Raw genomic sequence first — 57,671 nt, 5'->3', positions numbered from 1 at the left:
ATGGTTTATTTATTGGAGGCTGAACTGCCTGAGCTTGAACAAAATATCAAAACCGTTCAAACACATGTCAAAAAGGCTGAAGATATCATTAAGAGGGTCAATGATGGCCTGAATTCGATAGAAGGAATAACATCACAGAAGGACAAATTGGTATCGGACGTTTCTAGTTATGTAGATTCAACAAGGCAGGCATTCGAAGGAATCAATCCCCTCTTGAAAAATGATATTGCGAAAATAAGGAGCGATAATGAATCCATTTTAGTGCTGGCAAACCGGTTAACGGGTCAGGATTTACCTGACAATGAGTCGGATCAGCTAGTGGAACAAGGTGTAACGAGGATAAATAAAGAGTTGTACCTTTTGGACAGTATGTATAATTTATTGGTGAGAGTCAATCAATTTAATGAGAAAAACGTGCTTCAGCCAGAAATACAGCTGGTTGATGAACTAAGAGATAATGCTTCGAACCAACTTCAAGCGCTGACTGACCGAGCATACGGCAATCTTATCGAACTTGGCAGGAACAATGATCAAGTCTTGGCAAGCTTCCAGGAGAGCTATTCAAAGGAAACGGGTCCAAAATTCAATGAAATCTGGAATGAAACAGAAGCAATATTGAATAATGTCCAGCTTACGATGGAGGAGGGAACCAAGGTTCTTCCTGAGGTGAGGAAGCTGTTGAATGAGACCAATCGAACATTGGAAACACGTACAGCGGATATTGATAAGTTACAGAATAAGTTTCCGGAAATCGAAACGAAAATAAAGGCTCTGGCTTCTAAAATGAGGGAAATTGATAAGTCTTATAATATGGAAGAAGTGATCGATTTCCTAAGGAATGATATTGAACAAGAAAGTGAATTTTTTTCAGAACCAGTTCTGCTCAATAAACACAGTCTCTTTCCGATTCCGAACTATGGATCCGCCATGTCTCCTTTCTTTACGGCACTTTCCCTTTGGGTCGGCGGTACAATATTGATTTCCATGCTTAGCGTGGGTGTTTCTCAAAAGGTCTACAGCCCGTATCAAATTTATATCGGGCGGTATCTAATATTTTTCATCATTGGGGTGATGCAGGCCCTTAGTGTTTCCATTGGGAATATCGTCCTTATCGGTGTTTATGTAGCGGATAAATTTGAGTACATCCTGTTTTCCGTTCTGATAAGTACGGTATTTACACTCATTGTCTACACCTTCGTTTCCGTTCTTGGAAATGTTGGAAAAGGGATAAGCGTCGTCTTGATGGTCCTTCAAATATCAAGTTCAGGAGGCACCTTCCCCATTCAAGTCACACCGCCCTTTTTTCAGCATATTAACCCTTTCTTGCCATTCACCTATGCTGTGGGTTTGCTTCGTGAATCTGTTGGGGGAATAACCTGGAGTGTAGCTGGCAAGGACATTTTTATCTTGATTCTCTTTTTAATAATCACGTTCATCTTAGGTGTTATTTTGAAAAAGCCTCTGCATGCAAGGACACAAAAGATGAAGAATAAATTGTATGGAAGCAGGATTTTTTAAGGGAATTGAAAGAGTGTTGGTGACCGCGGTTAACTGAAGTTGAAAATTATGGATATATTCAGCCTGAACCCTTAAAAGGGGCTCGGGTTTTTTTATTTGCTGAATGGTATTTATGATATGTATTTTTATGTAGGTTTGGAATATTCATCAATACATTGACAGTTGAATAAAAAGATACCGATAAATTAGAATTTTTGCATTTTTATAGTTGACAAAAACCATTGGATTAATCATTATTAAGAAATAATGTTTAGTAAATCGATGCGATATAAAAGTGGGGTGACTTTATGTATTTAACAATAGATGGCATTGAAAAAAGTTTTAAGAATGAAAAGAAAGAAAGCATAAAGGTGCTCGATAAGATAAACATAGAGGTCGAGAAAGGAAGCTTCGTTTCGATCGTCGGACCTTCAGGATGTGGTAAATCCACGCTCCTTTATCTGATTGCCGGCCTCGATAAGGCAGATACAGGTGAAATACGTGTAGCTGGGAAAAAAGTGGTGAAGCCAGGTCCGGAACGGGTTGTCGTGTTTCAGGAGGCGGGGTTATTTCCTTGGCTGACAGTACTTGAAAATGTTACATACGGATTGAAGTTAAAGAAAATGCCCAAAGAAGAGGCAAAAGCCAAGGCATTGGACATTTTAAAGATGGTTCACCTCAGCCGATATGTTGACTCCTATCCTCATCAACTCTCAGGAGGAATGAAACAAAGGGTAGCCATCGCAAGAGCGTTGGTGATGGAACCGGATATCCTGTTGATGGATGAGCCATTCTCCGCACTTGATGAGCAAACGAGGATGGTTTTGCATAAAGAGCTGCTCGAAATCTGGAGAAAAACTAAAGTGACGATCTTTTTCGTTACCCATAATATTCGCGAGGCTGTTCAGCTTTCCGAAAAAATTATCGTCTTTGCTACCCGTCCCGGGAAAATCAAAGAGACGATTTCCGTTCCTTCCATGAAAGATGGAGTTATGCCGGATAGTGTAACTTTGCATACAGAACAAAGGGTTCTATCGATTTTGCAGGAGGAAATTGAAAAAGTGCTGAAGGAGGAAATGGGGAATGATTACAGCTTTAAGACGAATCATATTCATCGCGATGATAGCGGGGATATGGGAAGTCACATCTAGACTTTCCAGTCTTCCGGATTTCATGTTCCCGAGCCTGACTCAGGTTTTGGAAACTCTGTTTAAGGGACTGATGAGCGGACAAATAACCGAAGCCATCGGAAAAAGCCTTGGCCGTATCCTGATCGGCTTTATGATTGCGATTATAGTAGGTCTGATATTAGGATATTTCATTTGGCGCTTTAAATTGGTCGAAGATACTTTAGGATTCGTCGTGACGGCTTTACAGTCCATTCCGAGTATCGTGTGGTTTCCTTTAGCGATCATTTGGTTTGGATTGAATGATTTTTCGATCCTCTTCATCGTCACCATCGGCGCAACTTGGACGATGACGGTTAATGCAACAAGTGGCTTCCGGAATGTACCCCAGTTGTATCAGCGGGTTGCCAAAACATATGGATCGACCGGATTTCATTTTCTTCGCACGGTGATTTTACCAGCATCCGTCCCGCAAATAATATCCGGTCTCCGAATTGCATGGGCCTTTTCCTGGCGTGCATTGATGGCAGGTGAATTACTTGGCGGGGGAGGCGGTCTTGGCCAATTGCTGGAAATGGGAAGATCACTTGGACAAATGGATTTGGTCATCTCCGTGATGATCATCATCGCAATCATCGGAACAATCGTGGATAATGTCGTCTTCTCCCGTCTTGAACGTAATGTTCAACTGAAATGGGGAGTGAAGTAACGGTAGTTTAATAAAATACTAGTTATAAAGGAGAGAAAAATATGCTGAAAAAATCATTCTTTACCCTTATTCTGTCTGTATTGTTAATCGGAATAGTTAGCGGATGCACTCAATCCAGCAGTAATGATGAAGAAGGGGAAGGGTCCGGGGGGAAATCGGTGAAAATTGGTTATTTTCCTAACCTAACCCACAGTGCAACGATCATTGCACTTGAAAAAGGCTTTTTCGAAGAAGAGTTCGGTAAAGATGTCAAGATTGAAACCAAAACAGTGGCCAATGGAGGATTATTCATGGAAGCAATGGCCACAAACGCCATTGATGTCGGAACGGTCGGGCCTGGTCCATTGCTTAACTTTTACGTGAAAAACCCTGAATACCACCTGATCTCCGGGGCTGTTAATGGAGGTGCCGTACTTGTGGCTAGCGAAGGCAGCAAGGTAACGGATTTAAAAGATTTGGCCGGTAAAAAGGTAGCGATTCCCGTCATTGGAAGCACACAGGATGTCATGCTTAGGAAGGCCCTTCAAGATGTAGATTTAAAACCGACTACAAATGGGGGGACAGTTGAACTGTATGCGGCAGCACCTGCTGACACAACCGCCCTTTTTGTTCAAAAGTCTGTCGATGCAGCAGCGACCCAGGAACCATGGGGGTATGTATTGGAAAACCAGGCAAAAGGAAAGCTGGTGCTTGACTGGGATCAATTTGCATGGGGAAAAGATTCACCCAACACGGTAGTGGCTGCAAGCCAGAAGTTCTTGGATAAAAAAGGGCTCGCTGCTTCCTATTTGAAAGCTCATGATAAAGCGGTGAAGTTCATACAGGAAAACCCTGAAGAAAGCCAAGAACTGGTCATTAAGCATTTGAAGGAACTGACTGGAAAAGAATTAAGCAAAGAAGAAGTGGCTTCAGCATTTTCACGCCTTGAAGTGACAACAGAAGTTAATGAGCAAGTCATTCAAGAAATGGCCGACATAAGCAAGGAAGCCGGTTATATCCCTAGCAGTGATATAAAAGGCATGATCGATTTATCAATTCTTGAAGAAGTGTCCAAATAAATGGAAACAAGCAAGCGCCTCAGCCATCCTGGCTTTGGCGCTTTTTTTAAATGGCCGGATTTATCCATTTTAATTAAGCGGGGAAATAATCCTGATATAAACACCTCAGGTCATGAACTCCCTGTTATGGACAGACCTGATCCAATGCTTGGATAACATGATCAACCTCCTCCCAGGAATGGATGGTAGCGCCTGAAGCCAGTGAATGTCCTCCACCATTGAATTGACGTGCGACTGATGCGATGGGAATATTCCGTGAACGTATCCTGACACGGATTTCAGAAGGGTATTCGATGAAGAAAGCCCAGATTTTATTGTCCCTGACACTTGATAGCGTATTGACTAAATTCGAAGCTTCGAGTCGATCCACACCATACATATTTAAAAGCTCGTCCGTTATAATGAAGTAAGCTACCCCTTTATCGGTTACCTTGAAGCTCATGAGAATGTCTTTTTGAAGTCTGGAAGCGTTTTTCGCCTTAACATTAAGGCTGTTATGGATTCTTTCTGGCTGAATATTATAGGTTCTTAAGTGCGAAACCATTTTTAATGTCCTGGGAGTGGTATTCCCATTCGTGAAATTCCCTGTATCACTAAGTATTCCTGCATAAAAAGATTTAGCCGCTTCTTTATTCATGATGAAGCCTTCTGGAAATTCCAAGAATAAATCAACAAGCATTTCACTTGCAGAGCTATAAGAAGGGTCGACCCAAGAAATGTCACCGAATTGTTCGTATTCGGGGTGGTGGTCAATTTTGATCAGCATGTCTCCATGATCATATCGGGAATCACTGATCCGTGAAATGTTGGCAGTATCACAAACAATCACTAAGGCATCTTTGTATTTGTTATCGGAAATGACATCCATATCACCTATGAATAGAAGCTTATCCACTTCCTCGCCTACCGCATAGACTTCTTTAGAAGGGCAGGAGTGCTTCAATAGCTTCTTTAAACCGAGTTGTGATCCCAATGCATCCGGGTCCGGATTTACATGACGATGAATGATGATTGTGTGGTATTTCTTGAACGCTTCGATTATTTCCATTTTTTTATTGTCCATAGCGCCATCCCCTTTTTAACCTTTCCTTGTCTGCCGAGTGACAATTGATAATTATGTAAAATTCATATATTGACAGTTATACCTATTCAATCATCACATGCCAAACGAATAAAGGCAATTCCGATTACTTTGGATGGGGGGGGAGTCCTGAAGCATACGGAAAGTATACGGAACAGATGTAATAAAACACTCAAACAAAATTATTGCAAAATTCAAAAAATGCAACTATACTTAATTTACCAAACCGATGACAACAAGTTACCTTGTTGCATGGCCGGCTTGACATAAAAAACTGGAATCCATAAAAATTGACTTGGTTCACTTGATCTTCCTTTGCAGGAAGACAGTTCGTGGATAAGGGTCAGTGAAACATTCAATGTAATGACATTGTTGGTTTTACTGGCTCTTTTTTGTGTATCCACGACAGTTTGAAAGGGGTGATGATATGAATGGAGCTTTGGAGGGAGTCAGGATTATCGATGTATCCCGCGTTTTGGCGGGGCCGTTTTGTTCAATGATTCTCGGCGATTTGGGTGCCGATGTCATTAAAATCGAGCATCATGAATCAGGGGATGAAACGAGAGGGTGGGGGCCGCCATTCGCCGAAGGAGAAAGCGCTTACTATTTATGTGCAAATCGAAATAAGCAAAGCATGACCTTGAATTTAAAATCTGAGGAAGGAAAAGAGATTTTCCGGAAGTTGGTGGCTTCAGGGGATATAGTGATTCAAAATTTCAAGACAGGCACTTTGGGAAAACTGGGGTTGGGTTATGAGGATTTAAAGGAAATCAACCCCAACCTGATCATGGCCTCGATTACAGGATTTGGTTTAACCGGTCCTTATAAGGATTTGCCTGGCTATGACTATATCATTCAAGCGATGAGTGGTTTGATGAGCATCACCGGAGAGAAAGATGGGAGTCCCGTGAAGGTCGGAGTGGCCATAGCTGACATATTGACTGGCTTGTATACATGCATTGGCATTTTATCCGCTTTACATCATAGGGATAAATTGGGGGAAGGACAGGAAATTGATATTTCATTGATGGATTGTCAGGTTTCTTCATTGGTGAATGTCGCCAGCAACTATTTATTCAGTGGCTTGACCCCTGAAAGAATGGGGAACCAACATCCAAATATCGTTCCATACCAGACGTTCGGGACAAGGGATGGAGAGCTTGTCGTGGCTGTGGGAAATGATGATCAGTTCAGGAGATTTTCAACCGTTATAGGCAGACCTGATTTAGCGGAACAGGAACAGTTTAAACATAATGAAAAACGTTTGCAAAACAAGGAAGAATTAATACCGATAATAGAGGATTCGTTGAGAGGTAAGACAAAGAAGGAATGGAAAAGGCTGTTTGATGATGCAGGGATACCGAATGGTCCGATTAATGATATAGCAGAGATGTTCGAGGATCCGCAAATCATCGCAAGAGGCATGTTGGTGAGCATGGAGCATCCCACAATCGAAGATCTGAAAGTGACGGGATCTCCCCTGAACCTTTCAAAAACACCGGTTACCATGAGAAAGCATCCGCCTCTCTATGGCGAGCATACCGATTCCATTTTGGCTGAAATAGGATATAGTCCAGATCAAATAAGCAAATTCAAGGAAAATAAAATTATTTAGGAGGAATTTTAATGATGAATTTCGAATTAACAGAAGAGCAGCAAAGTGTGAAGAAAGTGGTAAGGAAATTTGTGGATAAGGAAATCATTCCATATATTCAAGAGTGGGATAGGCAAGGTCAATTCCAGCCGCATATTTTAAAAAGGTTAGCTGAATTGCAGTTGATGGGCGTGTGTATACCCGAAGAGTATGGCGGGGTCGGAATGGATTATAATACCCTAGCCATCGTTTGTGAAGAGCTGGAGCGGGGAGATACGGCTTACCGAACTGCAGTTTCTGTACATACAGGGTTGAATAGCATGACCCTGCTTCAATGGGGGACGGAAGAACAAAAACAGAAATATTTAGTACCCCAGGCAAAAGGAATCAAGATTGGTGCTTTTGGGCTGACTGAACCGAATGCAGGGTCTGATGTAGCGGCGATGAAATCAACGGCAAAACGTGTTGGGGACCATTATATATTGAACGGGTCAAAAACATGGATTTCGCTCTGTGATTATGCAGATCATTTCCTCATTTTCGCCAAGACGGATCATGAAGCCGGTTCAAGGGGAATCACTGCCTTTATCGTGGAACGGACTTTCGAGGGAGTGGAGTCGAAAGCCATTAAAGGAAAATTGGGAATTCGTGCCGGGAATACAGGCGAGATCTTTTTAACGGATGTAAAAGTTCCGGTGGAGAATAGGCTTGGTGAAGAAGGTGAGGGCTTTAAAATTTCCATGTCTGCATTGGACAGCGGCCGGTTTACAGTGGCCGCAGGTGCTGTAGGGTTAATAGAAGCAAGCCTGGAAGCAAGCTTGAAGTATTGCCATGAACGAAGCACATTCGGAAAAGAGATTGGCAGGCATCAGCTCGTTCAACAGATGATTGCCAAGATGACAGCAAATTTAGAGATTTCCAGATTGCTGGTCTTTAAAGCGGGCACCTTGAAAAATCAAGGAAAAAGGAATACGAAGGAAACATCACTTGCCAAGTGGATATCATGTAATGCTGCTAATGAAGCGGCCAATGATGCTGTTCAAATTCATGGTGCCTATGGCTACTCGGATGAATATCCAGTCGAACGTTTTCTGCGGAATTCAAAAGCTCCGGTCATTTACGAAGGAACCCGTGAGATTCATACTGTAATGCAGGGTGAATACGCACTTGGCTATAGACAAGATAAAGAGCTTCGCAAGCAATTGCCTGCATGGCCCTTCGAGCAAGTTTCCGTACATTAACTATAGATAGAGGAGATCAGATCAGATGATGAACACATACTTTATTGCAGGGCATGCAAAACTTCCACAAGGGATGGCAGCGAGAAATATATACGATTCAATCACGATCACGGTGGAGCTTGACTTTAAATATGGAGTAATAGTCGAGGCTTCCTGTACGCTTGCTACAGAGCATGGAAGGGAATTCATCCGTCAACTGCTGCGCGGTTATTGCCTGAAAGATGGTATCGAAGAATTGATTGATCGTGTGCAAATTCATTATCGTGGGAAGGCTTGTCAAGCCATTCAAGCAGGGCTGAAGGATGTGTATGCACAGTTCGAATTGGTCTCCGTTAAATAAGTGAAACCGGAAAAGGGTCCTACTGTATGTAAGAGGGTAGGATCCTTTTAATATAGGTACAGGTTCTAAACAGGATTATGCTAGAGTCGGAATAACCGTTGCAGGTATAAAGAGACATTTGGATGGTTATAACTGAACGTGATAATTATAAAACACAAAAACTCGTCATTATACGACGAGTTTTTTGTATTTAAAACGTTAAGGTAAAGCTTAATGACCAGTGAAAAATATTGATTGTGCATTAAAACGGATTCGAGATGCTAGAAGCACCATTTCCGTTTATTGCGAAAGTTATTGCAGCAGAGCCATCTGCAGTTGTTGGAGGAGCACCGGTTTCTGCTTGTGCGCCTTTGTCTGCTGCAAGTAGATCTCCTTTTCCAGCAAGAGCCCCTTTGCGTTCCGGAAGTTGATCGTTTCCAGCAAGACCCCCTATGAGTATTCCTGCTTGTGCGCCTTTGCGTGCGGCAAGTGGAACTGCTCGTGCGACTTTGAGTGCCACGAGTGGACCGATTCCTGCCCATGCAACGTTTAGTGCTGCAAGAAGAGCACCCTTTATTGTTACTTGTACGTGAATGTCTGCCTATTGGATGTGGGTCATTAAACATGAAATCGCTTAACCCCATGGAATTGGCTCTATCCACCGCATTTTGTATGTCACGAATGATGTCTGACATATATAATCCCCCTTTCTATACATTAAACTATGTTGCTTGTACGTGATGTGCTAAAGATAATCCCCAATCTTTTTAAAAATAGTGTTTTTAGGGTGACATCCTTCGCTTTTTTTCCATAATTTAATAGGAAAGTGAAGGGAAGGGTTATATGAATTCTGACAAGAAGGTGCCTGTGTACCAGCTTTATGTACCACCAGTTCATTTAATGGAACTTCGCAGAGATATATGGTGCAATGATCCTTTACCGGCAAAGTTAACAATTAACGGAAAAAAACTTGAGATTGATATTGTTTACCGTGGCTCACATATCCGGGGTTTTCGCAAAAAATCCTATAATGTAGTCTTTTATAAACCTAATACTTTCAAGCATGCCAAGGAAGTTCATTTAAATGCCGAATATAAAGATATATCTTTACTAAGAAATAAATTATCTTTAGACTTTTTTGCGGATATAGGCACCTTGTCACCGAACTCCCAGTTCGTTTTCCTGAATATGAACGGAAAGGACGAAGGGATATACCTCGAATTGGAATCGGTGGATGAATATTATTTGAAGAAAAGGGGGCTCCCCAAGGGGGCCATTTTCTATGCAGTGGATGGTGATGCCAATTTCTCATTGATGAGCGATTTGGATAAAGGAATCAAAAAATCATTGGAGATGGGCTATCAAAAAAAATGCGGGACAGAAAAGGAGGAATTATATTTACAAGAGCTGATCCTCCAAATCAATACAATTTCAAGAGTGGATTTTGAAAAGGAAATCGTAAAATATGTCGATGTGGAAAAGTACCTGCGCTGGCTGGCCGGTGTCATATTCACGCAAAACTATGATGGGTTCGTTCATAACTATGCTTTGTATCGAAATGGAGATACCGGTCTATTTGAAATGATTCCATGGGATTATGATGCGACATGGGGCAGGGATGTTAACGGGAAAGTGATGGAAGAGGATTATGTGGGAATCGGGGGGTTCAATACATTGACTGCTAGAATCCTTGATGTAAGGGGATTTCGTGTCCGGTACCAAGAGCTTCTTAAGGAGATTTTGAACAATCATTTTAACGTGGACTATATGAAACCTATCATTCAGGAAATGCATGATCAATTAAGACCTTATGTATCAAAAGATCCATATATCAAGGGGAATATTGAGAAATTTGATGATGAGCCCGAATTCATCCTGAAATTCATTGAGGCCCGTGCGAAGTATATAAATAGCCACCTGTATAAATTGGATTAATAATTCCTTTCGTTTAGAGATGGAACAATGAAAAATATAGTGGCAGGAATGCTGAATAAAAAGCATTCCGGCTTTTTTCTGCACGATTCCATTTGCTTTTCTATACTATTACAGCTATGTTTGATAGAAAGGTATAATCTAATGTAATGAAGGATGGGAATGGATTGACTAATCATAGCCGCAAACCGGCATATATATATACATTTACATGCACCCCTGACGAACGCTCATTATCTAAAATGGAGATGCGTTCTTTCTTTGGCTTTGAGACTTCAGGGGATATTTTGAAAAGTGATATAGCCATTGAACCGAGCAGGAGCCCTTTTATAAAAGGGCGGGTCGACATCATGTTTGAAGGGGAAAGCATATCCGAAATCGTTGAGCAAGTAAAGGGTATTCATTTGCCTGACTCGACATTCAAAGTAGTATTCGTGAAAATTAATGATTTGAATAAAGAAGAAAAAATAGATTATGATGGACAGCGTGAAATTGAACGGGAGATTGGCTGGCACATTCAGGGGAATGCCGATGTACGTAATCCAGATCAGGTCTTTGGAATCGTGACGCTTGGCGGTCGTTGGTATTTTGGGAAGTATGTCAAACCTGAAGCGGTTTGGTTAAAACATATGAAGAAGCCCCGTGAATATTCAACTGCGCTTAGCACGAGAGTGGCGAGGGCCATTGCCAACATTGCCGTTCCACATCCGGATGGGGTGAAGGCAATTGATCCATGCTGCGGAATTGGAACGGTATTGGTGGAAGCCCTTTCGATGGGGATCAATATTGATGGCCGGGATATCAACCCGCTTGTTACCGACGGTTCAAGGGAGAACATTGCCTATTTCGGCCTCGAAGGTGATGTAACTACAGGTCCGATTTCGGAGGTCACCAGTAAATATGATGTAGCGATTATCGATATGCCCTACAATTTATATACACATGCGACGCCGGAGGATCAGCTATCGATCCTTAAACATGCCAGGGGCTTTGCTGACAAGGTCGTCGTCGTAACGATCGATACGATGGATCATATGATTGAAGAAGCTGGATTTGAGATTGCTGATCGCTGTGTTGCCAGGAAAGGCATTTTTTCCAGAGAGATTGTCGTGTGCGTGTAAGTATCTTCAGCAAGAAAAGGCTGAAATTTTAGTGTCAATTAGACAAATAAAAAGGGCTTTGCTGCCATCTGGCTTCGATATTCAACCGATGCCAGATGGCGGACAAGCCACCTTTACAATTAAGTTTCAAAATTAACTAGATTCCGGGTGTAGATGAACTTTCAGGGATTTTTTCATAGTCTGATGGATTAAGATTATGAACCGATCCATCTGTTACACCATTGATAATACCCATTAGCCCCGTTTCAACCGTTTTTACGAGCTGGCCATTCTTTTTTTGCCCAAAGTTTTGTGTTTGACCACTAACTTCAAATAGAACCGTCCCACTTCCGTTTAAAGCAAACGTCCCTAATGCAGTTCCTGGCAAGTCAATGGATTGATCGTATAATGAAATATTTGTAAAAACTGAATTCCCTTTTGCTTGCAGTGCATTATACGCAGTAAGTGTCAACTGACGGGAGAAATCATATTTAAAATCATCTGCATACTCTGCATATTTAGCCCCTTCTGGAGTGCTAGGGTTAGGAACGAATTTTCCTGATATTGACATAGTCGCGCGCTCATCAGTTCCTTCGATATATGGGAACCCCTGGTGATGAAGATCGATAAAAACATCCACTTTCCCGAATTTCGATTTTAACTCTTTATATGTGTCACGTACCGTTTGCGCTTCTGGGGTAATAAACCAGCCCGGCTTTTCAGATGCTCCCGGGAAGTCTTGAGGCTTTGGTACATAATTTAGGTCTGGATTGAAGTCACGATTAACATCAAATCCCGGTTTGCTAGCATAGTCGTCTCCTGATCTGGGAGTAGTGTAATAGTTCCAAGTAGGTTTTGCATTAGAAAGTTGGGGGAATTTACCTACAACTTCAGACCATTTCATCTCATTTCCACGACGATCAAGCTCTGAGCCGTCTACGTTCATCATTGGAATGGCAACAATTGTTAGTTCATCAAGCACTTTCTTTACCTCAGGCGAGTTACTTTGACCAAGGTTTTTAAGAATGTTCAATAACGCGACAGTTCCAGTTTTTTCATTTCCATGAATTTCACTTTGAATAAGAACGACTTTGTCACCATGACCGACAGTCACTTTTTGAATGGAACGGCCTTGATTCGTTTTTCCGGCCACTTCTACATTGACTATCCCTGAACTCGCTTGCTCAAGTTGATTTAATTCTTTTGCAAGTTCGTCATAATTTAGGAATGCTTCGGTAGAAAGGTTCGTTCCGCCTGTCGGATTTGGTCCTCTTTCAGCTAAGCTGACATTTGGGCCAAGTAATGCTGCGGCTACTACTGTTGAACTTAAAACCTTTAATAATTTTCTATTCACATTCAATCCCCTATTCTGAAAATATTTAATATTCAGAAATATATTCTTCACTTTCTAATCGTTTTCCTGTTAGATTCATTAAAACACCCAAAAAGACCTATGTATTTCAGATTCAATTATTTTGTACATTTTTCCCATAAAAAAAGTCCCTACTTAGTGGGGACGATTTCGAATTCAGCCTTTATTGATGTCATTTAGCTTGATAATGAACTACATTTTCAACGAGTTGTTTCGTGACCTTCCCCTGATATTCCAAATAATCCAAATGGCCGATGATTTCTGACATGACGAGCGGGAATTCTGTTATATACTTTTGTTTGTAAAACTCCTTTGCCAGCTCATTGCCTGTAGAAATTCCGGATTCTATCAAGGCCAGGATCTTTTGTGATTTCCTCTCTATGCTGTTGAGTCTTTTTTCAATCGTATGACCAGGTTGTTCAATGATGTTACCATGACCAGGAAAGAGGAGATTCACACGTAATGCTAAACATCGTTTTAATGAATCGATATGATCTACAAGAGTCAGCATTCTATTACCGTTTTCATCAGGTTCGATCAAGGCATTGCTTGAGATATGTTCAATCAATAAATCACCGGCAAGAAGCCGTTTCCCTTCTCGGTCAAGGAAAGCAATTTGATCCGGGGCATGCCCGGGAAATTCGATCACTTCAAAATTCAGCCAGTGTTTTTCCGTGATTGCGATGATGTCACCATTCAGTTTTTGATCTTTATTATTATCGACCGCGTTGAATAGGTAAGCCACTTGTTTATCTCCAAGTTCACCACAGCCCATCTCAAGGTATAGCTGTTTATAAAATTCAATTCTCATACTTAAGAAGTCAGGGTCCCTTTTTAAACGGGGAATGGATTTAGAATGGGCATAAACGGGAATCGGATGGAGTTCGGTAATCCGGTTGACCAAACCAACATGGTCTCCATGGTGATGGGTTAACAAAATTTCCGTGATGTCCCCAACTGTAAATCCATTTTCGTTTAATGTTTGCTGCAGTGCATTCCAGCAAACGTCATCATTCATACCTGCATCGACTAATGTTAAAGATTCATCCTGTTTAACTAAATAAAAGTTTATACTTTTTAAAGATAAAGCGCTTGGAGCTATAATTGGATAAACTTTAAATGTTGTATTCGTTTTCATGAACGTCCCATATCCTCCTAAATCGAGATAAACTTCATCTGGAAAATTGCGATATTACTAATGACCGAATAGATGTAAATGGTTATTATTCTATGATTGGTTGAATGAATTGAAACTGTCAAGCGGAAGCTTCCAGGCAATCAAGAAATTTAATAGTAAGATTGATTGGAAATGGATGGTCTATTTATCTAGTTTATTTTAAAATTGAATAAACAAGCTAGTCATTTAGCCAATATTCTTTAAATTTAATTATTGTAATGAAAACTAAATGTGTTACATGGAACGAAACGGTATAGGAGGTTATGGTTTGAAGCCAAAAATTTATATTACAAGGAAATTGCCAGAACAAATCATCGAGGGTCTTAGTCGGAATTATGATGTCAGGATGTGGGATCAAGAGGATATACCGGTCCCTAGAAAAGTCCTTGTAGAAGAAATGAAAGAAATCGAGGGGCTGCTTTGCTTATTGACGGAACAAATCGATGAGTCACTGATTGAACAGGCACCCAATCTGAAAATCATCGCGAATATGGCAGTGGGCCATAATAATATTGACGTTCAAAGTGCAACAAAACGGGGCATCATGGTAACGAACACACCGGGAGTTTTAACGGAAACGACAGCTGATTTAACCTTCGGCTTACTGCTTGCAACGGCAAGGAGGATGATGGAGGCAGAAGATTATTTAAGGAGTGGAAAGTGGGAAACATGGTCGCCGATGCAGCTGACAGGACAAGATGTACACGGTGCAACGCTGGGTATCATCGGGTTAGGCAGAATTGGGGAAGCCCTTGCAAAAAGAGCTAAGGGATTTGATATGAACTTAGTTTATTTTAATCGAAGCCGTAAATATGAACAGGAAAAAGAGTTAGGAATCGAATATCAGCCCCTTGAAAAATTGCTCCAAATCTCGGATTTCGTTTGTGTCATGCTGCCGCTCACAGCGGAAACGGCTTATATGATTGGCAAGGAGCAGCTGGAATTGATGAAAGGGACGGCTGTGCTCATTAATACCGCAAGAGGCGGAATTATCGATGAAAAAGCGTTGTACCAGGCGCTGGAAAATCGAGAGATTTGGGCGGCTGGATTGGATGTATTCGAAGAAGAGCCCGTCCCTCTGGACCACCCGCTGCTAACTTTGCCCAATGTGGTTACATTACCGCATATCGGGAGTGCTAGCATTGCCACAAGAATGAAAATGGCAACTCTTGCTGTACAAAACTTGGTGGACGGATTAACTGGTGATACTCCTCGTAATTTAGTATTGTTGAATAAATCAAAATGACGCTAAAATGGGGTTCGGATTGGTTTCGTCCCGAACAAAGAATTTAAAACAAGAATAGACTATCCTTCATGTTTTTTTACTATAACCTTATTGGATTGAAGAAATTTGCGGCACTCCTGCCGAATAACTGGCTTGCCGAGACCCCACAGACGCTTGCGTCAAGGAGGCTTGGCAGACAGTCGGCGGAAAGGGAGCGGATTTCTGAAATCACCGGCAACCTTTTTTAAATAAAAAAACTGCAGGCAAGCTCTCTTCACTTCAAGTTGATCTCGCTGAATAGAATCATGTTTAGAAAGCATCCTCATCACCTCAAGTTTTAATACTTCTATTTTAAAACAAAAATGACTCCAGGCAAAAGTGTTCTAACTAAAAGGTAAGACAAAGTTGATTGGAGCGGGTGTTCGAGACTCCTGCTTAGAAAAGTGCGTCTAGGGGAGACCCACACAGGCGAAAGCCGAGGAGGCTCCCCGACCGCCCGCCCGCGGAAAGCGAGTGCCCTACGTTCCAATCAACGTCCAAATTGTACAAGCCATAAAAATAGACAAACTCGATTTTCATCGAGTTTGTCTACAATCTGAAATGACCCAAAAAATGGGGTCATTTTTTTATGGGGAATGTAATAGTGTTTCTTTGGTTCGTAGTATTTTCAAATGATATTTCCTGAAATATGATTTGTCCTTTTTAGAAGATTTCAGAGTTTTGATACACCTGTGCTTACCTGAGTGCCGAAAGGAGAATCCCATTCAAGTGGAGCATACTTATCGTAAATTGTGCCGATCTTTTGTAAAATAAAGAAAGTCGAGTTTATTAGGAAGAACAATTAGTTGAAAGGGATAGGGTTAATAATGATTGAAATGAAGGAAACGATATCATCAGGCAACGAAATGACTAAATCCAAAAGGCTGTTGATGGCTCTTATGCTAGGGTCTTTTGCAGCGATTGGACCACTGTCACTTGATATGTATTTACCGGGTCTCCCCACACTGGCAGAGGATCTGAAAAGCAGTACGTCATTAGCGCAGCTAAGCTTGACTGCCTGCTTGTTAGGGTTGGCTTTGGGCCAAATTTATTTAGGGCCTCTAAGTGATGCAAAAGGAAGGCGTTCACCGTTAATCATATCTTTATCCATTTATTGCATTTCATCTCTGTTATGCGCTTTTGCTCCAACCATTGAATTGCTTTTATTATTACGTTTTATCCAAGGTATTGCGGGAGCGGGAGGCATTGTCATTTCAAGGGCCATAGTTCGTGACCTTTTTTCAGGAACGGATTTGACCAAGTTCTTCTCCATGTTAATGCTGGTGAATGGGGCGGCACCGATATTGGCTCCGGTTTTTGGCGGTCAACTTTTGCAGTTCACTTCTTGGCGGGGCGTTTTCATTGTCATTTCAGTATTAAGTATCATTATGGTTGCAGCTGCATTTTTTGGGATAAAGGAAACTTTATCGTCCAATCACAGGAGTGCTAGCGGGGTAAATGATACGATCAGGACTTTTGGGAACTTATTGAAGGATCGTGTGTTTATGGGCTATGCTTTTGCACAAGGATTCATAAGTGCCGCAATGTTCGCTTATATTTCCGGATCGCCTTTTGTTCTCCAGAACATTTATGGGGTTTCCCCACAGACCTTCAGCCTGATTTTTGCAATAAACGGGGTTGGGATCATCATTGCTTCACAAGTTGCGGGGAAGCTGGCAGGCAAGGTTAAAGAAGAAAGATTGCTTCAAATGGGGTTATGCCTAGCTTTGTTTGGGGGAATATTACTTCTTGCCTCAGTCCTTCTTGAAATGGGCTTGGCCGGAATCTTGGCCGCTTTATTCCTCTCCGTCTCCAGCGTCGGTATTGTCGGTACAACGAGTTTTTCTTTAGCGATGCAAAATCAGAAAAAAACAGCAGGCAGTGCCTCGGCTTTAATTGGCTTGCTTCCCTTCATATTGGGATCACTAATGGCTCCCCTGGTAGGGTTAGGTTCAGGTGAGTCGCCCTTGCCGATGGGAATTGTGATGGTAAGTTGTCATGTCATCGCCATGTGCGCTTATTTACTCCTTGCCCGTCGCGGGTTAAGGCGAGTTGCTTAAAAAGGAAAAGCTGAAATCCTGATGTGGATTTCAGCTTTTCCTTTTTGGATCATAATAATGATTCTGCTCCATCGATATAAACTTCCGTGCCCGTAACATGGGAGGACATGTCTGATGCTAGGAACAATACGAGATCACCAGCTTGTTCGGCAGTCCCCGCTTTCCTCGCCAGGGGCTGGGAGCCTTCGGGATATTCAATGGGAATCCTGATTTTTTTAAGGTTTTCTTCTTCCGGGAATGTATTATCGTCAATGCTCGTATCGATTGAACCGGGACAAATGGTATTTACCCTGATTCTATATCTTGCCAATTCGAGTGCGGCCATTTTACCGAAAGCGACTTGACCGGCTTTGGATGAACTATAAGCGGAAAAACCAAAATTCTTGAAGTATCGGTTTCCGTTGATGGAGCTGTTGATCACGATGCTGCCACCCGTTTCCTTCATGTAAGGAATGGCGTATTTGATGGTGAGAAAGGTCCCTTTGAGGTTGATGGTATGTGTCTTATCCCAATCTTCCGGCTTTATGTCTTCTATAGGGGCAATCACTCCGTTGATGCCTGCGTTTGCAAATACAAAATCAATTTTCCCAAAATGTTCATGGGCTGTTTTGTAGGCAAGTTCAACTTGCTCAGCCTTGGAAACATCCGTTTTAATGATTAAAGCCTCTCGACCAAGGTTTTCGACTTCTTCCTTCACTTTTTCGGCATTTTCGACTGTACGGTCAAAAAAGATGATGTTCGCGCCGTTTTCAGCTAGTTTCAGTGCGGCACCCCGGCCAATTCCTGATCCCCCACCGGTAATGATGGCAACTTTGTTTTTCATTAATTCTGTCATACACTTCACACGCTCCTTTTAAGTTTTCTTTCCCATTTTGGGAGTATGTAGAAACATCATGGCAGTTGTAATATAGAAAAATTATAAACGAATATTGCCTAAAAAATCCAATTTAAGCAATTGCGAGTGTTCAATTTACTTTGTTTTTCAGTGAAATGTCTGTATATTGAGGACATGATAAAGTTAGCTTGAAAGGGGATAGGATGTTGATAAGATTAGGGGTAATAGGTACAAATTGGATCACGGAACGATTTTTGGAGGCTGCAAAGCATGTAGAGGGTTTATCGTTAACCGCCGTGTATTCACGTACAGAGGAGAAAGCAAAGGAATTTGCCAATAAATACGAAGTACATACGACTTTTACGAATTTAGAAGCAATGGCCAGCAGCGATGAAATCGATGCTGTGTATATAGCAAGCCCTAACTCTCATCATTGCAGGCAAGCCGTGTTATTTTTGCAAAATAAAAAACATGTATTATGTGAAAAACCAATGGCCTCGAATGCGGAAGAAGTAAGGGAAATGATTGAGGCTGCAAAACAAAATGATGTGCTATTGATGGAAGCGATGAAATCGACCATCATGCCGAATTTCGAAAGTATAAAGGGGAATCTGGATAAAATCGGGAAGATTAGGCGTTTCTCGGGAAGCTTTTGCCAATACTCATCACGCTATGATTCATATAAACAAGGAACTGTGCTGAATGCATTCAATCCGGAATTCTCCAGTGGCTCTTTAATGGATTTAGGCATTTACGTCCTCTATCCACTTGTAGTACTGTTCGGTAAACCGAATAAGGTGCAGGCATCAGGAACGATGCTCGAATCAGGAGTTGATGGGCAAGGTACGATTATGCTTTCCTATGATGAAATGGAGGCAGTCGTCATGTTTTCCAAAATTACTGAGTCCAATTTGCCATCGGAAATTCAAGGTGAACATGGAAGCATCATCATTCAGAAAATTTCAGGACCGCAAGCGGTGGATATTCAGTATCGGGATGGAACCACTGAAAATATTTCCGTTAAACAGGATATGCCTACCATGTATTATGAAGCGAAGGAATTTGTTGATTTGATACAGCAGGGGAAAATGGAATCCGATATAAATACATATTCGAATTCACTGTTGACTATGGAAATCATGGATGAAGCAAGAAGGCAAATCGGCATCGTCTTTCCTTCAGACCGTGGATAAGGCCAATCATGAAGGGGAAAAATGGATGTTACTGATATCCCTTAATTGGGTAGAACTAGTACAGGGATAATTTTATTGTTGGGGGAATGGAAATGAAGTGCAAAATAAATCGCAATGCAGCAAAGGTCTTACAAAAGATGCTCAGCACTGAAGAAGCCGAAGGGAAAATGATTCGTGTATATATCACCCATATGCATGGCGATCATGCCCATTATGACATGAAGCTTGATACACCGGCAGAATATGATGAAATCGTCAAAACAGATAAAGATATCGATATTTTGCTTGATTCACGTGAAGAATTTCTGGATGGTGTCTGGATTAAATATTTTTATGTTCCTGAAGAAGGCTTTGAAATCACGAATCCTTCTAAAGAACCGCATGGACATCATCACCACTAATAGTAAAGGGGGAGGATTGGCATGAATCAAAAATACGAAAAGATCTTTCAACCATATATATTTCCATCAGGGGTAGAAGTGAAAAATCGTATCATGATGGCTCCTATGACCACTTATTCTTCGGATGACAAAGGCGTTGTAACCGATGATGAACTGGCCTATTACGCCGAGCGCTCGGCTGGTGCAGGTGCGGTTGTCACGGCATGTGCCTATGTATCTGCTGGGGGCAAGGGATTCCCAGGCCAACTAGGTGCAGATGACGATTCCTTTATCCCATCCTTGAGAAAACTAGCTGAAACGATTCAGTCCAACGGGTCAAAAGCGATCCTGCAAATATATCATGGAGGCCGTCAAAGTCCGCCGGAATTATTGCCTGATAACCAACCTGTTTCTGCAAGTGCCATTGCTTCCAGCGAGGAAGCACCTGTACCGCGGGAAATGAATGAAGATGAAATACAAGACGTTATTAAGGCATTTGGCGAAGCAACAAGAAGGGCCATCGAAGCAGGTTTCGATGGTGTGGAAATCCATGGTGCCAATACTTACTTGCTTCAACAATTCTTCTCGCCACACTCGAACCGCCGTACAGATAAATGGGGCGGAACATTGGGAAAACGATTGATTTTCCCGCTTACCATTGTGAATGAAGTCGAGAGAACGGTTGCCGAGCATGCAGAAAAGCCGTTTATAATTGGCTACCGCCTTTCTCCTGAAGAAGGCAGCAATCCTGGAATCACTTTAGATGATACGATCCAATTCGTTGATAGATTAGCGAATCAAAACCTGGACTATCTACATATATCAGTAGGTCACTTCTGGAATGGCTCATTCCGTGAGAGTGATAGGACAAAGTCGCGCATCGTTAAAATTTACGATAAAGTAGGTAATCGTATCCCGGTGGTCGGTGTAGGTTCACTGCATACACCCGATGAAGTTGCAGAAGCCATGGAAACGGGGGTCCCTTTTATCGCCCTTGGCCGTGAACTTCTTATGGAACCGCATTGGATTGAAAAAATCAGGTCTGGAAAAGAAGCGGAAATACGGACTACCCTCTCAAAAAAAGATCAGGATGAACTGGTCATTCCAGATCCGCTTTGGGAAAAGTTGATCGGGATAAAAGGTTGGCTCCCGGTTGTGGAATGATTGCTAACATCTTTAATATGTGTAACCCGTCCCCAAAAGGTGGACGGGTTTTTGTATGTTCATATGCTACTAAGTATCGATTATCTTTTGCTAGAAAAAGAGAGAGTGATTCAGCGGGATTCTGGATTTAATCATTCCGTGATAGTAAATACTATCTATAAGGCTTATGTTTCACGTGAACTAAAAATAATATTTGTACCAATGAATAAAATATATTATTATCAATTTAATAAGCAGGTATGAAAAGGGAGGGTTTTTAATGAAATTTCCACACGATTTTTTATTCGGAGCAGCTTCTGCTTCTTTTCAAATAGAAGGAGCATGGGATGAAGATGGTAAAGGTATGACGAATTGGGATGTTTTTTCAAAGATTCCGGGGAAAACTTTTGAAGGTACAAATGGGGATGTAGCGATAGATCATTATCATCGTTACAAAGAAGATATTAAATTAATGGCAGAGATGGGACTTGAATCATATCGCTTCTCCATTTCATGGGCCCGTATTTTGCCAACAGGTGATGGGGAAGTCAATGATAAAGGCTTGGAATTTTATAATAATGTGATTAATGAATGCTTAAAATATGGGATTGTCCCATTTGTTACGCTGTATCATTGGGATTTGCCTTTGACGCTTGAACAAGATGGGGGATGGACGAATAAGCGAACAGCTGAAGCATTCGTCAAGTATGCGGAGATTTGTTTTCGCGCATTCGGCGACCGAGTCAAACATTGGATCACGTTTAATGAAACGGTTATGTTTTGCGGTTTAGGGTATTTAAAAGGAGCGCACCCGCCTGGAATCCAAAACGATGAAAATAAATACTTTCAAGCGACACATTATGTTTTTTATGCACATGCCAAAACGGTAGAGGTATACAAGGCGCTGAATCATTACGGTGAAATTGGGATTACCCATGTATTCCTGCCAGCTTATAGTATTGATGACAAACATGAAAATGTATTAGCTGCTCGGCATGCCAATGAATATGAAACCTTTTGGTATTATGATCCAATTTTAAAAGGTGAATATCCAGCTTATGTGGTTGAGCAATTAAAGGAGAGAGGCTGGACACCAAGTTGGACAGAAGAAGAACTGGATATGCTAAAAAGGAATGCGGAGAAAAATGATTTTATTGGACTCAATTATTACCAGCCCATTCGGGTGGAAAAAAACCTGGAAGCCGTTTCAAACATGGAGCACTCAAGAGAAACATCTACTCTGGCTCCAGGGAACCCGTCTTTTGATGGCTTTTATCGGACCGTGAAAATGGAAGATAAAACCTATACAAAATGGGGCTGGGAAATCTCACCTCAAGGATTTTTAGATGGGCTGCATATGTTAAAAGAACGTTACGGCGATATTAAAATGTATGTTACAGAAAACGGACTTGGGGATGAGGATCCGATTATCGATGGTGAAGTAGTGGATGTTCCGCGCATTAAGTATATTGAGGAACACTTAAAAGTGATTAAACGTGCAATCAAAGAAGGCATCCATTTAAAAGGGTATTACGCATGGTCTGTCATTGACCTTTTAAGTTGGTTAAACGGGTATAAGAAGCAATACGGATTTATTTACGTGGATCATCATGATCAGTTAAAACGGAAAAAGAAGCTGTCGTTTCATTGGTATAAGCATATTATCGAGACGAGAGGAGAAGAGCTGTAAACTGAAAGTGTATATTAGGGCAGAGCATGTTTTGAGCAATCTTTCTCACAACATGCTTTTTCCATTGTTCACTGATCAAGTTTTTTCCGGTATGGGGAATTAGACCAAAGTTCAAACCTCCTGATTCGTAGTCTGAATCTCCGGCTTCAAATTAACTAGACTGGAAAAATGGTCCCGGATTGTAATGATGATGTAAAAATATTCAAAAAGTTGTAAACAAATGTTAACATTTCTAACAATGTACAGTTTTACGTTTTACTGTATAATGTTGAAGCGTGGTCGAGTCCATGTCAAATAACCTTACAAAAGGAGATTATATATGACGATTATTTCTTAGTTTTGAAAAGTCCCCCGCTTGGTTTGTCCCGTTGAAAAATGCCTACAATAATTAGATTAATTTCAAACAAGTAACTCCCTCTAAAAAGAATGTCATTTTCATGATGATGCTAGATTCCAATCTTAAAAAACGACTAAGGATGTGAGTTTGAAAAAGATGATAAAAGATTCTAGATTTCAAGGATATAACATGAAGGGTTTTCAAAAAGACGTGACGGCAGGGTTGGTCGTAGGGGTTGTAGCCATTCCTTTAGGGCTGGCTTTTGCAATTGCTTCAGGCGTCGAACCGATTTACGGGTTATATACGACCATCATCGCAGGAATCCTCATATCGATTTTGGGTGGCTCCAAATATCAAATTGGCGGGCCGACCGGCGCGTTCGTTCCTTTATTATTTGGAATCGTTATGCAATATGGATATGAAAGCCTGCTTATTGCCGGGTTTTTAGCGGGGATAATGTTAGTCCTGATGGGTCTGCTTAAGTTAGGCAATTTGATGAAGTTCATTCCCCGTCCTGTCATCATTGGATTTACAACAGGAATTGCGATAATAATCTTTTCAGGGCAAATTGCCAACTTCTTTGGTATGAAAGTGGAAAAACATGAAGCGTTCATGGATAACATGAAGGAACTGGTGATTAAAGCAGACACGATCAATCTATACAGTGTGATCGTTGCGATCATATGCTTTGTCGTCATACTGCTGGCACCTAGGTTTGTGCCACGAGTGCCAGGACCGCTTCTGGGTCTGCTGATATCAACAATTGCAGCTTACTTTTTATTTCCCGATAAGGTGGCAACGATTGGTTCTACTTATGGAGCGATTCCGAAAGGTTTTCCGGAATTCCAAGTGCCGGAGCTTTCAGTGGAAGTCATTATCACACTCCTTCCCGTTGCTTTTACAATTGCCTTGTTAGGCGGTGTCGAGTCATTGTTATCCGCTACCGTGGCGGATAACATGGGGGGTACCAAGCATGATAGTAACAAAGAGTTGGTTGGGCAAGGAATCGCGAACATCGCGACGCCATTCTTTGGCGGGATACCTGCAACAGGAGCAATCGCCAGGACCGCTACCAATATAAAAAGCGGGGCAGCCTCCCCGATGTCAGGAGTCATTCACGGAATTGTCGTTTTACTGGTTTTGCTGGTGCTTTCCCCATTTGCAGCGCATATACCTTTGGCTAGCATGGCACCCATATTGATGTTTGTTGCCTGGAATATGAGTGAAAGAAAGGAATTCGCTCATGTATTGAAAACGAAGACGGCGGATTCTGCGGTTTTGCTAGTCACCTTCCTCATCACTGTCTTCACTGATTTAATCATGGGAGTGGGAATCGGCTTATTGATTGCATTCATCACCTTCATTGCAAAAATGAGCCACACGTTAAAGGTTAGGGAAAGAAGTCATGAGATTAGCGAGATTGTTCCAATTGATAATTCGGATTCGAAGATCAATGTGTATAACTTGGAAGGACCTCTTTTCTTTGGTTCGATAGACGTCCTGGAGTCATCGATATTGGAGAACTTGGATAATAAGACGAAAGTGTTGGTATTAAGCATGCGCCGGGTAACATATATGGACACTTCAGCAGAGGCAGCACTATTGGCGATCGTTAATCGCATCGGAGAATATAAGGGGAAATTGATCATTTCCGGAATTCAGCAGCAACCAAAGGAATTGTTACTCAGCACTGGGTTGTATCATAAAATAGAAAAACAGCACTTTTTTAAATCGAAGGAAGATGCCCTGTATTTTGCCAAGAAGCAGCTGAAGGGCAATTCGGATAAAGTAGTCTAATAGTTTCATCTTGAAGTCACCTTTTCGGATAGATATGTTATAGTATCGTTAACAGTAGATTTTTTAAAGAAGGTGACTATCTGGGTGAATGTATATCGGATTGGCCAGCTTGCTGAACTTGCGAATGTTTCGAGAAGAACCATTGACTATTACACACAATTAGGAATGCTGAACTATGAAAAAACGGGGTCAAGATATCGGTATTACACAGAAGATGCTTTAAATCGTCTTCAAATGATTAATCGGTATAAAGAACAGAATATGCCTTTGACTGAAATCAAGGAACGGTTACAAGTATTGTCTGAAACCACTGTTGATTCTGAGCAGGTGCTCTTGATGGTGGACAAGCTATCTACAGACCTTAGAGGACTGGAGAATGAATTGCTGGAATTAAAGCCTTTATTGGAACAGCTCGATGAACAGCAATTAACATATGCTGCACAGCAGCTTTCCGTTCGGGGCAGCTCTTTATTGAGTATCCTTGCCATGCTTGCCTAAGATTTTTGCCGAGTTCAACAAAAAAAGACCTGATTGGGTCTTTTTTTGTTGAACGGGGTATTTGAAAACCATGATTTAAAATAACAATTCAAACTCCTAAGGATAACCGGAGCTTTATATACGATGGTATTCCTTTATTTTGGCTGAACTGACAATATAGATCTTTTTTCGATAAAGATGAAGGATATAAGGGAATGGAAAAAGAAGAACTTACATATCTACTACTATATAAAGAGGTGAGTGGGAATGATTGGATCAATAGTTACGACGGTAAAAGGACATCTTCAAGGTACTATGGAAAACGATATATACGTTTGGCGTGGAGTCAGGTATGCGAAAGCGCCGATTGATGGACTGCGTTTCCGTTCTCCGGAGCCAGTTGATAATTGGAGCGGTGTCATGGATGCAGTGGATTTTGGTCCCGTTCCCCCGCAGCCGTTGGATCGTGCGGTAAGAACAGGGATGAGCACAAATGAAAAAATGGATGAGGATTGCTTGTTCCTGAATATTTGGTCGCCTAGAGCTGATGATAAAAAACGGCCGGTCATGGTGTGGATTCCTGGGGGAGCATATATAACGGGAGCTGGATCCCTTGATATGTACAATGGACACTTACTGGCTAAAAATGGAGATATAGTCGTGGTAAGCATCAACTATAGGCTGGGGGCACTGGGATATCTGGATTTTACCGAGTTGGCAGGTGAAGAGGAAATATTTGAAAACAATTTAGGTTTACGTGATCAAGTTGCGTCTTTGAAATGGGTTAAAGAAAATATAGAAGCTTTTGGCGGCGACCCTGATAATGTTACGATATTTGGTGAATCCGCTGGCGGTAATGCGGTGACTACTTTACTTACTGTACCTTCAGCAAGGGGGCTTTTTAAGCAGGCCATTGCAGAAAGTCCTGCTCCGACATCTGTTTACGGAAAAGGATTTGCGCGCCAATTGAGTGAAAGGTTCCTTGAGATATTGGGCATTGGAAATGGTGAAATCCACCGGTTAAAAACCCTTCCGGTTCAAGAGATTGTCGCTGCCTCCCACCAACTTTTACAGGAAAATTCACAGGGAATGCCGGGCTCCCTAGCATTTGGACCAGTCGTAGATGGTGACTTCCTGCCCGATTATCCACTAGATTCGATTCGATCCGGAAGAGCAGGGGGAATACCCTTGCTTATAGGAACAAATAGGGACGAAGCGACATTATTCGATCAGATGGCCCCCCCGCTAATCCCAACTAATATGGCGATGATTCATAAAATGTTCGAAAATACTGATCCGAAGGCGAAAGAGCGAATTACGAACGCTTATACAAACTATCCAGAAAAGGAAGCTGTACTAGTCATTGGCCGTGACGCGACTTTCCATATTCCCTCGGTTTGGTATGCGGAGGCATACAGCCGCTTTGAAAAAACATGGATGTATCGTTTTGATTATAAAACGGCGGCCATGCGCATAAGTAAATTAGGGGCGACGCATGGTATGGAAATCCCTTTTGCTTTCCAGACTTTCGATTCGGCATTCGGGAAACGGATTGTTTCATATGGTTCAAGGTCAGCTGCCCTAAAGGTTTCCCATAGAATGCAGGGCCATTGGGTCAACTTTGCGAAATATGGAAACCCCAACCCCCCGGAAGGTGAAATTTGGCCGAAATATGATGAAACCAACCACTACACAATGATTTTTGATAAAAAGGATTATATTGAAAAAGATCCTGACAGAATGATAAGGTTGGCATGGGAAGGGGTAGGGATTTACAAGTGAAAAAAAGTGGATTGGAAGGAAGCGGGGAGAACATGGATATCATAATTTCATGTCAACGAAAGAGTATGCGAAAACGATGGATCAGGAAGGCCCATTAGTTTCTTACAGAGAGGAGTTCTATTTAAACCCCGGGATGATTTATATGGATGGCAACTCATTGGGACTTTTATCGAAGCGGGCTTAGAAAAGTTTAATGGAGTAATTGTAAGATTGGAAAAAGTATGGGATCAATGGCTGGACGGAGGGCGCTGAGCCCTGGTTTTACTTTTCTGAGAGATTGGGTGAATTGAGTGCCCCGTTGGTAGGAGCTTTAGAGGATGAAGTGATAATGGGAGGGTCGACTACGGCTAATCTGCATCAGCTTGCAGCCACTTTTTTTAAAACCGAGAGCTGGCAGGAATAAGATTTTGGCGGATGAACTAACCTTTCCAAGTGATATCTATGCACTTCAAAGCCAGCTGCGATTACATGGGCATGACCCCTCGGCACACTTGGTTCAGGTGAAAAGCCGAGATGAACGAGGAAATAGCGTTGATTGTACTTCCGACGGTTTTATATCGAAGCGGTCAGATCCTTGATATGGAAAGGTTAACGAAGGAAGCGCATGCGCGTGGAATCATGATCGGATTCGATGCCTGTCATTCTGTGGGTGCCATCCCGCATAAGCATTTGAGGCGGACCAGGATGTGTAGTGGGGTTATATGTGAATCGGAAGCATTTCGCAAGGAAGCCTGGGTTGACTGGATGGTTTGGCTCGCGGAAAGATAAGCAGTTCGCTATGGAACATACCTTTACCCAGGCCAATTCGGCAGGTGCCTTTCAAATTGGAACTCCCCATTTATTAAGCATGGCTCCCCTTTTAGGCTCGCTTGAAATGTTTGCGGAAGCGGGGTTAGAACAAGTTCGGAAGAAATCCTTGAGGCTGACTCAATATCTTATGGATTTAATACAATCGGAATAAACGGGATATGGATTTGGAATTGAGAGCCCAAGGCATGAATCAAAAATGGGCGGTCATATCATCCTTGAACATCCAGAAGCTGCGAGAATATGTAAAGCATTGAAACAAGAGGCCATCAATCCCGATTATCGTGAACCGAATTGTCGCTCTTTATACCTCTTTTCAGGAAGTCTACGAAACTGTACAGGTACTAAACAAGGTCACGGACGGCAGATTATATGAAAACTATGAAAATAAAAGGGGAATCATTGCCTAGAATGGGAGCAACATATGGAGAAAAATAAGCTTCAACGTGAATTATCATCGAATCAAATCACTATGATAGCCATGGGGTGTGCAATTGGCACCGGGTTATTTTTGGGCAGCGGCCTTGCGATTTCCACGGCTGGTCCAAGTGTACTTATCAGCTATGCAATAGGTGCATTCATTGTCCTTCTGCTGATGGGATGTTTGGCGGAAATGACTGTAGCCCATCCAACATCGGGATCCTTTGGAACCATTGCGGAAAAATATATAAGTCCATTTGCGGGTTTTGTTGTGAGGTATTCCTATTGGATAGCGAATGTTCTTGCCATTGGTGTCGAAGTGAGTGCCATCGCTGTTTATATGAAATATTGGTTTCCGGCTGTGCCTGGGAGCATTTGGATTGTCCTTTTTGCTGCACTGCTAATCTATGTAAATGCGACGAGTGTCAATACATTCGGCAATTTTGAGTATGTATTTTCAATGATCAAGATAAGCGCCATTGTCATATTCATTCTACTGGGGGCCTATGTGGTGATTGGCGCCGAGCCTTCAAGCGGGATCGGTGTAGAGAACTATGCCAGTGATGGAGGTTTTATGCCTTTCGGATTTTGGGGGCTTTGGGTCGCTATATTCATTTCGCTTTTCAGCTTTTTAGGAACTGAGCTGATTGCGGTGACGGCGGGGGAAGCAAAGGATCCGGATATAGCCGTACCTAAAGCTTTGAAGGCAACTGTCTTCAGGCTTGCCACTTTTTATGTACTGACTATCGGGATCATGTTAATGATTGTTCCCTGGCAAGCTGCCGGTATTGATAAGAGCCCATTTGTCAAGGTAATGGAAATCCTGAATGTTCCCGGGGCATCTGGGATAATGAATTTCATTATTTTAACCGCGGCTTTATCTGCAATGAATAGTCAATTATATGCCTCCACCAGAATGATATTTTCATTATCCGAGCAACATCAGGCTCCAGCCCTATTTCAAAAAGTGAGCAGGAAAGGTGTCCCGCTAAGGGCCCTTCTCATATCCACTTTAGGAATATTTCTTGCTGCAGGAGTAAAAGTCCTGCTTCCGGATACTTCATATGCATTCATGATGGGGATATCGATGTTCGGAGCCATTCTAACCTGGTTCATGGTGTTCATTTCCCATTTATATTTCAGGAAGAGGTGGGAGAAATCAGGGGGCCGCAAATTACCGGTTAAAATGTATGGATTTCCATATCTAACGATTCTGGGTGCATTTCTTTTGTTTGCTTTGACGGTATCCACCTGGTTCACTGGCCCATTTAAAATCGTGCTCCAGTTCGGGGTTCCATGGCTGATCTTTCTTTGCATCGTTTATTTATTGATGTCGAAATTCAAAAGAAAGTAAAGGGAAAGAGGGATGGTATGGATAAGGGTCCAAGGGATGAACATCGTTTGGAAGAAAGTATGGTAACTGATTTTGAAAAAGATATGTCCTATGGGGACTACCTGCATTTAAATCAAATATTATCAAGTCAGCATCGGCTTTCCGGCCATCACGATGAAATGCTGTTCATTATCATTCACCAAACAAGTGAATTATGGATGAAATTGATCCTCCATGAATTGACTGCAGCAACTGATCATATTGTGGCAGGACATTTGGAGCCTTCCTTTAAGATGCTATCCAGAGTGGCCAGAATCCAACAGCAACTTGTTCAATCCTGGAATGTGCTTTCGACATTGACGCCATCCGATTATATGGAATTCCGGGAGAAACTAGGAAACTCTTCAGGGTTTCAATCATTTCAGAACAGGTTGATAGAATTTGCGATGGGTCAAAAGAATTCGAAAATATTGGCCGTTTTCGGTCATCAGCCCGAGCTTTATGAGTCGATGATGGCAGCCTTGAATAAACCTAGTATTTATGATGCGGCTATAGGGGCTTTGGCTGCAAGGGGACTTCCCATTGATCAATCGGTATTGAACAGGGATTGGTCTGTCATTTATCAGGAAAATGCAAGTGTTGAAAGCGCGTGGCTGACCGTTTACCGTGATGTGCATAACTACTGGGATTTGTATGAGCTGGCCGAAAAACTCGTTGATATTGGAGGTCAACAACAATTCTGGAGATTCAATCATATGAGCACCGTAGAACGTATCATCGGCAATAAAAAGGGAACTGGCGGATCGTCCGGTGTAAGTTATCTGAAAAAAGTGGTCGAACAGCCATTTTTTCCTGAGCTATGGACATTAAGGACCAAACTGTAAGGAGGGGTGAACATATGAATCAATGGTTAGATATTTCTCAGCGCCTCAATGAAAATACGCCATATTGGCCAGGAGATACGCAATATTCATATCGGCTGAATTCATCAATGGCTGAAGGGTCTTCCGTCAATATAGGGGAAATCCGGATGAGTACACATTTAGGAACTCATATTGATGCTCCCTCTCATTTTGATGAGAATGGAAAAAAATCATCGAACTCGATCTTGATTTATATATTGGCACTGCTACCGTAGTAAAGGTGGATGCAGCTGAAAGCATTGGCATTAAAGCTTTTGAAGGCATCGAATTGACAGGGGTCCGGCGGTTGTTGGTGGCAACAGGTCAATGGAAGGACCTTAGCCGTTTTCCGGAATGGATTCCACCGGTTGATCCAGATTTAGTTCCCTTCCTTGCAAATAAAGGGGTTAGGCTCCTTGGGCTTGATTTACCTTCAGTCGACTGTCTCGACAGCAAAGAATTACCTGCCCACAATAAACTGTCAGGCTGTGGAATTCATATACTCGAAGGGCTGGTCCTTGATGGACTGGAGCCTGGGCTGTACGATTTGGCTGCATTGCCGCTGGCATTGGAAGCAGGGGACGGGAGCCCGGTCAGGGCCGTGGTGAAGAAGAAAGGCTGATGAGGGGGATAAGATGATGGGTAAAATTGGGATTTACGGATCTTCCTTCGATCCGGTCACGAATGTGCATTTATGGACAGCATCCACCATTGCGCATCGTGCTAAGCTGGACAAGGTGATTTTTTTACCTTGCGCAAATGGCCGTATCGATAAACAGATGAAAACAAGCAATGAACACCGTTGGCAAATGCTCAAGCTGGCAATAGGGGGCAACCCGATATTCGAAGTCAGTGATTATGAAATTAATGAACGTGCCGGAACGAGTAAACAATATACTTGGTATACGATGGAATATTTTAAATCTCGATTTCCAAAAGACGAAGTTTACTTCATAATGGGTGCAGATTTACTTGAAGATATTGATAATCAGGAGCTGCCGGTACACTTACGATGGAAATTCAGGGAAAAATTGATTGCCAATCATAAATTCATTGTCATGGCTCGGGATGGAATCGATATGCTGAAAATCATATCCAAAAGTCCATTGCTAAGGAATTATGATGATGGCAATACATTTCACCTTATTGATAAAGGCCTTTCCATGGAAATCAGTTCTACATATATAAGGGATGAATTTGCAATGGGCGGGGAACCACGATATTTACTGCCCGATCAGTGTTATCAGTATATATTGGAAAATAAGCTTTATCAAAAATCATCAAATTCATAATTGTTGGCAAGGTATTAAAAAGGGCTCGATCTCCCCGGTGGATGAGCCCTTTTCGTTTAGGGAATTTTTCAACCTGCAAATGTGAATGAATTTAATTAAAGGGACATGTAATACCTAGTTGACAACTTGGTGAACTTTGTTTTATGGTAAGGATATACAAAATCAAAATAATTGCTGATCAGAGAACTGAAGGCATACTATCTCCCGAAAAATAATTGAAGGGAAATAGAATGCCTTTTTTGCTTTAAAAAAAGGGGGAAGCTCATGAAAAAGTTGATGTTATTGGCAAGTTTGATTTTAGCCTTCGGTGTGCTTGCTGGATGCAACTCGGAAAAAACGAAAGGGGACGGAACATCGAAGTCAGTAGAGCTTTTGAATGTGTCATATGATCCGACAAGGGAATTGTACCAGGAATTCAATGAAGCGTTCGTGAAGCACTGGAAAGAAGAATCAGGTCAGGATGTAACGATACAACAATCACATGGCGGATCTGGTAAACAGGGCAGGGCTGTCATTGACGGATTGGAGGCGGATGTCGTTACATTGGCATTGGCTTATGATATTGATGCCATTTATGAAGCTAGTAACCTATTAGCGAAGGATTGGCAAAAACGTTTACCGGAGAACTCGACACCATATACATCAACGATTGTGTTTTTGGTGAAAAAGGATAACCCTAAAGGCATTAAAGATTGGGATGATCTGACTAAAAAGGATGTATCCGTCATTACGCCAAACCCAAAGACAAGCGGAGGGGCAAGGTGGAATTACCTGGCTGCCTGGGCTTTTGCGGAGAAAAATTTCGATAATGACGAAACAAAAGTGAAGGATTTCATGAAAAAACTTTATCAGAATGTTGAAGTCCTGGATTCAGGGGCCCGCGGTGCAACGACCACTTTTGTGGAAAGGGGAATCGGTGACGTACTGATCGCTTGGGAGAATGAAGCCTATTTAACACTGGAAGAATTCGGTGATGACAAATATGAAATCGTCAACCCTTCAATCAGTATATTAGCAGAGCCACCGGTAGCTGTTATCGATGAAGTGGTCGAGGAAAAAGGAACAAAGGAAGTGGCCGAAGCCTACCTGAAATATCTGTATACGGATGCCGGTCAGGAAATTGCCGCGAAAAACTTCTATCGTCCAAGGGATGAGAAGGTTCTCGCTGAATATGGAGACCAATTTGCCAATATCGATATGGTGACTGTTGATGATACATTTGGCGGTTGGAAAAAAGCCCAGGAAACACATTTTAATGATGGTGGCACATTTGACGAGATTTACCAACAGCAGTAAGCATGAAGGAGAAGGTGTGGCTTTAACATCTTCTCCTTCATAAATCAGAAAAAGGGTTGAGGCGAAGCGATGAATATAGTGACTGAAGGTAAACAGACGAAAAAGAGGACCATACCCGGTTTTGGATTGACGATGGGTTTTACGCTGCTGTATCTCACCATCATCGTTATGATCCCGTTATCGATGGTTTTTCTAAACACATTTTCAATGGGGTTCCAGGATTTTTGGGCGACCATAACTGAACCGAGGGTTCTCGCTTCTTATAAATTGAGTTTCTTGACAGCGTTAACTGCGTCCTTTGTTAACGCAGTTTTTGGTGTATTGATTGCCTGGGTGCTTACTCGTTATGAGTTTCCCGGCAAAAGGATCATCGATGGACTGGTTGATTTGCCTTTTGCCCTCCCGACTGCTGTTGCAGGAATCACGTTGACCACCTTGTATTCACCTAACGGATGGATCGGGCAATTTTTCAGCTTTAAAGTCGCTTTCACTCCCGCAGGGATCATCATCGCCCTTATATTTATCGGTCTGCCATTCGTGGTGCGGATGGTTCAACCGGTGCTTGAAAATATCGAAAAAGGGATGGAAGAAGCGTCTGCCTCTTTAGGGGCGAATCGAATGCAGACATTCATTAAAATCATCTTCCCGGAATTGATTCCAGCGATATTGACGGGTTTTGCCCTTTCTTTTGCGAGGGCACTTGGAGAATATGGATCCGTTGTCTTCATTGCCGGAAATATGCCATTTAAAACGGAAATTTCCCCGCTGATCATCATGACAAAGCTTGAACAGTATGATTATGAAGGTGCAACAGCTGTTGCAGCCGTCATGCTCATTATTACATTTATAATTTTGTTCACCATCAATATCTTACAATGGTGGACCGGCAAAAGATATTCAGGGAAGTAGGGGGGATATGATGGAACATGATAATTCAGTGGTTGCAAAAGCGAATCACCCAGTCATTATTACGAGAAACGCAACTAAAGAGCCTAAATCCATACAGTGGATCCTCATTTCCATTGTATTGCTATTTCTCACTTTGTTTTTAGTAGTCCCATTAATCGCAATCTTTGTAAAAGCCTTTGAAAAAGGTGCCGAAGCGTATTTTGCGGCCATCGCCCATCCTGATGCCGTGGCTGCGATTAAGTTAACATTGATCGTTGTCCTCATCACCTTGCCGCTCAATGCCATATTTGGAGTGGTTGCCGCTTGGACCATAACAAAATATGATTTCAAGGGAAAAAACTTCTTAATTACATTGATAGATTTGCCTTTTTCCGTATCACCGGTCATTGCCGGGTTGATTTTTGTCCTTCTGTTCGGCTTACATGGAACACTTGGTCCACTGCTGCAATCACTCGACATTAAAGTGATCTTTTCAATACCAGGGATTGTCATTGCCTCCATTTTCATTACCTTCCCATTCATTGCACGCGAATTGATCCCGCTCATGCAAAGTCAGGGGACGTCTGAAGAAGAGGCCTCACTCACGCTGGGTGCGGGAGGGTTCAAGACATTTTGGTATGTGACGCTTCCCAATATAAAATGGGGACTTCTATATGGAATCATCCTTTGCAATGCCAGAATAATTGGGGAGTTTGGAGCTGTATCGGTCGTATCGGGACATATACGGGGCATGACCAATACGATGCCGCTTCATATTGAAATCTTATACAATGAATATCAATTTTCGGCCGCTTTTGCGGTTGCATCCCTGATGTCCATCTTTGCAATCATAACGTTGATCATTAAAAGCTTCATAGAGTGGAAAACGGACTTTAAATCAACCAAAGCGAGATAGGAGGAAAGAAATGAGTATCATCATAGAAAATGTAACAAAATATTACGGGTCCTATCAAGCACTCCGGAACATCGATCTGGAAATAAAGAGCGGTGAACTAGTAGCCCTGCTTGGCCCTTCCGGATCGGGAAAAACGTCATTACTGCGTATCATCGCAGGCCTTGAGCAGGCTGAGAACGGAAAAATCCTTTTTAATGAAGAGAATTACACGCATAAGCATGTAAAAGATCGAAATGTGGGTTTCGTCTTTCAGCATTATGCCCTTTTTCGTAATATGACGATTTTTGATAATATCGCCTATGGATTAAAGGTTCGCCCAAGAAAAACAAGGCCCAGTAAAGAAGTTATCGAAGAAAAGGTTACCGAATTGCTTCAGCTCGTCAAGCTGGAAGGATATAAAGATCGTTATCCATCGCAATTATCAGGCGGCCAGCGCCAGCGTGTCGCATTGGCAAGGGCACTTGCCGTTGAACCGAATGTCCTCTTGCTTGATGAACCATTCGGGGCATTGGATGCCAAGGTGCGCAAAGAACTTCGTCGTTGGCTAAGAAGACTTCATGATGAATTCAATGTTACAAGTGTGTTCGTGACTCATGATCAAGAAGAGGCGATGGATGTTGCTGATCGGGTCGTAATCATGAATGAAGGGAAAATTGAACAGATTGGAACCCCGGAAGAAGTATATGATCACCCTGAAAATCCCTTTGTTTATGATTTTCTAGGCAGTGTCAATCTATTCAAGGGCAACGTGCATAAAGGGAAATTGGTTACTGGCAACGTAGAAATGAATGCCCCGGGCAGTGAAGATGGAGCGGGCACTGGTTATGTAAGGGCCCATAACTTTATCATAGAAAGAGAACCAGCGGAAAAGGATTCGATAGCATCCATAGTTGACCACATCCATACAATTGGCCCCATCGTCCGGATAGAAGTCATTCGTCAGGATACAAACGAACCGTTGGAAATCGAACTGACGAAGGAACAATATTTGAATCTGGAAATAAGCAAAGAGGAAAGGGTATTCGTCCGACCGAAAGAATTGAAAGTTTTTGTCGACTTTATGGCTGGAATTTAAGAGTGGGTCGAATCTTGACGAAAAAACCGCTGAAAGCGGTTTTTTTATTAGGCTGTCAGTAAACCTTCCTCTATGATTGGTAAATGAGCTGTAATCTGTTTCAAAAGGGCTACTGTGCAATCACAGGTGGTGAGTTTTTGTCTGCCAATAGTCCATGGTCCCTTGGTGCTAAACACTAGATAGAAAGTCTTGCATCAAAATGTGAAGGTGGTTATGTAAGATATTGGATGTTTTATCACATGAAAAAGTCGAATCTTTATGTTTAATGTTAAAATTGAAATATAATTGTAATATTGTTATTACGTATTTGACAAAATCTGATGATATACTACGACTTAGATGAAAACATAGTAGAGTTTAAGCAATGTATTTAATATTATCTCAACCTTAGAAGATTACATAAAGAGTAAAAAAAATAGAGAAGAGTTCCCAGCAATTTATTTTGACTAATCATTTTTCATAGAGAAAAAGAAGTGGGTCGATGGAAATGCAAGGGGAGGAAAGCAGGGGAAATGAGTTTGAAGAAAAAACTTATCGTATTGAACACGACAATTATGCTTGGATTAGGAAGCGCTTTTGCCATACCGTCTGTAAAAGCTGAATCTATCACGGATATTCAATCGCAACGTACAGGAATACAATCAGATATTTCAGAGGCAGAACAAGTTATTCAGCAATTGAAAAAAGAACAATCGAAAATGAATGCCCAAATTGCCCAGATCGAATCGGCAATGAAAGAAAATGACCAAAAAATCAAAGATACTGAACAAGAAATTAAAGACACTGAAAAAGACATAGAATCTTTAAAGAAAGAAATTAAAGCGTTGGAAGAAAGAATCGCAAAACGCGAGGAAGTCTTGAAAGAGCGCGCACTTTCTTTCCAAGAGAGCGGCGGGGACGTTGAGTACCTGGAAGTTGTTTTAGGCTCTAAAAGCTTTGGTGAATTCGTTAATCGTGTTGGGGCGGTAGCCACTATCGTGGAAGCTGACCAACAGATTCTTAGCGAGCAGGAAGCGGATAAAGCTGACTTAGTGAAAAAACAAGCGACCGTTGAGAAGAAATTGCAAAGCCTTAAGGATATGGAAGTAGAGCTTAAAGGCATGCAATCGCAAATTGAAGATCAAAAAGCTGAAACTTTCAATATGAAGGCTAAGATCGAAAAGAAAGAATCGGAAACAGAAGCGCTTAAACAATCTTTAGAGAATAAAGATGCTGGCCTAGAAGCACAAATAGCTTCCATTCGTGAAAATATCAAAAAAGAGGAAGAACGTAAAGCATCGGAAAAAGCAGATCTTGACCGTGTTGCTGAAGAAGTGAATTCTTCAAATGCTTCCAGTGAAGGATCAGCAAGTTCTTCTAGCGAAGAATCATCAAGTTCGTCTAAAGGAGAGGCTTCGGCAAAAAGTTCTTCTAAAGCTGAATCATCTTCAAATTCATCTAAAGACAGTTCTGCTGCTAAGCCTGCAGCAAGTAAAACTGAAACATCAAGTAAGCCAAGCAGTGCAAATACAGGCTCTGCGATTACAGCAGGTTATAAATATATCGGTAACTCCTCTTATAAATTTGGTGGCGGAAGAACGGCATCCGATATCGCTAACGGTCTATTCGATTGTTCAGCGTTCGTTGCATGGGCTTATAAACAAGCTGGTGTGAACCTTCCAGCCAGTACGGATGCATTGAAAGGTGCAGGACGTCAAGTATCTGATAGTCAAAAACAGCCTGGAGATTTAGTGTTCTTCAATACCTATAAAACTGATGGGCATGTCGGAATTTATGTCGGCGGCGGTAAATTTATCGGTTCCCAAAGTTCAACAGGTGTTGCAATTGCCAATATGGATAGCGGATATTGGGCAGGTGTATACAACGGCCGTGTCGTTCGTGTAAACTAATAGTTCAATAATAAGCAGGGGAGAAAATGCCCCTGCTTATTTTTTTGAAAAAAAAAATCGAAAAAAATGAAACTTATTTTGAATTTCAACGTAAATACTATAAGATAAAACAAGGATAGGTGATGTGGACTTTCAATTAATCTGGGAAAAGATATAATGAAACAACATTCCATACTATTAAACGGAGGCAAAAAAACATGATGAAAAAATTTATGGCTGCATTACTTACAATTACACTAGCATTCTCGCCAGTCGGCACTTATGTATTCCAGGATCATACGGAGTCAGTCGATGCAAGGGGTTACAAGTCCGGAAAAAGAAGCTTTAACAACAACAATAACAATAATAATTCGAATTTCCAAAATAAAGAAACGAAGAAATCCGATGCCACTACTGCCAATAAAGCCAAGAGTGGAAACACATTCGCAAAAGGCGGCTTAATGAAAGGACTTATGCTAGGAGGATTGGCAGGTTTACTTTTTGGTAGCCTATTTGCCAATATGGGAATGCTGGGTTCTATACTTGGTCTATTAATCAACGTGATGGCGGTTGTAGTATTAATCGTTGTAATCCGTAAAATATTCACATATTTCAAAGATAAGAAGAAGAAAGAAGATCCAAACCCATGGAGAGGCTAAAGATTTCCGAACAAGATATCATCAATGCGGTTTGTGTTTACATTGCCCGTAAAAAGCAGGTACAACCTAATGAGGTGGAAGTGGAGTTAATGTATGATGATGATTATGGCTTTTCGGCGGAAGCGTTTGTCGATGGCCGGAAACAAGTGTTAATCACCATCAACTTGATAGAAGCGCTTCGTTTATGGCTGGATGAATATATGAATAAAGATCCATACTCAGGTATTGAACTTGTTTTGGATGATGATGAAGGTATAGTGGCTTTGGTAAGTGAAAGTAATAGATAAGTAAAAAAGGATGCCGTAACGGCATCTTTTTTTTATTTAAAAAGTTACAAGTCGTCCGGGAGAAGGAAAAGGAAAAAAGAAATAGAAAAATAGCAAAGTAAATGAAGCAAAATCCTCGATTACACATACTATTTCAAACTTAGAAAGAGTAAGGACGAAATATATTTTCCATTTGTTGCAATAAATGGTCCGTGGAAGTAGGATGGATATATGTTCAAGTCAAAGGAGGAGAAAAAGTGAAAGGGTATATAGAAGATATCACTTTTTTAAATGAAAAGGCCATAAAGTTCGGCAATGAAAAAGTGGAAGCGATACTTGTACCATCTTTAGGAAGCAATCTGCTTTCATTGAAATACAAGCATAAGGATATTGAGTTGCTGCGAACTCCGGATAGTGTGGAGGAGTATAAAAAAGCTTCCATTTTATACGGAATGCCAATCCTGTTTCCTCCTAATCGAATTGAAGATGGTCAATTTACATATAAGGGGACTTCGTATAAGTTTCCAATCAATGAAATGGAAAAATTCAATCATATTCATGGTTTTTTGCATGACATGCCGTGGCAAGTCCGCAAAAAGGAAGTAAACGGAAAAGAAATCGTCATTAATACCGAATTTTCAAGCAGTGATTTTGATCTAAAAGGTAGCTTTCCACAAGATATCACTGTGAATATGTCTTTATCTTTAAGGGCTGAAACATTGGAAATACAATTGGAAATCACCAACAAGGGCATTGAACCATTTCCGTGGGGAGCAGGTTATCATACTGTATTCAATTTTCCATTTGGACCAGTGAGTAAATGGGAGGATTGCAGAATATCTCTTCCCGTCAATAAGCATTGGGAGTTGAATGAAAGATCATTGCCCACAGGTGCAATTCATGAAACGGCCAATACATTGAAAATCCAAAACGGCATTAGCTTGGACGGCCGGCAATTTGATGACTTATTTGGCTATGATAAGGAAAGAAATCCGGAAAACGAGTGCATTCTCACTGATCAAGAGGCTGGCATACAAGTCATCTATCAAGGCGATCAACATTTTAAGTTTTGGGTATTGTTCAATCAGGAGGGGTTCGTCTGTCCTGAACCATATACTTGGGTAACGAATGCTCCTAATTTGGATTTGCCTGCAAAATTGACTGGATTGAGGGAGTTATGCTCAGGGGAAACGGTACAGCTGAAAACCAGATTGATTGTGAAAGATATATAAAAAACACCTAGGCATTTAAAAATGCCTAGGTGTTTAAGGTTATGCTTTTTTTCTCATCCAGAGTGGGTATAGGATGATTCCGAATACATATAAGGCAATGCCTAGTATGAATGTATTCATATCGGCTGTACCTGTCTTGATGACCCAGATCGAGTAGATTAACGCCAAGATTGTAATAATGCCATCACGTACCCTTGAGCCTTTCATGATGTCATAGGTTTCCCCGGTCATCACAAGTTTCAATTGATACAGAACGGATGCAAGGTACGGGATCAAGTAAGCGAGTGTAGCGACGATCATCGAAAATTTATAAGCCTCCAAAATCGTACCTGAAATAGTGGAGAATAAGAATATCTGTGTCATGATATTTGTTATTGTCATAGAACGGACAGGTGTGCCATTTTTGTTTGCTTTCGCAAAATAGGCCGGGAACAAATCCGATTTCGCTGCCTGGTAAGGAACTTCCGAGGCAACGACAATCCATCCGATCGTCGATCCCAATAAGGAAATGACAGCAAGAGCAGCCATTATATACGTGCCGCTTGAACCAACTACTGCTTGTAGTGCGTCAACAAGCGGTTTTTGTGATATTTTCAACTCGTCTTGTGATATGGCACCCATCGTCAATAAAGTAATGCCGATATAAATGGCAACAGCGATAAGTAAACCAAGAATCGTCGCTTTCTTTACATCATTTTGTGACTTGGCACGGTTTGAAAGCATGACGGCAGCTTCGATACCGATGAAGGCCCATAATGTTGAAATGGCAGCAGCGTTCACTTGATCACCTAGGGAGATTGCAGTTCCCGCCTTATCATAAAATTCAGCTCCGTTTCCTAGATTGGAAGTATCGAAGATGAATATCGTGATAATAATGAAAAATAAGAATCCAAGCACTTTGGTAACTGTAGCAAAAAGATTCATTTTCCCGGCACTGTTAAAACTTCTTACCAAGATTGCCTGAATCCCCCAAAGGGCAACGGAACATACCGCAAACGTTAATGCTTTACCTAGTTCAAGTTGAAACGAACCCGCTGTATAAATCACTTTTGGACTATGCATCACAGGGAAAAACGTTGAAAGGTAACCAGCAAATGAAATGATGACAGAAGCTGTCGCAGCCCAATTCGCAGCCCAATACCCCCAAGCCATGCTATACCCTGAAACCCTTCCTTTAACAGGAGATTTAAATAATGACTGAGCATAACTTTGAGGTCCAGCCTTCAAATCAGGTTTCCGTACTGCCAGGTTACCAAACACCAAAGCTATTAGAAAAACTCCTAGTCCAGTAACGATCCATGCCAATGTGGACCCTAACGGACTGGATACCTGTGCTAATTGAGCAGGGAGCATGAAAATTCCGCCGCCGACCATATTTCCAATTACGAAAGTGGTCAAAATCAATAAACCCCATTTTTTATTTACCATTTATATCGAACCTTTCTTATATACAAAGTGTGTGTTTATACCGACAACTTATACTAAAATAGTATATCTCAAATAGTTTAGTTTGGTAAAGTGGTAAATAAGTAAAATGTAAAAGGCGGACTAATCAGAAAATTCAAACACAGTATTGACAAAAGGATAAAATTGGGTTATAGTAGTAAATACCAAGTTAGTTGGTAAGAATAATGTGGATTATCACATTAAATCGTATTTTTCTATAACATTTGCCATTCCCGAATATTGCCGATTAGTCAACTAAAGGCACCTTACATCTAATCTGTTAGATGGCGGGTGCCTTTTATCTTTTATAGGGAAGGGAGGGAATATGGAGTTCCTATTAACTGGTTATTCTTATACGGAAAGTTAAGTGATGAGGATATGATAGGTAAACCAAGTTCCCAAGAAAACATTGAAAGTGGGAAGCGCACATGTGTTTGTCGTGCGAACCTTTTTTACATTAGGTGAAAACGAGCTTTATTACCAGTAGTGAAGGGGAGATATTATGGAAAAGAAAGAAGAATTGAAAATCAGGCATATCATTTCAAGCTTGGAAGATCTGCAATATGGATCGGTTTTAATTACCGTACATGATGGTGAAATCACACAAGTGGATACCACCGAGAAGAAACGATTCCCTTTAGTGAAGGGCCGTGCCGTTAAAGCTAGATGAATGACAGGTATTAAGGGAGCCTTCAATATGAAGGCTCCAGTTTGTCTATTTTTATGGCTTGTACAATTTGAACGTTGATTTCCACTACAGGCACTCGCTTTCCGCGGGCGGTCAGGGAGCCTCCTCGGCGCTCGTCGCGCCTGCGGGGTCTCCCTTGGACGCGCATTTCCCGCAGGAGTCTCGTACCCTCCGTTCCAATCAACTTTGTTTAAAAATTCAGATGGGGAACCCTTTTGTCTACAAACTCAATATTAATTAAGATTGCCTACAATTCTTTGAGGGAGTGTAAAATTTGAACGTTGATTTCCACTACAGGCACTCGTTTTCCGCGGGCGGTCCGGGAGCCTCCTCGGCGCTCGTGGTACCTGTGGGGTCTTACCTTGGACGTGCTTTTCCCGCAGGAGTCTCGTACCCTCCGTTCCAATCAAGTTTGTTTAAAAATTCAGATGGGGAACCCTTTTGTCTACAAACTCGGAGCTTTCGGTATGAAGGCTCTTTTATTATATGAAAATTTAATCAATTTGGAATTTATAAGAAGATTGTACTGCTTTTAACATGGTAGAATAAGTTAGGGTATAAGGGAGTTTTTTATAGGGGTTTAAATGATATCAAAGGGAGGAACAGGGAATAGATGACCTTACAAACTATAGAACATGATATCTTGGCATTAGTTGAAACATTTAATGGGAGAATCGCATATAAAATTGAAAATGGTCTTGGGGACACGATTGGATATCACGAGAATGAATCCTTTCAATCAGCGAGTTTGATCAAAATACCAATGATCATCGAAGGTTATCGTCAAAGTGAACAAAAGAAAATCTATTTGAACCAACCAGTGACCATCCCGCCTAGTGAAGTGACTGGGGGATCGGGGGTCCTGCATGTCTTATCGAATAAGGTATTTTTGACCGTAGAGGATTTACTGACATTGATGATAACTGTTTCCGACAATACATCCACGAATATGATGATGAACCTGTTGGGTTTTGAAGAAATCAATCAATGCATCAAGGAACTTGGTTTGAAAAATACTGTCCTTGAACGGAAAATGCAGGATTTTAAGGCATTAAAAGAAGGGCGCGACAATACCATTTCGGCAGAAGATACGATTACCTGCTTAAAAGCCATACATACAGGCAACTTTTTAACGAAAGAAAGCCGGGAAAAAATATTGCATGTATTTGATAATCAACAGTTAAGGGATAAACTTCCATCTCTGATGGGCAGAGAAGTCAAGGTCGCAAGCAAAACGGGCGGAATTCGGGGAGTTGCCCATGATTGTGCAATCATTCGGTCAGAAACACAAACTGTTTATGCTGCAGTTCTTACAGAAGACATGAAATCAGAGGAAGAAAGCCGTCAAATAATCAGTAAAATTGGAAAATTGATATATGATGATATGGTCGCAGAATAAACTATCCGATTGAAAAGGGCGGAAGTCTTTCATGATTTCCCGCTCTTCGGTCTTAGTTATATAGGAGTTAGTGGAAATGAAAGTTATATATGATAAGAATATGAAGCGGGGAAAAATTTTGAAAAGGACGATGAAACTTTTTTGTGTAATAAGTGTCATTGCGGTACTTGGGTATTTTGGATTTTTGCACATGAAAATTCAGGAAAGCATTCACCAGCAAATTCCGGAAAATGCCGATTACCTCATGATTCTTGGAGCAAGGGTCAAAGGTTCGGTTCCATCATTATCCTTACAATACCGGATTGATAAAGCTGCAGAATATTTATCGGCGAATAAACATACAGTGGTCATTGTATCTGGCGGCAAAGGACCGGGAGAAGATATATCGGAAGCAAAAGCAATGCAACAGGGGCTAATCGCCCAAGGAATTGAAGAAGCACGCATTGTGATGGAAGACAAATCTACAACAACTCACGAAAATATTGTTTTCTCAAAAGAACTCATTCCTGATACAGCAGCTTCAGGGTTGATCGTTAGCAATGACTTTCATATCTACCGGGCAGTCGAAATAGCAAAAAAAGAAGGCTTGGACATGAAGGGATTGCCTGCAAAGACACCAAAAGTGTCACTGTTGAAATCATATACCCGTGAATATTTGGCAATTACCAAATACTATTTAACCGGGTTGATTGGGAGGTAACATCGAATTCTCCTAAAGGTGGAGGTGCTTTCATTATTCGACTTCCACGACAACATTAGGAACTTGCCAAAAATCTTTCTCTTGATATAGCTCCTTAAGTGTCTTATAAACGGGATAACCGGTATAGGAAATCTCGACTCGTTCATCAGCATCCACTTCTTCCACATCTACATCATCAACAAAACCAAGTTGATCATCGATTTCCATTAAATAATACCCAAGTGCCTCATACCCGCTATAGGCTACAATTACCTTACTGTCAAAACCGCTATTAGAAACTTTGTAATATTTCATTGAGTGACCTCCTTGTTGATAATACTTTAAGTGAAAATCGTACTGTTTCTTATTACTCTGATATACCCATTAATTACTATCTGAATCATTAAATTGGATAAATAAAGAAAATAAGAAGGCAAAAAGAATGTGGACCATCTTTAATTTATCACTGGAAAATTTGCTATCTGCATCAATTCATGTTAATCTAATAAAGAATTGTTTTTGGTTGTGGAAGAGAGTACTCGTTATTTTCCAAATGATTAAAAATAGTAATACAATGTGTGTTATGCACTAGGAGGCAACAACAATGGAACAAGGTACAGTTAAATGGTTTAATGCAGAAAAAGGTTTTGGATTTATCGAACGCGAAAACGGAGACGATGTATTCGTACATTTCTCAGCTATCCAAAGCGAAGGCTTCAAATCTTTAGACGAAGGTCAAAAAGTAACTTTCGAAGTTGAGCAAGGTGCACGTGGAGCTCAAGCTGCTAACGTTCAAAAAGCTTAATTTTAAAATTAAATCGTAACCTATATGAACAGACTTCCTCGATGGGAGTCTGTTTTTTATTGTGCTATAAAATGAAAGCAAAAAAAAATCCCACTCTGACTGAGTAGGTTTTTAGTGACTTGTCATTAAGCTTTTTTAAATTCTTCTTCAAAGAAAAAAGTAGTCGGATGTTCTTTAACAGTATAAGAATATCTCTTCATGTTTTTTACATATGCCCATTTATTAATGGTTACTGATTCATTAGTATCCTGAATGGTTACTGTTTCACCAGTATTATACTTATTGCTTTTCAATTTAGCCACCCTCTTTACTAATAGTATAACATATTTGGCAATGAAAGATGTGTTCAACATATTCCAATGATATATTGCGTATAAAAAACAGACTAAGCATATGGCAATGAGCCTAATTATTTTGAATATGAACAAGGAGTGGATGTCACAATATGGGATTAAGCGGGGGCAGGCCAAGTTATAGCGAATGAACTTACTCGAAAGCAAGGAGTCGATATTACTACGGGCTTGTCTCCCTTTTTGGGCATGAAAAAACAGCCACATGTTCCCAGGTATTGCAGAAATCACGTGGCTGAAGGTTTTCAAGTGATGGAAGGGGCTTAAAGCCGGTTAATTAAAACGCCCAGTCACCATTACGGAAGACAGGTTCTGAAGTGCCGTCCTGTTTGATGCCGTCGATGTTCATTTTCTCCGATCCAATCATGAAATCGACATGTGTAAGGCTTTCATTCAGTCCATTTTCTGCAAGTTCTTCTGGACTCATGTTTTTTCCGCCTTCAATACAGAAAGCATAGGAGCTGCCGATAGCAAGATGGTTTGATGCATTTTCATCAAATAATGTGTTGAAGAATAAAACATTCGATTGGGAAATCGGTGAGTTGAATGGAACAAGCGCGACTTCACCAAGGTAGTGTGAACCTTCATCCGTTTCAACCAATTGCTTTAGGATTTCTTCCCCTTCTTCTGCTTTTACTTCAATGATCCGTCCTTCCTTAAACGTCACGGAAAAATTATTGATGATGTTTCCGCCGTAACTAAGTGGTTTCGTACTGGAAACCGTACCGTTAACGCCTGTTTTCAATGGAACTGTAAACACTTCTTCGGTTGGCATATTAGCCATGAATTCATGTCCCTGTACGTTAACGCTTCCTGCCCCTACCCAAAGATGTTTGTCGGGTAATTCGATTGTCAGGTCGGTTCCGGGAGCCGTATAATGCAATTTTTGGTAATGTTTATCATTTAAATAATCTACCTTTTCATGCAGGGTATCATCGTGTTTTTTCCAGGCTTCCACAGGATCTTTCACGTCAACACGAACTGCTTTGAAAATAGCTTCCCATAGGAGGTCAACACGTTTTCCTTCTGCTTCTTCAGGGAATACTTTATCAGCCCAAGCCTTTGAAGGGACGGCAACTATGGACCAGCTCACTTTATCGGATTGCATATACTGCCGCCACTTCTTCAGTGCTGTCCCGGATGCTTTTTGGTAGTTGGCAATCCTTTCAGGCTTTACACCTTTTAATAAGTCAGGGCTGGAGGAGATGACGGATAGATAAGCAGCTCCGTTTTCTGCGAGTTCGATCGTTTCTTCTGCGCGCCACTTTGGATATTCGTGGAACACCTCATCCGGAGCCAATTCATATTTGGTACGTGAAACGATATCGTCATTCCAATTAACGATGACATTGCGCGCACCGTTCTCATATGCCTTTTTTACAATGAGACGCACAAGGTCAGCACCCTCTAATGTTGTATTTACGACCAAGGTTTGATCTTGTTGGATGTTTACGCCGACTTTTACGGCAAGTTCTGCATATTTTTCTAAATTCGTTTGAAAATCACTCATCATTTAAAACTCCTCTTTTCCATTTTCTACATTTTTAATTGTACTTTTTGTCATATAAAAAAGAAACTTTTTACATCGTTTGTGAAACTACTCGTATACGAAGGAGTTCATTATAACCGGCAGGGAGCTGCTCCAGCAGCTATTTTGTCTATCTTGCATTTTACCAAAACTAAAGAAGGAAAGACTATTGAAAAGGTTTGAATGGGTTGAATAATTTGATGATTTGGTGCAGTGAATCAATGGACTGAAAGAAAGAGGGCCTCTTTGAGACCCTCTTTCTTAATAGTCAGTAAATCATTTACCCAAATTAATCCAGACACTTTTCACTTCAGAATAGTTGTCCAGTGCATAAGATCCCATTTCACGTCCGATTCCGGATTGTTTGTAGCCGCCGAACGGGGAAGCTGCGTCGAACGCGTTATAACAGTTCACCCATACGGTACCGGCACGGAGTTTTCCTGCAACATAATGGGCATTGGCTATATCGCTTGTCCATAAGCCGGCAGCCAAACCATATTCACTGGCATTTGCACGGTTAATGACTTCATCTAAATCCTCGAATGGCATTGCCGCTATGACCGGTCCGAAAATCTCTTCTTTAGCAATCGTCATATCCTCATCAACACCAGCGAATATAGTTGGAGAAACAAAGTAGCCCTGTTCACCCGGTTTATTTCCGCCGACAAGAACTTCCGCACCCTCGTTTTTCCCTTTTTCAATATAGCCCATTACCCGATTTTGCTGCTCCTCGGAAACAAGCGGCCCAATTTGGGTACTTGGATCTAGGCCTATCCCTTGTTTGATGTTTTTTGCATGGCTAGCCATATCGGCAACAACATTATCATAATGTTTCTTTTGGATATAAACCCTTGAACCGGCACAGCATACCTGGCCTTGGTTAAACATGACCCCATTCAAAGCTCCAGGGATGGCTTTCGAGAAATCTGCATCAGGCAGGATGATGTTTGGCGATTTCCCTCCAAGTTCCAATGTGACCCGTTTCAATGAATATGAAGCGGAACGCATGATCAATTTTCCAACTTCGGTCGAGCCGGTAAATGCGATTTTATTTACTTGGGGATGGTCGACAAGCGCTTGTCCAGCCGTTTCACCAAAACCGGGAACGATATTGACGACCCCATCAGGGAAACCGGCTTCAGCCAATAATTCAGCCAGGTAAAGAGCGGAAAGCGGTGTTTGCTCAGCTGGTTTTAATATGACCGTACAACCTGTAGCAAGTGCCGCTCCCAGTTTCCACATCGCCATAAGAAGCGGAAAGTTCCATGGGATGATTTGGCCGACAACACCAACAGCCTCGTGTTTCGTGTAGTTAAAATAATTTCCGCTTACCGGGATGGTCTGTCCAACAATCTTGGTGGACCAGCCAGCAAAATATCTCATATGTTCAATTGCTAAAGGAATGTCGGCATTTGTAGTTTCACTGATTGGTTTCCCATTATCCAACGTTTCCAATTGAGCAAGTTCAGTTTTATTTTCTTCCATTAAATCGGCTAGTTTATACATCAGTCTACTGCGTGCAGCTGCGCTCATTCTTGACCAAGGACCTTCATCGAATGCTTTGCGTGCAGCTTTGACGGCTAAGTCGATATCTTCTTTATCAGCTTCATAAACATCGGCAAGTTTTTGTCCTGTAGCAGGATTAGGAGTGGAGAAGGTTTTTTTTGAAGCACTTTCTACAAACTGACCATTAATATAGAGCTTTTTTGGTCCTGTTAAAAATTTTTGCAGCTTTCCACTTACTTCTAACGTTAGATTTGTCATTAATTACCCTCCTGAATAAAATGTTTATCTTGGGCAAAACATGATGACTTATTGTTAACGCTATGATTGCCAATTTTTATGATAAATGAAAAAAAGGGAATATTCAATCTATAACATTCGACAGAATATCCAAGATTTCTTCATCTATTAAAAAAATGTAGTATTATTTTGTCATGACATGTGTAATTACTATAGCAAAAATGAAAGTTAATAGTTAAAATGAAAAAGGATAAAATAACAAGAAGGTCTAAAGTTCTTCAGGAGGAATATATGGGAAATAATGCGAAAATGATATCGCAGCGTAAGTTACTTGGTGTTGCGGGTCTTGGATGGATGTTCGATGCACTTGATGTCGGTATGCTTTCTTTCATCATTGTTGCATTAAAACAGGATTGGAACTTAACTAGTGAGCAGGTTGGCTGGATTGGGAGCATAAACTCCATAGGGATGGCTGTTGGCGCCGTATTCTTTGGTGCGATGGCCGACAGGGTCGGACGAAAGAATGTCTTTATCATTACTTTATTATTGTTTTCGATAGCAAGTGGCCTGTCTGCAGCAGTCAGTACACTCAGCCTGTTCTTGATATTGCGTTTTTTGATTGGAATGGGACTTGGGGGAGAACTCCCGGTTGCCTCCACATTGGTCTCTGAAAGTGTTGAAGCGAGTAAAAGGGGAAGGGTCGTCGTCCTTCTTGAAAGCTTTTGGGCGGTTGGCTGGATTTTGGCAGCACTCATATCCTATTTCATCATACCGGCTTATGGTTGGCGGGTTGCATTATTATTGAGCGCAGTTCCAGCTTTATATGCGCTGTATCTGCGCTTGAAACTGCCGGATTCACCAAAGTATACGGAACTTGAAAAAAAGCAAAGAACATCTGTATTAAGCAATATGAAAAGTGTCTGGAAAAAGGAATACTCCCGTCAGACCCTTGTATTGTGGATTCTATGGTTTTGCGTGGTCTTTTCCTATTATGGGATGTTTTTATGGCTGCCAAGCGTGATGGTCCTAAAAGGCTTCAGCATGATTCAAAGCTTTGAATATGTTTTGATCATGACGATTGCACAGCTTCCGGGCTATTTTTCAGCTGCATGGCTGATAGAGAAGATGGGACGTAAATTCGTTTTGATTACATACTTAATTGGAACGGCCATCAGTGCCTTTTTCTTTGGATCGGCAGAGGGGCTGGCACTGCTGATAGCTTCCGGGATGTTCCTATCTTTCTTCAACCTAGGGGCATGGGGTGCACTTTATGCGTATACACCTGAGCAGTATCCAACATCAGTTCGCGGTACAGGGGCTGGGTTAGCTGCAGGGATCGGGAGGATTGGCGGTGTTCTGGGACCTTTGCTTGTAGGGTATTTAGTTGCCGCAGACACCCCGATTTCATCGATTTTCACCATTTTTACAATTGCTATTTTAGTGGGGGCAGTTGCAGTGGCTTTTGGGAAGGAAACAAAGAATACCGTTTTGACATAAACAAAGGATGGGGACTGCATCAGTCCCCATCCTTTTGTTATTTAAAGTCTTTTATTATTTGTAAAAGGGATTCGGAGGCAGTCTTCGGATTATCTGCATTCATGATGGCCGATACGACTGCGGTACCTGATAGTCCGCTATCGGAAAGAGCGGAAATGTTATCGGCAGTGATACCCCCGATGGCTACTGCGGGAATGGATACGCCGCGGCAAATTTCCCCCAGATCCTCAAGTGCCATTAGGGTAGCATCTTGTTTGGTCTTGGTGGGGAAAACGGAACCGACTCCGATATAATCCGCTCCATTTCGTTCGGCTTCGAGAGCTTCTTCATGAGTGGAGACAGATACACCGACAATCATATCTTCAGGAACCATTTTTTTGACGACAGGCAGTGGAAGGTCATCCTGCCCAATATGAATTCCGTCCGCTCCAACCGCTAGTGCTATATCCACCCGGTCATTGATGATAAGGGGAATGGAAAGCTCATTCAATAACTGTTTTAATGCAGATGCTTTTTCATAAAAAGAGAGGGAGGAATTGTTTTTCTCTCTAAGTTGTACGATCGAGACTCCTCCTGAAACCGATTGTGCAATGATTTTGGTCAATTCTTCTATTGCTATGGACTCTTCCGTAACTAAATACAGGCTTAAATCAATTTGGGACTTCTTCACTTATTTTCACCTCATGCATCCAGATTTCCTTATCCATTCTTGATATGGCATCGATTAATCGTACACGGAAAGTACCTGTTCCTTCATCCTTTTGAAGGGTTGCGGCTGCTAGTTCCCCTGAAATGCTCATTGTTGAGATACCGGCAATTGCGGCAGAATAGAAATCATCGGTGACTCCGGAAAAAGTTCCGATAAGAGCAGTGGACATGCAACCGGTACCTGTAACATTAGTTAAAAGGAGGTCCCCGTTATCGATGATGGACGTATGTTTTCCATCGCTGACCGCATCCTTAGCTCCGCTGACCACGATGATGCAATTCAATTCATTTGCCGCTCGTGCAGCCAGCTCTGCATTGCTAATCGCAAGTTCCCCCGAATCCACACCGCGTGTAACGGTATCCCCACCCATCAATGACAGGATTTCACTCGCATTTCCGCGAATGATTTGGAGAGTAACCTTACTTAGGAGTTCTTTGACTTGCTCTGTACGATAGGAGGTGGCACCAACTCCCACCGGGTCCAAAATGACTGGGATGTCCAGGTCATTTGCCGTTTTACCGGCAATCTCCATTGCTTCCAAGGCTTTATCATCGATCGTTCCGAAATTCAGGACCAATGCATCTGCTAATTTGACCATATCCGCCACTTCACTTGGGCTCGATGTCATTACTGGTGAACCTCCGATGGCAAGGGTGGCATTTGCACAGTCATTGACCGTAACAAAGTTGGTGATTTGGTGAACGAGTGGTTTCCTTTCTCTTACCTTCATAAATAAATCGGCTGAAGAAATATTCATAACAAGTCACTCCGTTCTTTTTTTGTATATGAATGAAAATGATGGACAGGTCCATGACCTTTACCGATTGAAAAGCTATTGCGTATCGCTTCGGAAATATAGGTCTTGGCATGTTCGATCGACACTTGCAATGGCAGTCCATTTGCCAGGTTAGATGTAATGGCGGATGATAGGGTACAGCCCGTACCATGAGTGTTTTTTGTATGAATGCGTTCTCCCTTGATCCAGTGGAAGTCAGTCCCATCATAAAAAAGATCATTTGGATTTCCTGCCGCATGGCCGCCTTTAAGTAAAACGGCTTTGGAACCCATTTCTTGTATCGAAATGCATGCCCTGTAGAAATCTTGTTTCGTCCGAATCGGGAAGCCAGTAAGTACTTCCGCTTCTGGTACATTGGGTGTTACAAGATTTGCAAGCGGAAGCAATTCCATTTTTAAGGCAGAGATGGCCTTTTCGTCGAGCAAATGATGGCCGCTTTTGGAAATCATGACAGGGTCAAGGATAACGATGGCAGGCATGAAGGTTTTAAGGGACGCAGCGACCGTTTCCACGATTTCTTTTGATCCAAGCATGCCTATTTTTACTGCATCGACAGGAATATCTTCAAAGATAGCTGCAATTTGATCCGATATGATAGCTGTTTCAATGGGCTGTACAGAACGGACTTCCATTGTGTTTTGGGCAGTTACGGCTGTGATGGCAGACATTCCAAACACACCATGTGCAGAAAATGTTTTTAAATCCGCTTGTATTCCAGCACCGCCCCCTGAATCAGAGCCTGCGATCGTTAATGCTGTTTTCATAAAAAAACCCCTTCATATAATTATTTTTTAGCAGTATTTTAAGTAATATGAAAGCTAAAATCGCCCCTGCGAATGAACTGAACATAAAAGCCGGTAAAAAACCAAAAAGAGCAGCTTTTTCTCCCAATAGGAGGGTGGCAAGCGGATAACAGACCAGGGAACCGAGAAAGCCGGTCCCGATCACTTCCCCTAAACAGGCGAATTTTAAGCTTTGTGTTTTTCGGTAAAGGATGGCGGCCAAAAGTGCACCAATCATGCTGCCGGGAAAGGCGAAAATTGAACCGGTACCAGTCATGTTTCTAATGATGGAAACTAAAAAAGCTTGTGTCACCGCATATGCAGGCCCCAATAAAACCGCCGTCAGGACATTTGCCAGATGTTGAATAGGAAAGATTTTTGCAAATCCTGCAGGGATGAAAATAAATGAACTGGTCAGCGTCGTTAAAGCCGTGATCATGGCAGTCAATGTCAGTTTCTTGATAGGGTTCATCCTCATGTCAACCACCTACAGAGGCCAATCCTGCTCATTTTGAACCATGTCCCAGAATAAATATTCATATCGGGAAGTAACCAAAAAGTGCTTTTCTAATCTAAGAAGTTCCTTTTCAGGCATGCCTTCCGTCAATTCTTCCAATAAAGCGATCAGCCACTTGTGTGCTTCCCCGAATTCAGGAGATGAATAGGACCTTATCCAATCTGCGTAGCGATTGTTTTCCAGTGCTGCTCCATTTTGTTCTTTTAATAGCAAACCGATTTCATAATAATCCCAAGCGCAGGGCAGGAGACAGGCGATCAAGTCTGCCAATGTCCCATGCTGAGCTGCATTTAGCATGTAACCTGTATAGGCTAGAGTGGTTGGAGTAGGTTCTGTATTTTCCAATTCCTTGGAGCTGATCCCGAATTCGGAAGCATAATGCCGATGAATATCCATTTCCACTTGAAGGGTTTCATTTAAAATGGTCGCAAATTTTGCCATGGTTTCGATGTTATGGGCTTTGATGACACCTAAAGCAAAGAGCTTGGAATAATCCATGAGATAGACATAGTCCTGCTTCAGGTAATAGGCAAATTTCTTTTCAGGAAGTGTGCCGTTTCCAATTGCCTGGACAAAGGGATGTGAATGGTTCCTTTTCCAAATCTCTTTTGCCCGTGCATGCAGTCTATCACTGAATGTTTCTAATTTTGTATTCTCCATTGTTCATCCTCCTATAGAATGGCTCCCTTTGTTAAATAAAAAACCCCGTTCCTGAATAAGGAACGGGGTAGATGGATATAGTCTGTAAAATGGACGATATCATCCACTTCCCTCCGCCGGTATGAGCCGGTTCAGGTTCAAAGGGTCCGGAACTAATTCCATCTCAGTCTTAAAAAAGACTCCCCTAGTGGTGTGAATTGTATGTAATTACTGACATCATATCAGAAAGACAAGAAAATGCAACCCGTATTTGAAAGAGGAATCACTTTATGTCCAGGAAAAAAGGGAGAACCAGGTAATTGACTTTTGAAGATTATTAGGATAGAATCATTTCTACATCATTATATATTGAATTCTTATCCAGAGAGGTGGAGGGACTTGGCCCTAAGAAACCTCGGCAGCGGACCCGTTTAGGGAACTGTGCTAAATCCAACAAGCATATGCTTGGAAGATAAGAAGAGCCGTACGGACACTGTCAGCCTCTTCTTAAATTAGAAGGGGCTTTTATTTTTGGGAAATAACGTTTAGTGACATACTAGAAAAGGTATATATAATTTGGTGAAATCAAACAAGTGATAAAGTTTAGCTAACTAGAAGCAGGCACTAGGACGGAAAGGAGCCATTTACATGGCAGAATTATTTAAGAGGATTGAACAGAGGAAGGCAAAACTCATTGAAGAGCTATTGGCCAATGGAGTATACAAAACCTCTGATGAAAGGCACCTTTATGATGCCCCATTAAAAGTACTTGAAGATGAATATAAGATTGTTATAAATAGACCTAATAACGAGTCACCTTCTGAATGGATGACATAGTAATAGGAATACAATATTTGGATTTTTGGATAAGGGATATGATGTAAGCATTCGCAGTCTACACTAGTGGATGCTTTTTTTGCGTTTATTAGAAAACGACACAAATTATACATAATTAAATAACAAAATAGGTGTTTTGTCACATTTGACCTATAAAATAACACATTTAATTTCTGGAAAATAGTTGATTTTAACTAGTGGTTTCATTATGATGAAAGTGTAAAAATATTGAATAAATGGGAGGTGGCTATGATGACTTGCTATAAGGTAACTATAGAAAAAGTAGAAGAGAAGAGACAGGAAATGATAAGGTTGGGAGCGATTTACGGCTTAACAAGTCTGCTGACTGTACAAGCCAGCCAAGAATTGGATACGCTATTGAATGCGTTAGCAAGTAAAAGAGATTCTGAATATTTTTCCCTTCAAGAAGCATATAGGTATTTTTAAATTAGCAATTCGACCTGTATTAATCTAAAAAAGCTACTGCTCAAGGCAATAGCTCTAAAGAATTATATATTAAATATCGACACGTTTACCTAGAATGATCAAATCCCGCTCAATGCCATCCATCTCGGCAACTTGAGGTAAATGTGCCCATTCTTCAAACCCGAATTTGGAAAAAAGCTTAAGGCTTGGTGTATTATGGGCGAAAATGAAACCCAATAAAGTCTTAACACCTAATTTTGGACTCAATTCAATTGCCTTTCGAATCGAAATTTGTCCAATTCCTTTTCCCCGGAAATAATCATCAATGTAAATGCTGATTTCGGCAGTGGAATTATATGCCGGTCGGCCATAAAAGGATTGAAAGCTCATCCATCCAGCGGTTTTCCCTTCTATAGTAATGATATATAGCGGTCTACTTTCTGAATGATGTTCCTCAAACCATTTAACCCTCGATTGGACGGATACAGGTTCCGTATCTGCCGTTACCATCCTTGAAGCAATTGTCGAATTATATATTTCAACAATTCTGGGTAGATCAGATAGTTCTGCCTCTCTAAACTCTATGTGTTCTTCCATGATATAAACTCCTAACTATCATTTATTCAATCTCCAGAATGAAGGGTGATCCCGTTTTTGGTTTTAGGGACGTTGAATGAAACCCAATCCATTGAAAGTTTTATATTATCATACACTCTTTATTCTTTATCTGACAATTCTTTTTTATGTTAGTACTGCAGATTTTTTGGGTATGAAAAAGATTAAATACTTCTAGTAAAAAGACAAGAGGAGAACTAAATGAAAAAATTGGCAGGTATATTAATTATCGTACTGGTTATATGTTTTGCTGCATATGAATTTCAGGCCTCGGAGTCGGAAGATGTGCAAAGGGTCATGGCTTTTGGAGATTCATTAACCTATGGAAAAGGGGATAAGGACGGGGAAGGATATATAGAAGGCCTTGAAGATGAATTGAATAATCCGCAATCGGAGCAAAAAGTGAGTTTTTGGAATTACGGTATTAAAGGCCAGGAAACGGATGGGGTGATGAAACAGCTAGATGATTACCGCATTAAAACGAAACTTGATGAAGCCGATACTTTCATTGTTTTTATTGGAACGAATGACTTGATCAATAGTAATGGCGGGAACTTGGAGAAAATAAGTGACCGAAAAATCAATGAGGGTAAACGGGAATATATCAACCATCTGAAAAAGATTACATCAACACTGATAGAGGCAAACGATAAAGCGGATATTCTGGTAGTAGGACTATATAACCCAATTAAAGACAATCAAAAACTTGAAAAGCACATTCGCGATTATAACGAGTCAATAAAGGGATTAGCCGATAAAGGTGAAAGGATGTTATTCATTCCTACAAATGATCTTTTTGAAGATGAAAAGAAAACAAAGTATTTCAGTGATAAGTTACATCCGAATGAAAAAGGGTATCAGCTCATTGCGAATCGGGTTTTGGAAAGTTATGACTTCAAATGAAACCAAACATGCACAGAAAGGCTTTCTGTGCATGTTTGCCTGCTAAGTTGCTAGGTATTTGATATCGCTTAGCTGAGGGAACTGTAAGTCATGGAGCTGCTTGTATCGGCCGTTGTTTTGCATTAACTGGTCATGTGTTCCTTTTTCAAGAACCTGCCCTTTTTCCAGAACGATGATTTGATCGGCGTCATGAATGGTCGATAAACGATGTGCAATGACTATTGAAGTCCGTTTTTTCATTAAACGTGACAAGGCTTGCTGGATCAAATGTTCAGATTCTGTATCCAAGGCCGCCGTTGCTTCATCGAGAATGATGATTTGCGGATTTTTCAAAAGTGCCCTGGCAATGGCAAGGCGCTGTTTTTGTCCGCCTGAAAGCTTGACTCCGCGCTCTCCGATCTGAGAATCATAACCATCAGGAAAGGCACTGATAAAGTCATGCGCATTTGCCGCTTTGGCGGATTCGATGATTTCATCATCTGTAGCATTAAGTTTGCCATACACGATGTTATCACGGATGGAACCATTGAATAGAATGATATCCTGAGAAACAATTCCCATTTGTCCCCGTAATGATTTCAGTGACACATCTTTAATATTATGTCCATCCATTTTAATCGTTCCATTTTGCGGATCATAAAATCGGATCAGTAGGCTCGTGATGGTCGATTTTCCTGCGCCGGAGGAGCCGACCAAAGCGGTTACTTGACCAGCTTTCATAGTCAGGTTTAGATTGCCGAGAACAGGAACAGTCTCATCATAAGCAAAATCAACACTTTTAAACTCAATTTTCTTTTTTATGGCAGGGAGTTCAATGGCGTTTCCCTTGTCACTTATTTCAGGTTGGGTTTCCAATATTTCAGTTATCCGCTCAAAGGCGGCGGCTGATTGCTGGACAATGCTGATTACCCGGCTAAAATTGCGAACGGGACTCTGCAGCAACCTCAAATAGGCTAGAAAGGCCACGATTAATCCTATTGTGAATTCACCCTCCATCACTTGCCAAGCACCGAACACAATGACTGCTACAAGACCGATATTGTTCAATAAATCAATAATCGGCCCGAACATGGAACGCAGCCGAACGGACTTAAGGTTTGCAGTCATATTTTCCTGATTACGCTTCGCAAACCGCCTTGATTCGAATTCTTCATTTGTAAAAGATTGAATGAGCCGCATTCCTGTAATCGAAT

Annotated in this window: 56 protein-coding genes, 2 pseudogenes and 2 riboswitches (2 of these 60 running past the window's edge); of the genes and pseudogenes, 40 read left to right on the top strand and 18 right to left on the bottom strand. The window is 41.4% G+C overall.

Going from position 1 to position 57,671, the window contains the following annotated elements:
- From A6755_RS20510 to A6755_RS20495, 4 genes are all read left to right on the top strand, one after another.
- Positions 1-1,518, top strand: the 3' portion of a protein-coding gene (locus A6755_RS20510; protein ID WP_063591797.1) for a YhgE/Pip domain-containing protein. It extends 585 nt beyond the left edge of the window; the window shows 1,518 of its 2,103 coding nt (coding positions 586-2,103); the start codon falls outside the window, past its left edge; its stop codon occupies positions 1,516-1,518.
- A 287-nt stretch (positions 1,519-1,805) separates the two neighbouring features.
- Positions 1,806-2,648 carry an ABC transporter ATP-binding protein gene (locus tag A6755_RS20505; RefSeq protein ID WP_034314379.1) on the top strand — a complete coding sequence of 281 codons (843 nt, stop codon included), beginning with the start codon at positions 1,806-1,808 and terminating at the stop codon, positions 2,646-2,648.
- Complete coding sequence (locus tag A6755_RS20500) at positions 2,581-3,333, top strand: ABC transporter permease (protein ID WP_034314377.1); 753 nt, start codon at positions 2,581-2,583, stop codon at positions 3,331-3,333. Before A6755_RS20505 ends, A6755_RS20500 begins: the two co-directional genes overlap by 68 nt.
- Positions 3,334-3,374: 41 nt before the next feature.
- On the top strand, positions 3,375-4,391 hold the full coding sequence (locus tag A6755_RS20495) for an aliphatic sulfonate ABC transporter substrate-binding protein (RefSeq protein ID WP_034314374.1): 1,017 nt from the start codon (positions 3,375-3,377) through the stop codon (positions 4,389-4,391).
- Between the two features lie 124 nt (positions 4,392-4,515).
- Here A6755_RS20495 and A6755_RS20490 read toward each other — a convergent pair whose 3' ends face one another.
- Positions 4,516-5,454, bottom strand: a complete 939-nt coding sequence (locus A6755_RS20490; protein WP_063591796.1) for a DHH family phosphoesterase — start codon at positions 5,452-5,454, stop codon at positions 4,516-4,518.
- A gap of 445 nt (positions 5,455-5,899) precedes the next feature.
- On the opposite strand from A6755_RS20490, the gene A6755_RS20485 reads away from it, so the two are divergent.
- Genes A6755_RS20485 through A6755_RS20475 form a run of 3 tightly spaced genes read left to right on the top strand, consistent with a single transcriptional unit; the run spans position 5,900 to position 8,647 of the window.
- On the top strand, positions 5,900-7,087 hold the full coding sequence (locus A6755_RS20485) for a CaiB/BaiF CoA transferase family protein (RefSeq protein ID WP_063591795.1): 1,188 nt from the start codon (positions 5,900-5,902) through the stop codon (positions 7,085-7,087).
- A gap of 14 nt (positions 7,088-7,101) precedes the next feature.
- Positions 7,102-8,307: an acyl-CoA dehydrogenase family protein gene (locus A6755_RS20480; RefSeq protein ID WP_063592636.1), complete on the top strand. Its 1,206-nt coding sequence runs from the start codon at positions 7,102-7,104 to the stop codon at positions 8,305-8,307.
- A 28-nt stretch (positions 8,308-8,335) separates the two neighbouring features.
- Entirely contained in the window at positions 8,336-8,647 is a 312-nt protein-coding gene (locus A6755_RS20475; protein WP_063592635.1) for a DUF3870 domain-containing protein, read from the top strand.
- Between the two features lie 241 nt (positions 8,648-8,888).
- Here the strand turns inward: A6755_RS20475 and A6755_RS20470 are convergent, their stop codons facing one another.
- Together A6755_RS20470 and A6755_RS28355 are read right to left on the bottom strand one after the other, a co-directional pair.
- Positions 8,889-9,146, bottom strand: coding sequence for a hypothetical protein (locus tag A6755_RS20470; protein WP_063591794.1), 258 nt, complete (start codon positions 9,144-9,146; stop codon positions 8,889-8,891).
- Between the two features lie 97 nt (positions 9,147-9,243).
- Positions 9,244-9,321, bottom strand: a pseudogene (locus A6755_RS28355) (CotG/ExsB N-terminal domain-containing protein); the annotation flags it as partial.
- A 148-nt stretch (positions 9,322-9,469) separates the two neighbouring features.
- Here A6755_RS28355 and A6755_RS20465 point away from each other — a divergent pair.
- Both A6755_RS20465 and A6755_RS20460 read left to right on the top strand, forming a co-directional pair.
- A complete protein-coding gene (locus A6755_RS20465; protein ID WP_063591793.1) occupies positions 9,470-10,561 on the top strand; it encodes a CotH kinase family protein in 1,092 nt (363 codons plus the stop codon).
- 146 nt (positions 10,562-10,707) lie between these two features.
- The gene (locus tag A6755_RS20460) at positions 10,708-11,679 is read left to right on the top strand and encodes a TRM11 family SAM-dependent methyltransferase (protein WP_174878749.1); all 972 of its coding nucleotides are present in this window, start codon (positions 10,708-10,710) and stop codon (positions 11,677-11,679) included.
- Positions 11,680-11,815: 136 nt separating this feature from the next.
- Here the strand turns inward: A6755_RS20460 and A6755_RS20455 are convergent, their stop codons facing one another.
- Both A6755_RS20455 and A6755_RS20450 read right to left on the bottom strand, forming a co-directional pair.
- Complete coding sequence (locus tag A6755_RS20455; RefSeq protein ID WP_063591791.1) at positions 11,816-13,012, bottom strand: M14 family metallopeptidase; 1,197 nt, start codon at positions 13,010-13,012, stop codon at positions 11,816-11,818.
- A 190-nt stretch (positions 13,013-13,202) separates the two neighbouring features.
- The gene (locus A6755_RS20450) at positions 13,203-14,168 is read right to left on the bottom strand and encodes an MBL fold metallo-hydrolase (protein WP_063591790.1); all 966 of its coding nucleotides are present in this window, start codon (positions 14,166-14,168) and stop codon (positions 13,203-13,205) included.
- Positions 14,169-14,475: 307 nt separating this feature from the next.
- On the opposite strand from A6755_RS20450, the gene A6755_RS20445 reads away from it, so the two are divergent.
- A complete protein-coding gene (locus A6755_RS20445) occupies positions 14,476-15,453 on the top strand; it encodes a 2-hydroxyacid dehydrogenase (RefSeq protein ID WP_063591789.1) in 978 nt (325 codons plus the stop codon).
- A gap of 845 nt (positions 15,454-16,298) precedes the next feature.
- The gene (locus A6755_RS20440) at positions 16,299-17,531 is read left to right on the top strand and encodes a multidrug effflux MFS transporter (protein ID WP_377307419.1); all 1,233 of its coding nucleotides are present in this window, start codon (positions 16,299-16,301) and stop codon (positions 17,529-17,531) included.
- A 49-nt stretch (positions 17,532-17,580) separates the two neighbouring features.
- On the opposite strand, the gene A6755_RS20435 is transcribed toward A6755_RS20440, so the two are convergent.
- The gene (locus tag A6755_RS20435) at positions 17,581-18,366 is read right to left on the bottom strand and encodes an SDR family oxidoreductase (protein WP_063591788.1); all 786 of its coding nucleotides are present in this window, start codon (positions 18,364-18,366) and stop codon (positions 17,581-17,583) included.
- 206 nt (positions 18,367-18,572) lie between these two features.
- On the opposite strand from A6755_RS20435, the gene A6755_RS20430 reads away from it, so the two are divergent.
- The 21 genes and pseudogenes from A6755_RS20430 to A6755_RS20330 all read left to right on the top strand — a co-directional run bounded on the left by A6755_RS20430 (position 18,573) and on the right by A6755_RS20330 (position 40,119).
- Positions 18,573-19,559: a Gfo/Idh/MocA family protein gene (locus tag A6755_RS20430; protein WP_063592633.1), complete on the top strand. Its 987-nt coding sequence runs from the start codon at positions 18,573-18,575 to the stop codon at positions 19,557-19,559.
- A gap of 92 nt (positions 19,560-19,651) precedes the next feature.
- On the top strand, positions 19,652-19,960 hold the full coding sequence (locus A6755_RS20425) for an iron-sulfur cluster assembly accessory protein (protein WP_063591787.1): 309 nt from the start codon (positions 19,652-19,654) through the stop codon (positions 19,958-19,960).
- Between the two features lie 21 nt (positions 19,961-19,981).
- A complete protein-coding gene (locus tag A6755_RS20420; protein ID WP_063591786.1) occupies positions 19,982-21,103 on the top strand; it encodes an NADH-dependent flavin oxidoreductase in 1,122 nt (373 codons plus the stop codon).
- Between the two features lie 259 nt (positions 21,104-21,362).
- Entirely contained in the window at positions 21,363-22,772 is a 1,410-nt protein-coding gene (locus A6755_RS20410) for a GH1 family beta-glucosidase (RefSeq protein ID WP_063591784.1), read from the top strand.
- Positions 22,773-23,265: 493 nt separating this feature from the next.
- Positions 23,266-24,906 (top strand): SulP family inorganic anion transporter, encoded by a 1,641-nt coding sequence (locus A6755_RS20405; RefSeq protein WP_063592632.1) that lies wholly within the window; start codon positions 23,266-23,268, stop codon positions 24,904-24,906.
- Positions 24,907-24,990: 84 nt separating this feature from the next.
- Complete coding sequence (locus tag A6755_RS20400) at positions 24,991-25,404, top strand: MerR family transcriptional regulator (RefSeq protein WP_052137486.1); 414 nt, start codon at positions 24,991-24,993, stop codon at positions 25,402-25,404.
- A 246-nt stretch (positions 25,405-25,650) separates the two neighbouring features.
- Positions 25,651-27,165, top strand: coding sequence for a carboxylesterase/lipase family protein (locus A6755_RS20395; RefSeq protein WP_063591783.1), 1,515 nt, complete (start codon positions 25,651-25,653; stop codon positions 27,163-27,165).
- A gap of 49 nt (positions 27,166-27,214) precedes the next feature.
- Positions 27,215-28,382 (top strand): annotated as a pseudogene (kynU, locus tag A6755_RS20390) (kynureninase).
- Positions 28,383-28,396: 14 nt separating this feature from the next.
- Positions 28,397-29,746 (top strand): amino acid permease, encoded by a 1,350-nt coding sequence (locus A6755_RS20385; protein WP_034314336.1) that lies wholly within the window; start codon positions 28,397-28,399, stop codon positions 29,744-29,746.
- A gap of 17 nt (positions 29,747-29,763) precedes the next feature.
- Complete coding sequence (gene kynA / locus A6755_RS20380; protein ID WP_063592631.1) at positions 29,764-30,609, top strand: tryptophan 2,3-dioxygenase; 846 nt, start codon at positions 29,764-29,766, stop codon at positions 30,607-30,609.
- Between the two features lie 14 nt (positions 30,610-30,623).
- Positions 30,624-30,863 carry a cyclase family protein gene (locus A6755_RS28160; RefSeq protein ID WP_323602027.1) on the top strand — a complete coding sequence of 80 codons (240 nt, stop codon included), beginning with the start codon at positions 30,624-30,626 and terminating at the stop codon, positions 30,861-30,863.
- 71 nt (positions 30,864-30,934) lie between these two features.
- Entirely contained in the window at positions 30,935-31,249 is a 315-nt protein-coding gene (locus A6755_RS28155; RefSeq protein WP_347343060.1) for a cyclase family protein, read from the top strand.
- Between the two features lie 16 nt (positions 31,250-31,265).
- Entirely contained in the window at positions 31,266-31,919 is a 654-nt protein-coding gene (gene nadD / locus A6755_RS20370; RefSeq protein WP_063591782.1) for a nicotinate (nicotinamide) nucleotide adenylyltransferase, read from the top strand.
- A gap of 264 nt (positions 31,920-32,183) precedes the next feature.
- The gene (locus tag A6755_RS20365) at positions 32,184-33,215 is read left to right on the top strand and encodes a sulfate ABC transporter substrate-binding protein (RefSeq protein WP_063591781.1); all 1,032 of its coding nucleotides are present in this window, start codon (positions 32,184-32,186) and stop codon (positions 33,213-33,215) included.
- Positions 33,216-33,284: 69 nt separating this feature from the next.
- On the top strand, positions 33,285-34,124 hold the full coding sequence (gene cysT, locus A6755_RS20360) for a sulfate ABC transporter permease subunit CysT (RefSeq protein WP_063591780.1): 840 nt from the start codon (positions 33,285-33,287) through the stop codon (positions 34,122-34,124).
- 10 nt (positions 34,125-34,134) lie between these two features.
- Positions 34,135-35,019 carry a sulfate ABC transporter permease subunit CysW gene (cysW, locus tag A6755_RS20355; RefSeq protein ID WP_098184765.1) on the top strand — a complete coding sequence of 295 codons (885 nt, stop codon included), beginning with the start codon at positions 34,135-34,137 and terminating at the stop codon, positions 35,017-35,019.
- A 10-nt stretch (positions 35,020-35,029) separates the two neighbouring features.
- On the top strand, positions 35,030-36,094 hold the full coding sequence (locus A6755_RS20350) for a sulfate/molybdate ABC transporter ATP-binding protein (RefSeq protein WP_063591778.1): 1,065 nt from the start codon (positions 35,030-35,032) through the stop codon (positions 36,092-36,094).
- 512 nt (positions 36,095-36,606) lie between these two features.
- Positions 36,607-37,983, top strand: a complete 1,377-nt coding sequence (locus A6755_RS20345; RefSeq protein WP_217349293.1) for a C40 family peptidase — start codon at positions 36,607-36,609, stop codon at positions 37,981-37,983.
- Between the two features lie 200 nt (positions 37,984-38,183).
- Positions 38,184-38,621 (top strand): hypothetical protein, encoded by a 438-nt coding sequence (locus A6755_RS20340; protein ID WP_063592629.1) that lies wholly within the window; start codon positions 38,184-38,186, stop codon positions 38,619-38,621.
- Positions 38,609-38,908 (top strand): YxcD family protein, encoded by a 300-nt coding sequence (locus A6755_RS20335; RefSeq protein WP_034314323.1) that lies wholly within the window; start codon positions 38,609-38,611, stop codon positions 38,906-38,908. The genes A6755_RS20340 and A6755_RS20335 overlap by 13 nt, the downstream gene beginning before the upstream one ends.
- 236 nt (positions 38,909-39,144) lie before the next feature.
- On the top strand, positions 39,145-40,119 hold the full coding sequence (locus tag A6755_RS20330; protein WP_063591777.1) for an aldose 1-epimerase: 975 nt from the start codon (positions 39,145-39,147) through the stop codon (positions 40,117-40,119).
- Between the two features lie 39 nt (positions 40,120-40,158).
- On the opposite strand, the gene A6755_RS20325 is transcribed toward A6755_RS20330, so the two are convergent.
- The gene (locus tag A6755_RS20325; protein WP_034314319.1) at positions 40,159-41,547 is read right to left on the bottom strand and encodes an amino acid permease; all 1,389 of its coding nucleotides are present in this window, start codon (positions 41,545-41,547) and stop codon (positions 40,159-40,161) included.
- 520 nt (positions 41,548-42,067) lie between these two features.
- Here A6755_RS20325 and A6755_RS25735 point away from each other — a divergent pair.
- The 3 genes from A6755_RS25735 to A6755_RS20315 all read left to right on the top strand — a co-directional run bounded on the left by A6755_RS25735 (position 42,068) and on the right by A6755_RS20315 (position 44,352).
- Positions 42,068-42,235, top strand: a complete 168-nt coding sequence (locus A6755_RS25735; protein ID WP_065311211.1) for a YezD family protein — start codon at positions 42,068-42,070, stop codon at positions 42,233-42,235.
- Between the two features lie 631 nt (positions 42,236-42,866).
- The gene (locus A6755_RS20320) at positions 42,867-43,652 is read left to right on the top strand and encodes a serine hydrolase (protein WP_034314316.1); all 786 of its coding nucleotides are present in this window, start codon (positions 42,867-42,869) and stop codon (positions 43,650-43,652) included.
- Between the two features lie 100 nt (positions 43,653-43,752).
- Positions 43,753-44,352 carry a YdcF family protein gene (locus A6755_RS20315; RefSeq protein ID WP_063592628.1) on the top strand — a complete coding sequence of 200 codons (600 nt, stop codon included), beginning with the start codon at positions 43,753-43,755 and terminating at the stop codon, positions 44,350-44,352.
- Positions 44,353-44,385: 33 nt separating this feature from the next.
- On the opposite strand, the gene A6755_RS20310 is transcribed toward A6755_RS20315, so the two are convergent.
- Positions 44,386-44,646: a hypothetical protein gene (locus tag A6755_RS20310; RefSeq protein WP_034314314.1), complete on the bottom strand. Its 261-nt coding sequence runs from the start codon at positions 44,644-44,646 to the stop codon at positions 44,386-44,388.
- Between the two features lie 289 nt (positions 44,647-44,935).
- Between A6755_RS20310 and cspC the strand changes: the two genes are divergently transcribed.
- Complete coding sequence (gene cspC / locus A6755_RS20305) at positions 44,936-45,136, top strand: cold shock protein CspC (protein WP_034314312.1); 201 nt, start codon at positions 44,936-44,938, stop codon at positions 45,134-45,136.
- A 125-nt stretch (positions 45,137-45,261) separates the two neighbouring features.
- Here cspC and A6755_RS27240 read toward each other — a convergent pair whose 3' ends face one another.
- The 3 genes from A6755_RS27240 to A6755_RS20295 all read right to left on the bottom strand — a co-directional run bounded on the left by A6755_RS27240 (position 45,262) and on the right by A6755_RS20295 (position 48,778).
- The gene (locus tag A6755_RS27240; RefSeq protein ID WP_164468809.1) at positions 45,262-45,429 is read right to left on the bottom strand and encodes a hypothetical protein; all 168 of its coding nucleotides are present in this window, start codon (positions 45,427-45,429) and stop codon (positions 45,262-45,264) included.
- A gap of 334 nt (positions 45,430-45,763) precedes the next feature.
- Positions 45,764-46,996 (bottom strand): aminopeptidase, encoded by a 1,233-nt coding sequence (locus A6755_RS20300; protein WP_034314309.1) that lies wholly within the window; start codon positions 46,994-46,996, stop codon positions 45,764-45,766.
- A 294-nt stretch (positions 46,997-47,290) separates the two neighbouring features.
- Positions 47,291-48,778, bottom strand: coding sequence for an aldehyde dehydrogenase family protein (locus A6755_RS20295; RefSeq protein WP_063591776.1), 1,488 nt, complete (start codon positions 48,776-48,778; stop codon positions 47,291-47,293).
- A gap of 270 nt (positions 48,779-49,048) precedes the next feature.
- Between A6755_RS20295 and A6755_RS20290 the strand changes: the two genes are divergently transcribed.
- Positions 49,049-50,254 (top strand): MFS transporter, encoded by a 1,206-nt coding sequence (locus A6755_RS20290; protein ID WP_063591775.1) that lies wholly within the window; start codon positions 49,049-49,051, stop codon positions 50,252-50,254.
- Positions 50,255-50,291: 37 nt separating this feature from the next.
- Here the strand turns inward: A6755_RS20290 and thiE are convergent, their stop codons facing one another.
- From thiE to tenA, 5 genes are read right to left on the bottom strand one after another with little or no spacing between them, the layout of a single operon-like run.
- Positions 50,292-50,924, bottom strand: a complete 633-nt coding sequence (gene thiE, locus A6755_RS20285) for a thiamine phosphate synthase (RefSeq protein ID WP_063591774.1) — start codon at positions 50,922-50,924, stop codon at positions 50,292-50,294.
- On the bottom strand, positions 50,905-51,720 hold the full coding sequence (gene thiM, locus A6755_RS20280; protein ID WP_063591773.1) for a hydroxyethylthiazole kinase: 816 nt from the start codon (positions 51,718-51,720) through the stop codon (positions 50,905-50,907). Before thiM ends, thiE begins: the two co-directional genes overlap by 20 nt.
- Positions 51,717-52,523 (bottom strand): bifunctional hydroxymethylpyrimidine kinase/phosphomethylpyrimidine kinase, encoded by an 807-nt coding sequence (gene thiD / locus A6755_RS20275; RefSeq protein ID WP_063591772.1) that lies wholly within the window; start codon positions 52,521-52,523, stop codon positions 51,717-51,719. Before thiD ends, thiM begins: the two co-directional genes overlap by 4 nt.
- Positions 52,492-53,013, bottom strand: a complete 522-nt coding sequence (thiW, locus tag A6755_RS20270) for an energy coupling factor transporter S component ThiW (RefSeq protein WP_063592627.1) — start codon at positions 53,011-53,013, stop codon at positions 52,492-52,494. The genes thiD and thiW overlap by 32 nt, the downstream gene beginning before the upstream one ends.
- 15 nt (positions 53,014-53,028) lie before the next feature.
- A complete protein-coding gene (tenA, locus tag A6755_RS20265; protein ID WP_063591771.1) occupies positions 53,029-53,718 on the bottom strand; it encodes a thiaminase II in 690 nt (229 codons plus the stop codon).
- A gap of 91 nt (positions 53,719-53,809) precedes the next feature.
- Positions 53,810-53,914: riboswitch (TPP riboswitch) on the bottom strand.
- A 157-nt stretch (positions 53,915-54,071) separates the two neighbouring features.
- A riboswitch (SAM riboswitch) is annotated at positions 54,072-54,176 on the top strand.
- 169 nt (positions 54,177-54,345) lie between these two features.
- Here tenA and A6755_RS20260 point away from each other — a divergent pair.
- Both A6755_RS20260 and A6755_RS20255 read left to right on the top strand, forming a co-directional pair.
- A complete protein-coding gene (locus tag A6755_RS20260; RefSeq protein ID WP_034314291.1) occupies positions 54,346-54,534 on the top strand; it encodes a Fur-regulated basic protein FbpA in 189 nt (62 codons plus the stop codon).
- Between the two features lie 252 nt (positions 54,535-54,786).
- Positions 54,787-54,981, top strand: coding sequence for an aspartyl-phosphate phosphatase Spo0E family protein (locus A6755_RS20255; RefSeq protein ID WP_034314290.1), 195 nt, complete (start codon positions 54,787-54,789; stop codon positions 54,979-54,981).
- Positions 54,982-55,050: 69 nt separating this feature from the next.
- Here A6755_RS20255 and A6755_RS20250 read toward each other — a convergent pair whose 3' ends face one another.
- Positions 55,051-55,557, bottom strand: coding sequence for a GNAT family N-acetyltransferase (locus A6755_RS20250; RefSeq protein ID WP_034314287.1), 507 nt, complete (start codon positions 55,555-55,557; stop codon positions 55,051-55,053).
- A 219-nt stretch (positions 55,558-55,776) separates the two neighbouring features.
- On the opposite strand from A6755_RS20250, the gene A6755_RS20245 reads away from it, so the two are divergent.
- Positions 55,777-56,478, top strand: coding sequence for a DUF459 domain-containing protein (locus A6755_RS20245; RefSeq protein WP_034314284.1), 702 nt, complete (start codon positions 55,777-55,779; stop codon positions 56,476-56,478).
- 42 nt (positions 56,479-56,520) lie between these two features.
- On the opposite strand, the gene A6755_RS20240 is transcribed toward A6755_RS20245, so the two are convergent.
- Positions 56,521-57,671, bottom strand: the 3' portion of a protein-coding gene (locus tag A6755_RS20240; RefSeq protein WP_063591770.1) for an ABC transporter ATP-binding protein. It continues 673 nt past the right edge of the window; 1,151 of the gene's 1,824 nt are visible here — the last part of the coding sequence; its start codon lies off the right edge, out of view; its stop codon occupies positions 56,521-56,523.

It is taken from the genome of Peribacillus frigoritolerans (genome assembly GCF_001636405.1).
GTDB lineage: Bacteria > Bacillota > Bacilli > Bacillales > DSM-1321 > Peribacillus > Peribacillus frigoritolerans.
Note: the sequence above shows the minus strand (reverse complement) of the source record. Positions and strands in the feature narration are given on the sequence as shown.

Coding starts and splice junctions, on each gene's coding strand:
- A6755_RS20460 (WP_174878749.1), top strand. CDS start 10,708: ATGAAGGATGGGAATGGATTGACTAATCATAGCCGCAAACCGGCATAT.
- A6755_RS20490 (WP_063591796.1), bottom strand. CDS start 5,454: ATGGACAATAAAAAAATGGAAATAATCGAAGCGTTCAAGAAATACCAC.
- A6755_RS20475 (WP_063592635.1), top strand. CDS start 8,336: ATGAACACATACTTTATTGCAGGGCATGCAAAACTTCCACAAGGGATG.
- A6755_RS20440 (WP_377307419.1), top strand. CDS start 16,299: ATGATTGAAATGAAGGAAACGATATCATCAGGCAACGAAATGACTAAA.
- A6755_RS20500 (WP_034314377.1), top strand. CDS start 2,581: ATGATTACAGCTTTAAGACGAATCATATTCATCGCGATGATAGCGGGG.
- A6755_RS20250 (WP_034314287.1), bottom strand. CDS start 55,557: ATGGAAGAACACATAGAGTTTAGAGAGGCAGAACTATCTGATCTACCC.
- A6755_RS20435 (WP_063591788.1), bottom strand. CDS start 18,366: ATGACAGAATTAATGAAAAACAAAGTTGCCATCATTACCGGTGGGGGA.
- tenA (WP_063591771.1), bottom strand. CDS start 53,718: ATGGAGAATACAAAATTAGAAACATTCAGTGATAGACTGCATGCACGG.
- cspC (WP_034314312.1), top strand. CDS start 44,936: ATGGAACAAGGTACAGTTAAATGGTTTAATGCAGAAAAAGGTTTTGGA.
- A6755_RS20480 (WP_063592636.1), top strand. CDS start 7,102: ATGAATTTCGAATTAACAGAAGAGCAGCAAAGTGTGAAGAAAGTGGTA.
- A6755_RS20335 (WP_034314323.1), top strand. CDS start 38,609: ATGGAGAGGCTAAAGATTTCCGAACAAGATATCATCAATGCGGTTTGT.
- A6755_RS20410 (WP_063591784.1), top strand. CDS start 21,363: ATGAAATTTCCACACGATTTTTTATTCGGAGCAGCTTCTGCTTCTTTT.
- A6755_RS20245 (WP_034314284.1), top strand. CDS start 55,777: ATGAAAAAATTGGCAGGTATATTAATTATCGTACTGGTTATATGTTTT.
- A6755_RS20405 (WP_063592632.1), top strand. CDS start 23,266: ATGATAAAAGATTCTAGATTTCAAGGATATAACATGAAGGGTTTTCAA.
- A6755_RS20425 (WP_063591787.1), top strand. CDS start 19,652: ATGAAGTGCAAAATAAATCGCAATGCAGCAAAGGTCTTACAAAAGATG.
- A6755_RS20260 (WP_034314291.1), top strand. CDS start 54,346: ATGGCAGAATTATTTAAGAGGATTGAACAGAGGAAGGCAAAACTCATT.
- thiM (WP_063591773.1), bottom strand. CDS start 51,720: ATGAATATTTCTTCAGCCGATTTATTTATGAAGGTAAGAGAAAGGAAA.
- A6755_RS25735 (WP_065311211.1), top strand. CDS start 42,068: ATGGAAAAGAAAGAAGAATTGAAAATCAGGCATATCATTTCAAGCTTG.
- A6755_RS20505 (WP_034314379.1), top strand. CDS start 1,806: ATGTATTTAACAATAGATGGCATTGAAAAAAGTTTTAAGAATGAAAAG.
- A6755_RS20365 (WP_063591781.1), top strand. CDS start 32,184: ATGAAAAAGTTGATGTTATTGGCAAGTTTGATTTTAGCCTTCGGTGTG.
- thiW (WP_063592627.1), bottom strand. CDS start 53,013: ATGAACCCTATCAAGAAACTGACATTGACTGCCATGATCACGGCTTTA.
- A6755_RS20465 (WP_063591793.1), top strand. CDS start 9,470: ATGAATTCTGACAAGAAGGTGCCTGTGTACCAGCTTTATGTACCACCA.
- A6755_RS20310 (WP_034314314.1), bottom strand. CDS start 44,646: ATGAAATATTACAAAGTTTCTAATAGCGGTTTTGACAGTAAGGTAATT.
- cysT (WP_063591780.1), top strand. CDS start 33,285: ATGAATATAGTGACTGAAGGTAAACAGACGAAAAAGAGGACCATACCC.
- A6755_RS20485 (WP_063591795.1), top strand. CDS start 5,900: ATGAATGGAGCTTTGGAGGGAGTCAGGATTATCGATGTATCCCGCGTT.
- A6755_RS28160 (WP_323602027.1), top strand. CDS start 30,624: ATGAATCAATGGTTAGATATTTCTCAGCGCCTCAATGAAAATACGCCA.
- A6755_RS20450 (WP_063591790.1), bottom strand. CDS start 14,168: ATGAAAACGAATACAACATTTAAAGTTTATCCAATTATAGCTCCAAGC.
- kynA (WP_063592631.1), top strand. CDS start 29,764: ATGGATAAGGGTCCAAGGGATGAACATCGTTTGGAAGAAAGTATGGTA.
- nadD (WP_063591782.1), top strand. CDS start 31,266: ATGGGTAAAATTGGGATTTACGGATCTTCCTTCGATCCGGTCACGAAT.
- A6755_RS20290 (WP_063591775.1), top strand. CDS start 49,049: ATGGGAAATAATGCGAAAATGATATCGCAGCGTAAGTTACTTGGTGTT.
- A6755_RS20350 (WP_063591778.1), top strand. CDS start 35,030: ATGAGTATCATCATAGAAAATGTAACAAAATATTACGGGTCCTATCAA.
- cysW (WP_098184765.1), top strand. CDS start 34,135: ATGGAACATGATAATTCAGTGGTTGCAAAAGCGAATCACCCAGTCATT.
- A6755_RS20315 (WP_063592628.1), top strand. CDS start 43,753: ATGAAGCGGGGAAAAATTTTGAAAAGGACGATGAAACTTTTTTGTGTA.
- A6755_RS20395 (WP_063591783.1), top strand. CDS start 25,651: ATGATTGGATCAATAGTTACGACGGTAAAAGGACATCTTCAAGGTACT.
- A6755_RS20295 (WP_063591776.1), bottom strand. CDS start 48,778: ATGACAAATCTAACGTTAGAAGTAAGTGGAAAGCTGCAAAAATTTTTA.
- thiD (WP_063591772.1), bottom strand. CDS start 52,523: ATGAAAACAGCATTAACGATCGCAGGCTCTGATTCAGGGGGCGGTGCT.
- A6755_RS20345 (WP_217349293.1), top strand. CDS start 36,607: ATGAGTTTGAAGAAAAAACTTATCGTATTGAACACGACAATTATGCTT.
- A6755_RS20255 (WP_034314290.1), top strand. CDS start 54,787: ATGACTTGCTATAAGGTAACTATAGAAAAAGTAGAAGAGAAGAGACAG.
- A6755_RS20420 (WP_063591786.1), top strand. CDS start 19,982: ATGAATCAAAAATACGAAAAGATCTTTCAACCATATATATTTCCATCA.
- A6755_RS20340 (WP_063592629.1), top strand. CDS start 38,184: ATGAAAAAATTTATGGCTGCATTACTTACAATTACACTAGCATTCTCG.
- A6755_RS20385 (WP_034314336.1), top strand. CDS start 28,397: ATGGAGAAAAATAAGCTTCAACGTGAATTATCATCGAATCAAATCACT.
- A6755_RS20325 (WP_034314319.1), bottom strand. CDS start 41,547: ATGGTAAATAAAAAATGGGGTTTATTGATTTTGACCACTTTCGTAATT.
- A6755_RS20495 (WP_034314374.1), top strand. CDS start 3,375: ATGCTGAAAAAATCATTCTTTACCCTTATTCTGTCTGTATTGTTAATC.
- A6755_RS20300 (WP_034314309.1), bottom strand. CDS start 46,996: ATGAGTGATTTTCAAACGAATTTAGAAAAATATGCAGAACTTGCCGTA.
- A6755_RS20320 (WP_034314316.1), top strand. CDS start 42,867: ATGACCTTACAAACTATAGAACATGATATCTTGGCATTAGTTGAAACA.